Here is a 57,671-nt window from a genome sequence, read left to right on the forward strand (position 1 = left end):
CCGCGAAACCCTCAGCCCTCATCTGGTCGATGAAACCCATGATCAACGGTTGCGGGGGTCGAGTTCCCCCACGAAGAAAGACGTCGCAGCCTTGAGGATCGCGACGTCCTCCCGCAGACGCCGGTTCTCAGCCTTCAACGCCTTGATCTCGGCGGCCTCGTCACTAGTGACCCCTTCACGGGCACCAGCATCGATCTCGGCCTGCACGACCCACCGGCGCAGCGACTCACGTCCCACGCCTTCCTGACGGGCGACCGCCGCTATCGCGGCCGCCCGAGACGGGTACTCACTCGCGTGCTCCAGCACCAGACGCACCGCCCGGTCCTTCAACACCTGATCAGTTCTCTTCGGCATGGAAACCATCCTCTCAACTCAAAAGAGAACGGCACAAAACCCCAGGCGCTTCACTCCACGCACTCACAGCGGTGCTGTAATCTTCTCCATCTACCCCACTGTTGAACATCGCATTCTCAAGGGAGGCTAGGGTCGCGGCATCCATGTGGAAGCGTTTGAGCCAGGCGACCAAGTCGGGCTCGTCTGAGTCAAGCCCCTGCCTCGCGAAGCTGTGCACGTTCTCGGTGCTGCCGAGTGCACCCTTCGGGTCGGTGAGGTCGCGGATGGGGAATGCGTCGTACGCCCAGTGCGGCCGCCACAGGGTCACGACAACGTTTCGCCCCGCATCCGTCGCGCTCTTGAGCTCAGCGAGCATGGCAGCGGTCGACGACGCCGAGTACTGCAGGTTCTGCAGCCCATAGTCGGGAATGACCGCATCTGTCGTGATGCGGGTGAGCCCAGCGCCAGGCTCGATGCCGATCAACCGGCTGTCGAAGTCGTCGGCGTGGACCGCCAACTCACTCAGCGATGTGATCGGAGCATCGTCGTTGACCGCAATGGTGAGCTTCGCCTCGTCGTACCACGATCCCAGATCGAGCATGCGGTCGCCATACTGCGCAATGTAGTCGGCGTGCGTCTCGGGCAGCCAAGTGTCGAGCACCAAATCGTAGCTGCCAGAGCTGACCCCGACATAGGCAGCCGCGGCATCGACCGAGGTCAGCTCGACTGTGTACCCGCGTTTCTGCAGCTCCTGTTTCCAGAGCCATGAGGCGGCGACGCCTTCATCCCAGCCGCTCATCACCGCAATGCGCAGCCGACGTTTCTCGGTAGAGAAGACGTCAAGGCCGCCATTGAGGGCACCAGCTGCGGCGAGCACCGCGACTCCCCCGCCGGCAATCAGCAGATTGCGACGGGTGTGGTTGACGGGTGCATTTGCCGACTTTTCGCGACGTGCCTGCGTCTCGGCGCCGCCACTCGCCGCAACGGCTGCCGCGTTTTCGGCCACGTCGACCGGTTTTTCCTCGGCCTCTTCGGTGTGGTGGCTGGGCCCTGCGGCAGCACGGGCGTTGAGTGCTGACGTGACGCGATCCAGGTAGATGGCGAGGATTACCACAGACAGCCCAGCCTCGAAGCCCAGAGAGACGTCTACACGGCTCAGGCTCTGCACCACGGGTGCGCCCAACCCTGCCGCACCGACCATTGCGGCGATCACCACCATCGAAAGGCTCAGCATGATGACCTGGTTGATGCCGGCCATGATCGAGGGCAGCGCCAGGGGCAGCTGAATCTGACGCAGGATGCGCCAGCCAGACGCGCCGAACGACTCGCCGGCCTCGACCAGCTCGTTGTCGATCCCCCTAATGCCGAGCTCGGTGAGCCGCACTCCCGGGGCCAACGCGAAGATGATGGCCGCGAAGATGCCGGGCACCACACCGACCGAGAACAGAATGATCGCCGGAATCAGATAGACGAATGCCGGCATGGTCTGCATGAAGTCGAGAATTGGACGAATGATCTTCGACGCTGTGTCCGATTTTGCGGCAAGGATGCCCAGCGGCACGGCGATGACCACCGCAATGAGACTGGCGACGATTACGAGCGCCAAGGTGTCCATGGCGTTCTCCCACTGGTTCAGTGTGTAAATCAGCGAGAGACCGAATACCGCGAACACGGCGAGGCGCCAGCTGGCGACCCACCAGGCAAGTGCCGTGAGCACGGCGATCACGACCCAGAACGGAGGGCTCACGAACAGCCACGACAGTCCGTTGTACAGGCCACCAAATACCAGGGCGATGGCACTGAACAGCCAGCCGAAGGTCTGGGTGACCCAGTCGATGAATGCGGAGACCCAGTCTCCCAGTGGAATACGGAACAGTGGGGTGCTCATTTGCCGACCTCCTTGTCTTCAGCGTCGATCACTTCTTGCAGGGCGACCTGGGCTTCTTCGGTCAGGGTGTCGCTCTCAGCCAGTGCCTTCGCCTCGGGCGAGATCACGTCAAGCGCCTGAGTGTGCAGCGGAACGCTCGACAGCGACGCCAGCAGAGTGACACGCGGAATGCCCCCAACTAAACGCCCATGATCGTCGACGACACCGAGCGGCAGTTTTGAGATGACGGATGGCTGCACCAAATCGGCGAGCACCTCGTCGGGGCGCACCGTGATCGACGGCTGCAGAATCGAGGTGAGGTCGCTCGACCCCTCTTTGATGAGCCGCGTGACGTCGCGATCTGAGACCACGCCGAGGTAGCGGCGCCCACGATCGATGACGAACACGAAGGGAATCTGCTGATCTCGCATCAGGCGCAGCGCGGTGCGCGGGCCGGCGTTGACCTGGATCTGGCCGATGATCGGCTCCATCACGCTCGATGCGGTGAGCACTCGCGCCCGGTCGACGTCTTGGACGAACTGGGCGACATAGTCGTTGGCCGGGTCGGTCAGAATGTCTTCGGGCGTGCCCAGCTGCACGATGCGGCCATCACGCATCACGGCAACTCGATCGCCCAGAAACATCGCCTCGTTGAGATCATGGGTGATGAACACGATGGTTTTGTGCAGCTCAGACTGCAGGTCAATCAGCTGCTCCTGCATCTCGCGACGAATCAGCGGGTCAAGGGCAGAGAATGCTTCGTCCATCAGCAGGATGTCGGTGTCGGCTGCCAGTGCACGGGCCAGTCCAACCCGCTGCTGCATGCCTCCAGAGAGCTGTGCTGGATAGCGGTCGACCCAGCCGTCGAGCCCAACGGTGTGCAAGACCTCGCGTGCACGTGCATGTCGCTCCTCGGGCTCTACGCCCTGCACCTCAAGGCCATAGGCAGCGTTCTCGAGAACTGTACGATTGGGCAGTAGGCCAAAGTGCTGAAACACCATCGAGATGCGTTTGGAGCGCACTTCGCGCAGCCCCTTGGGCGAAAGCGCGCCGATGTCGTCACCAAACAGGCGAACAGTGCCCGCAGTCGGGGTGCTGAGCCCGTTGAGCATGCGGATCAGCGAGGATTTCCCCGAGCCGGAGAGCCCCATCACCACGAAGAACTCACCGGCTTCGACACTGAATGAGGCATCGATCACCGCGGCGGTGCCGAGCCCCGACAAGTCGCTGCGCTGGGTGCCAGCCTTGAGCCGGGAGACGACCTCTTGGGGTCGCCGGCCGAATACTTTGTAGAGGTGTTCAACCTCGATCACGGGTGCCATAGCATCCTCTCGCGGCGCGCTCGCCCACCTGCATGAGTACCGAGTCAATGCGCGCGGAGGCCGCAGTGCATCGACGGGAGCGGGTGTCGCCGAGTTGCGAACGGGTTGAGAAAGCGATCCTCCCGGGTCAAGCCTGATCCGTCACGGCGGCGACCTTCGGACGGCACGAGCGGTCTGCACTCGTTCGCCTCACAACCATACGAATAACCGCAGACGCTCTGAGCATCGACACGATCACGCGCGTTCTGGTGTGTGTCCGGCCAGTATAGTCCTGTTGCAAAATGTGCCAAACGATAGCTGGCCCAAACCGTGCGGCGTGCATGAGCACACGCCAGCAGAAGCAGCGGGTTTGAGAGAACCTGCGGAGAAAAAGAATCGGTGACGTAGAATCGCACTCCCCCTAAGCATGGGATTCTGCAGTCACCGACGGGTCGATCATAACAGACAAGAGCACTAAGTGTGCACTTGTTGTGAAAAACTCAGATCTGTGCTCCGGCGTCAATGGCCGCCAGACGAGCCGACCATTCAGCATCCTGCTGGGTCAATGGTCGCGAACCTGGCAGCAGCACCGCCGGCAGCAACACCCCGAGCAGCACATCGCAGACGCGACCGACATCGGGCATTTCGCGCAGCTCACCGCGGGTAAGCGCCCTCTCGAAGACCGCTTGCACCCGTGCGCGACGCGGAGCCACGAACCCGGCACCCCAGGTACTCAATGCCTCTCCGCCGTCGGAAACCTGCTGCATGAGGTATGGGAAGACTTTGCGGAATAGCGGGTCATTGAGCATAGCGACTTCGGCCTGCTGCAGCGCGGTCAGATCACCAAGCATCGAGCCGGTGTCAACCTGTTCTGGCTCGCTGAACCGCCCGGTGAGCACCTGACTGATGACCTCGTCGAGGCTGCTCCAGTGTCGATAGAACGTGGTGCGGGTAATGCCGGCACGGTCTACGAGAGCTACCACGCTCAAGTTGCCGGCGCCTACGGTGAGAATGAGCTCTTCGAGTGCGCGATGCACGTCTTCAATAACCGCCTGACGACGACGACGGATAGGAGCACCAGCAGGTCTGTTCACGGGGGAATCACCGCATCCTTCTGAATCTCTGTGCTGCACGGGGGGGTAGCAGCACTGAAGGTAAAATCGTACTCGACATTGCGCCGCTGCGCGAATGCGCAAGACGGCGGTTCGTCTCGCGGAATACCATGGGTGCATGAGCATTCTTCCCATTGTCATCACCGGCGAGCCCGTGCTGCATCGCATCGCCGCACCGGTCACCGAATTCAACGACGAGCTGCGCGTACTGGTTGCCGACATGTTCGAGACCATGGATGCCGCCCCCGGCGTCGGTCTCGCGGCCCCGCAGGTGGGGCGCGACCTGCGGCTGTTCGTCTACGGCTGGACCGATGAGCAGGGTGTCGAGCACCGCGGAGTGGCGGCCAACCCAACGCTGTGGATCGCATCGTTGCCCATCGCCGACCTCGACGATGACGAAGACGCCGAGGGGTGCCTGTCAGCGCCGGGGCTGCGCTTCCCCACTCGTCGCTCGCAGCGTGCTGTGCTGCAGGCGCAAGACCAGCACGGCACGGCATACGAGGTGCGCGCCGAGGGGTGGCTGGCCCGCATCTTTCAGCATGAGTATGACCATCTTGATGGCGTACTCTATGTTGATCGTCTCGAAGACCCACATGCCTACGCGGCGCACAAGATCATCAAGAAGCGCAAGTGGGGCAAGCCCGGCCTGGCGTGGACGCCCGGCGTAGATGACATCGACGCCTGATTCTATGGCAGACGCATTGGCAGACGCGGTGGCAGGATTCGAACCTGCGTTGGTATCGCACAGCGGGCTATGAGACCGCTTCCTTCGTCCACTTGGATACACCGCGTGACGTGGTGCGAGCCTACTCGGCACCATCTTCGCGCGACACGCAGATGTCGCCGTGTGTCTCGATATGACGAATGCGTCAGAGTTTGCTAAGATGAAGAGGTTGCAATACGCAATCCCCTGTAGCTCAATTGGCAGAGCATTCGACTGTTAATCGAAGGGTTGTTGGTTCGAGTCCAACCGGGGGAGCTGAGGCCCTCGCCGGTTGAATCATCCTGGCGGGGGTTTTCTTTACGCCTCTTTCATCACACAAGGCACCGCACACCGGAGCGCGCAATTTGGGGCTATAGACCGTAATTTGCGCGTCGTTTTTGCTCGCATATCGCCGCTTTGGGTGCGTCATCGACGCAGAAAACACAGCGCGGGCGGTTCAGGCGCCCCAGGCCTCGCGTAACTGTGCAGACGCCTGCTGTGGGTCGCTTGCGGCGCAGACCGCCGACACCACCGCAGCGCCCGCCAGACCACCGACGCGCAGCCCCGGCAGATCGTTGTGGTGCACTCCCCCGATGGCCACTGCGGGCAGTGACGTGGCACGGGCAAGCTGCGCCACGCCGTCAACGCCAAGTGCCGCGGGGGCATCCTGCTTGGTCGAGGTATCGTGCACCACGCCGATGCCAACATAGTCGACGCGTGCGGGTGACTGCTCGGCAGCAGCGATCTCGGCGATGGTGGATGCGCTGAGCCCGATCACGGCATCGTCACCCACCAGCGCGCGCACTGCGGCCACCGGCAGATCGGTTTGCCCCACGTGCACGCCGTGCACTCTGACACCGGACGCCCGTGCGGCCAGATACACGTCTACCCGATCGTTGACCAGCAGCGTCACTTCGGGCGGCAGCACCTGCGCGATGTCGGTGACCTGACGCAGAAACGGGCCACCATCAGTGTGCTTGGCGCGCACCTGTACAGTGGTGACTCCCCCGGCTACCGCTGCACTCACCACATCGACCACGCTGCGGCCAGCGCTGCGGCAGATCTGCTCATCGGTGACCAAGTACACCGACAAGTCGAGGTGGGTCATGACAGCTGAGCCTTGCGGATGAGTCGCGCGGGGGTCAACGTGCTGAGAGCGTCAAGGAAAGCCGGCTGGAAGGTGCCGGGGTGGGCCGTGACTGCTGCAGCATCCTGCGCGGCGGCCTCATAGGCGGCACTGGCGGCGACCGTGGCAGTGAGCGCGTCATCGACGACCCCAAGATAGGCGGCCATCACTGCGCCCAGGGCGCAGCCACCTCCGGTGATGCGGGTCAGCAGCGGGTGCCCGTTGGCCACGCGCACAATCGACTCGTGGTGCACGATGTGGTCGACCGCGCCCGAGACTGCAACGACGGCACCGGTGCGATCGCTCAGGCGGCGGGCCGCATCGAGCGCCGCGTCGACGCTGTCGTGGGCGTCTACTCCACGGCCAGCGCTGCCCTGGCCAGCCAAGGCCAGAATCTCTGAGGCGTTGCCACGAATCACCGTGGGCGAAAACTCGAGCAGCTGCGCCGCGAGCTCGGTGCGTACTGGCAGGGCTCCGACTGCCACGGGGTCGAGCACCCACGGAGTGTGTATCGTGTGCGCTGAGGCAGCCGCTTCGAGCATGGCCTCGCGCTGCTCGGCATGCGGGGTGCCGAGGTTGATCAGCAGGCCGTCGGCGATGCCCGCGAACACACCGGCCTCAACCGGGATGTCGACCATGGCGATAGTGGCCCCATGCGCCAGCAGCACGTTTGCCGTGAAGTTGGTGACGACGTCGTTGGTGATCGCCTGCACCAACGGGGTATGTGCCCGAACCGCTCCAAGTGCCGCGCCCAGCGCTTCAGCTGACACCTGCTGATCAGCAGTCATGGGTCAGTACCCGGCCTCGATGTCGACCACACCTTCGTATTCGCCTTCACCCTCGAATGCACGAACGTTGTTGGCGATGCGGCGAGAGAGCGGGCGCTCGGCCATCGCCCAAGTGTTGGCGGTGTGGGGGGTGATGAGAATGTTGCCCGCGCTCCACAGCGGGTGGTCTTCGGGCAGAGGCTCGGGGTCGGTGACATCGAGCCCGGCACCAGCGATCTGGCCGTCTCGCAGGGCGGCGACCAGGGCATCCGTATCGATGTGCGGGCCCCGAGCGATGTTGATCACCACAGCGTCATCGGGCAGCGCAGCGAACTCCCCGGCGCCCAGCAGCGACTTGGTGTCGGCGGTCAGCGCAGCGGCAAGAATCACCACGTCGAAGGCCTGCAGCTGTGCTTTAAAACCCGCAACGTCGACGGTCTGGTCGGCGCCGACCACAGGCTCGGCCGCACGGCGGCGCACCACGGTGATATGCGTGTCGAACGGCTGCAGCAGCCGCACGATCTCACGGCCGATGCCACCGGCGCCCACAACTGCCACACGCAGACCGAACAGCGATCGACCAGCCTGCTTCTGCCACTGCTGCGCGCGTGCGAAGTGTGGAAACTCACGCAGCACGGCGAGCGTGAGGGCCAGAGCGTGTTCAGCGACCGGCTGGTCATAGGCGCCTTTGGCCGAGGTGAAGCGAATCTGCGGGTAGCGGGCGAACAGCGGAATGAACGCGTCGACACCGGCAAAGGGCAGCTGCACCCATGTGACGGCAGGATGCTCGGCGAGCACCGCGTCGAGGGCATCGGCGCCCTTGGGGTCGAGCCAGACTACGGCAGTGGTGTCCTCGCTCAGCGGTTCGGCAGTCACTCCGCCCTCGGCGACGGCTTTCACGAACGGCGTTTTGGGCTCAGGCAGCACGGCAATCGACATGGGGACTCCTTCGTCTCGGTTGCGTCAGGCGATCGAGTCTTGCAGCGCCCGTCGCTCGGTCTCAAGTTCCACAAGCATACGCTGCACGTTGCGAACCTGTTCGGGCGGCGCGCTGGCGGATTCGCGCGACAGTCGCCCGAGCAGCTCACGGGCGCGCTGGGTGACTCGATCAATGACGTATCGGGTGAGCAGGTCGCGTGCATATGCCGCAGCCTCCGCTCCCGTGCCCACCGGCAGGTCGGTCATGGCCAGCTCCCCCGCCAGCGGACGCAGGTGGGCAGGCAGCTGCTCGATGACCCGTTCGATGCGATTGGTATCGCCGGCGTAGTCGGCGTCAGAGAACAGTGCGGTGAGCACTTCGCGCAGACGATGCTCGTTCACCGGCAGCTGCTGCACCCGTTCGCGCAAGGCAGGTTCGCACAGATCGGGTGACTGCAGCAGCACCTCAGCCAGTTGAATCTCGCGCAGCGCCTGAGCCGATCCGCGGGCGAGGTCGCGCACATGCACCTCCGGCTGGGCTGCGGGGGCTTGATCTTCGGCCGGTGGCTGCAGCTCGTGTGCGCGTTCTGGCTGCTGGGATGCCCGGCTACCGACCGCCCGAACCGCGCGCATGGCCTCGTCGGGGTCGACACCCACTAACCCGGCCAACACGCGCGCGTAGCCCGGCCGCAGCGAACGGTTGCGCATCTGGGCGACCATCGGCGCGGCTTGGTGCAGCGCCTGCACGCGGCCCTCGACCGTGTTGAGGTCGAACCGTGCGATCACCTGACGCATCGCGAACTCGAACAGCGGCACCTTCGCATCGATCATGCTGCGCACCGCCTGATCGCCGCGTTTCATGCGCAGATCAGAGGGGTCGAGGCCGTCGGGTGCCAGTGCCACGTAGGTCTGCGCCACGAAGCGCTGTTCGTCGGCGAAGGCGCGCAGGGCTGCCTTTTGGCCAGCCTCGTCTGGGTCGAAGGTGAAGATCACCTCTGCCGGCTTTGAGGCATCGTCAGAAAGGATGCGGCGGATCACCTCGATGTGTCCGGCACCAAATGCTGTGCCACACGTGGCCACTGCGGTATCGAGCCCGGCCAGGTGACAGGCCATCACATCGGTGTAGCCCTCGACGATGACCACCTGCCGCTTCTTGGCGATCGCACGCTTGGCCAGATCGAGCCCATAGAGCACTTTGGCCTTGTGATACACCGGGGTCTCGGGCGTGTTGAGGTATTTGGGCCCCTGATCGTCGTCGAAGAGTCGTCGAGCGCCAAACCCTATGGTACGCGAGGTGACATCGACGATCGGCCAGATCAGTCGGCCGCGAAACCTGTCGTAGACCCCGCGCTGGCCCTGCGAGAGCAGCCCCGCCTCGATCAGCTCTTGGTCGGAGAAGCCTTGCTGCCGCAGATGATCGTGCAGTCCGCTCCACCCTTTAGGCGCATACCCGATGCTGAAGTGCGCAGCGGCCTCACGGTCGAAGTCTCGCCGGGTGAGCTCTGCACGGGCGATTTCTGCGTCTGGGGTGTTCAGCTGTGCGGCGAACCACGCCTGTGCGGCCTCATTGGCCTGCAGAATACGCACACGCTGCCCCTGCGCGCGGCGATCGGGCCCACCGTCTTCGTAGTGCAGGGTGTAGCCGATGCGCGCGGCCATCTGTTCCACGGCTTCGCTGAAGCTCACATGATCCATCTTCTGCAAGAAGGTGAAGACATCTCCGCCCTCGCCACAGCCGAAGCAGTGGTAGTACCCGAGCTGCGGCCGCACGTGAAACGACGGGCTGCGTTCGTCGTGAAAAGGGCACAACCCCTTCAGCGAGCCGATGCCAGCTGACTTCAGCGTGACATGCTGGCCGATGATGTCGGCGATGTTGGTTCGCTGACGCACCTCGTCGATGTCTGTGCGAGAGATGCGGCCGGCCATGCAGCCATTCTAGTGAGCGCTCGAGTGCTTACCGCCCGAGCAGACGTTCGTGCCAGCGTTCGGCAGACAGATCGGTGAGCGCCGCCACTTGATCCACCACGACCCGCCGCCTCGCAGCGTCGTCGCCGGCCGCCTGCCACAGCTGCGCAAACAGGGGCTCGAGATGCGTGCCGCCGGTGGCCCACAGGTGATCGAGCAGTTCGCTGAGCATCTCGCGCTGCCGTTCGTAGACCGGTTGAAACTCGCCCGCAGACATGATGAACGTGCCCACAATGCCCTTGAGCACGGTGATTTCAGCCAGTGTCTCGCGCGGCACAATAACGTCAGCGTGATAGCGGATGAGCGAACCAGTGGGATGCGCAGCTCGCGTTGCGCGGGTGATCGACTTGGCGAATCTGCCGATCAGCTCTGAAGTGAGATCTTTGAGCCTGGCCACATTGCCGCGGGTCTCTTGCCAGGTCTGCAGCCAGAGCGGCAGCTGGCGCAGCCGCTCAATTGCCGCATCGAGATCGTCGGCGCTCAGATGCGTGCCGGTCCAGACTTCGATGCCTTTGATCACCGCAGCCCGCTGCATCGGATCATTGATCAGCGCCGGGTCGACATAGCGCTCGACGATGCCGTCTTCGAAGTCGTGCACCGAGTACGCGATGTCATCGGAGATGTCCATCAGCTGCGCCTCGATGCAGCGTTTGCCTGCAGGGGCTCCGCTGCGCACCCAGTCGAACGCGGGCAGGTCGTCATGGTAAACGCCGTATTTGAGCGGCGCACCGGTGGCATCGGCCCGACGCACACCCTCCTCGTACGTCCATGGGTACTTTGCCGTCGCATCCAACAATGCTCGGGTGAGGTTCAGCCCGTAGCTGACCCCGTCGACAATGCGCTTGGTCTCGAGTCGCGTGAGCAGCCGAAACGTCTGCGCATTGCCCTCGAACCCGCCGATGTGCACCGCCCACTCTGCCAAGGCGAGTTCGCCGTTGTGGCCGAAGGGAGGATGCCCGAAGTCGTGCGCGAGCCCGGCCGCCTCGACGAGATTGGGATTGAGCCCCAAGGCCTTCGCGAGCTCTCGTGCGACTTGTGCCACCTCGAGCGAGTGGGTCAGTCGGTTGCGCACGAAGTCGAGACCTGCCGTCGGCGAGAACACACCAGTTTTGGCCGAGAGACGACGCAGTGACGACGAGTGGATGATGCGGCCTCGATCACGCTCGAAGTCGCCGCGCCGGTTGGTGTGTACCTCAGGCCAGAGCCGGTCGCGGTCGAACGACGAGTATTTGAAGCGTTTGACCCGGCCGGTGCTCGAACTGTGCGGCTGGTGCGCTACGTCTTGAACCATCGCTGGTCAGCCTCCACTCACGCTGAGCTCGGCCTCGCGCAGCAGCTCGGCCTGACGCTCGTTCAGATGATCACTGTCGAGCCACCCGTCGGGAAGGTGCGGCTGCTTGGGGGTGCCAGCGCGACCGCGCGGCCCCTCGACATCGGCACCCGGGTACCCCACGGTCGGGTCGAGCTGGCCCACCAGGTCTTCGAGTTCGGCGAAGCTCTCGACCAGTGCCATGCGGTGTCGCAGCTCGCCGCCGACCGGATAGCCCTTGAAATACCACGCGACGTGTTTGCGAATATCGCGGCAGGCGTGCTGCTCGTCGTCGAAGAACTCGCCGAGCAGGCGGGCGTGCCGCACGAGGGCATCCCCCACTTCGCGCAGGCTCGGCTGCGCGGGCTGATAGTCGACGGATGGCCGGCTCGGGTCTGCGGCATAGGCTTCGAAGGCCTGTTGCAGGTCGTGGAACAGCCAAGGCCGACCCAAGCAGCCCCGACCGACGACCACGCCGTCGACGCCGGTCTCGCGCACCATGCGAATGGCGTCTTCAGCCGACCAGATGTCGCCGTTGCCGAGTACGGGAATGTCGAGCAGCTGCTCGCGCAGTCGTGCGATCGCTGACCAGTCGGCCTGCCCCGAGTAGTGCTGAGCGGCAGTGCGCCCATGCAGTGCGACGGCTGAGACGCCTGCGTCGCGCGCGGTTTTGCCAGCCCACTCGTAGGTGAGGTGGTCATCGTCGATGCCTTTGCGCATCTTGATGGTGACGGGCAGGTCTTCGGCACAGGCGACCGCAGTGCGCACGATCGAGGTGAACAGGTCTTTCTTCCAGGGCAGCGCAGAGCCGCCGCCCTTGCGGGTGACCTTGGGCACCGGGCAGCCGAAATTCAGATCGATGTGGTCGGCCAGATTTTCGGCGACGATCATGCGCACAGCTTCGCCGACCGTTTTGGGGTCGACGCCGTAGAGCTGCACCGACCTCGGCGACTCGTCGGGGTCGAAGGTGATCAGGCGCATGGTCTCGGCATTGCGCTCGACCAGGGCTCGAGTGGTGATCATCTCGCAGACGTAGAGCCCACCGCCGTATTCACGGGCGAGGTGGCGAAATGCCCGGTTGGTGATGCCAGCCATGGGCGCGAGCACCACTGGTGAGGCAGCCTCGATCGAACCGATCCTGAGCGGGGTCAACGATATCCTCCTGCGGTGATGACAGACGGCTGCCAGTATGCCACGGGTGCGAACTGCACGAGATCAGGCTGCGCGCGCAGCACGGTGATGCGTCGACGGCGAGCCATGGGCAGCACCCAGAGCAGATAGCCGCCGCAGATGAGCACCTCGGAGCCCAAGGTGACAAGTGCACCGAGCACCTCGGCCTGCGCCTGGCTGAGGCCGCTGCCGGCGGTCACCCCGAAACCAGCGCCTTGCAGCAGAAATGCGACCACATTATTGACCACATGCAGCGAGGTGGATGCTTCAATACCGCCGGTGCGCACGGTCAGCACCACGGTGGTCACTGCGAAGATCGCGATGGCGACCTGCCCTGAGAACCCGTACCCATGCGAGATCACGAACAGTATGACGCCCGGAATGGCGGCCAGCCAGGTGATCGGAATCCATGCGGAGAACGACTGCAGCAGCAAACCTCGGAAGACGACCTCTTCGGCGAAGCTCTGCACCGGCACCAGCACGATGACAAGCAGTGCGATGACGGCGAAATCAGACCAGTCGAAGGTGCTGCTCGGCCCGATCCACTGGGCGGGGTGGGCCAGTGCGCCAAACCCCTCACTGCTCACCAGCATGACCAGCATGCTGAGCAGTTGCACACCAACCACCAACACTGCGGCAGGCCCCAAAGTGACCGCCAGCCAGCGCCAGCGCAGACGGTATTCGACAGAGAGCAGATGTGTCCAGGGTCGCAGGCCGACGCTGAGGCATCCCAACATTGCAGCGGGCAGAAAGACGATTACCGAGCCCAGCAACAACAGCAGCATGACCGGGCTAGTGGAAACGGCCTCCATCAGCACCTCTTGTGACTGATCGAAGACGGAGAGATCGACATCGCTGCCGCCAAAGGCCAGCACGATGCCCATCACGATGCCGAGCACAATGGCGAAGGCGAAGAGATAGACCCCGGTGAGCAGCATTGCCAGCAGCGGTCGCCACCACCGATAGCCGCGAAGCCCGCGCTGCAGTCGAGCGAAAGGCAGTGGGGGCTGCGGAATGCGAACGAATTGCGGTGCCGGCTGCACAGGCGGCAACGGTGTGCGAATGCGCGGGGGCATCGGCCCCCACGCAGACGGCTGTTCAGACTGCCACCCCGGCTGTGCGGAAGGTGGCGGCCAAGACATCAGGCGCCGATCAGCCGCTGCGCCAGGTAGCCTTCGATCTCGGCGAGCGGCACGCGCTGCTGCGTCATGCTGTCGCGCTCACGAACGGTCACGGCGTGATCGTCGAGGGTGTCGAAGTCGACGGTGACGGCAAACGGGGTGCCGATCTCGTCTTGGCGGCGGTAGCGGCGGCCGATGGCGCCAGCGTCGTCGAACTGCACTGCCCAGTGGCGGCGCAGCGTGGCCGCCAGCTCTTGCGCGGCGGGGCTGAGCTTTTCGTTGCGCGACAGCGGCAGCACAGCCACCTTGACCGGAGCCAGCCGCGGGTCGAGGTGCAGCACAGTGCGCTTGTCGGTGCCGCCCTTGGCGTTGGGCACCTCTTCTTCGGCGTACGAGTCGACCAAGAACGCCATAAGAGAGCGCGTCAGACCGAACGACGGCTCAATGACGTAGGGCGTGTAGCGCTCGCCCGAGGCCTGATCGAAGTAGCTGAGGTCGGTGCCTGAGGCTTTGGAGTGGTTCTGCAGGTCGAAGTCGGTGCGGTTGGCGATGCCCATGAGCTCGCCCCACTCGCCCCCCTGGAACCCGAAGCGGTATTCGATATCGATGGTGCCCGCAGAGTAGTGGGCGCGATCAGCCTCAGGCACGTCGAAGCGACGCAGGTTTGCCGGGTCGATGCCGAGGCCGGTGAACCAGTTCCAGGAGTCTTCGACCCACTGGGTGAAGAAACGATCGGCATCTTCGGGCTTGGTGAAGAACTCGATCTCCATCTGCTCGAACTCGCGGGTGCGGAAGATGAAGTTACCCGGGGTGATCTCGTTGCGGAACGCCTTGCCGACCTGTCCGATGCCGAAAGGGGGCTTGCGGCGTGCGGTGGTGACCACCTGATTGAAGTTGACGAAGATGCCCTGTGCGGTCTCGGGGCGCAGGTAGGCGAGCCCCTCTTCGTTGTCGACGGCACCGAGGTAGGTCTTCATGAGGCCGGAGAACTGCTGCGGTTCGGTCCAGGAGCCGGGCTGGCCGGTCTCGGGGTCGTTGACGTCGGCCAGGCCGTTGACCGGCGGATGCCCGTGCTTGGCCTCGTAGGCCTCAATCAGGTGGTCGGCGCGATAGCGCTTGTGGGTGTGCAGTGACTCGACGAGCGGGTCGGTGAAGGTCTCGACGTGCCCCGATGCTTGCCATACCTTGGTCGGCAGAATGATCGACGAGTCGAGGCCGACCATGTCAGCGCGGCCGCGCACGAAGTCATTCCACCACTGCCGCTTGATGTTCTCTTTGAGCTCGACGCCCAGTGGCCCATAGTCCCAGGCGGAACGGGTGCCACCGTAGATCTCTCCAGACGGGAAGACGAACCCGCGGCGTTTGGCCAGCGAGATGACGGCATCGAGACGGGAAGACTGAGACAAGACACACTCCTGATGGTCTGCGCACCCGGCTGGCGCGCACTGTGCACCAGTTTAGCGGTCAGATGCGCCCGGCGCGGCACTCTCGCGAGGCGAGCCGGCCAGCGTGCGTGGAGCATCCACCGCACCACCGAACCGCCGATCGCGATGCGCATACTCGAGCACGGCATCCCAGAGGTCGGCGCGGCGGAAGTCTGGCCAGAGTGTGTTCTGAAACACCAGCTCGGCGTAGGCCGACTGCCAGAGCAGAAAATTCGAGATGCGCTGCTCGCCCGAGGGGCGCAGAAAAAGGTCGACGTCGGGCACTGGCCAAGTCGACAGATGCGTGGCGATGGTGTGCTCGGTGATGCCCCGGGGCTTGATGCGACCGGCCTGAGCATCGGCCGCGATGGCGCGTACGGCGTCGACGATCTCGGCCCGGCCGCCGTAGTTCACACACATGGTGAGATCCATCACAGTGTTGTGGCGGGTCAGGTCTTCGGCGATCTCGAGATCTTTGATCACGCTGCGCCAGAGCTTGGGGCGTCGGCCCGCCCAGCGCACCCGAACGCCCCAGGCGTGCAACTGGTCGCGCCGACGGTGCAGCACGTCGCGGTTGAAGCCCATAAGAAAGCGCACCTCTTCGGGCGAGCGCTTCCAGTTCTCGGTGGAGAAGGCGTACACGCTCAGATGCTTGATGCCGATCTGAATGGCACCAGCCACCACGTCGAGCAAAGACTGTTCGCCGGCACGATGCCCCTCGGTGCGGGTGAGCCCGCGCTGGTTGGCCCATCGTCCGTTGCCGTCCATCACGATGGCAACGTGTTTGGGCACGAACTTGGCATCGATTGCCGGGGGCTGCCCGCCGGCATAGTCGATGGGCAGCAGAGGAGCTGGGGTTTCGCGTGTGGCCACCTCTCGATTGTACGTGGCCGCGCGGTCTCAGCGCTCGAGGTGGCGCAGCGACCGCACCCTGCGCTCCAAGTGATACTGCGTGTAGCCAGAGACGATCTCGTGGGCGTTGTCTCGAGCGGCGATGCTGGCTTCGTCGTCTCCTTCGACGAGGTTCCAAGTGGCTGAGAGCAGGCCTGCGAGCACTTCGAGGGTACGGTGATCGACTGGCATGCTGCCAGCCGGCGCATAGGCCTCAGCCACCATACCGCCGGCAGACGCCGAGAACAGGTGATGGGGGCCCGGCTCACCTGACCGCGCGCAGGCCCCGAGCGACGGAGCCCACCCGGCCTGTGCGAGTGCGCGCAGCAGATAGGCATCGGCAACGGCCAGCGGTGGATGCTCGCGGCGAGCCAGCGAGCGAAGCGCCCCAAGAGTGAGCTGGTAGAGCCCAGGGTTCGGGGTTTCGGCGCTCAGCCGTTCAGCGGCCTCGAGAATGACTGTTCCTGCGGTGTAGCGGGTGTAGTCGTCGGCGATTGCGGCGCCGAGCATCGCAACGCTCTCTGCCTGGGTGACGGTGTCGAGTGTGCGTCCTTCGAAGCACTGAATCTGCACGACGCTGAAGGGTTCGAGCCTGGCGCCGAAGCGTGAGAGTGTGCGACGCACACCCTTGGCCACAGCAGCCACTCGCCCACGACGTCGGGTCAGCATCGTGATGATGCGATCGGCCTCACCCAGGTCATGGGTGCGCAGCACGACCGCATCATCACGATAGAGCGGCATCTTGGGGTCAGGCCACCGGCACGGCGACGGGCTCTGACGCTGCCTCGATCGTCTCGGTGGGCTGTTCACGCACGGCGCGGTTGACCGCAGAGATGACGGCCTTCAGCGAGGCGGTTGAGATGTCGGCATCAATGCCCACGCCCCAGAGGCGCTGGCCGTTGACGCTCGCCTCGACGTAGGCGGCCGCCACTGCATCGCGGCCGGAGGTCAGGGCGTGTTCGACGTAGTCTTCGACCTGTACATCGACGCCGGCCTCGCGCAGCGAGTTGACGAAGGCGTCAATCGGGCCGTTGCCGGTCGCCTTGACCTGACGCTGATCGTCATCGGTGCGCACCTTGGCGTCGATGCGCACTTCACCGTCGAGATCGCTGCTGGTGTTCAGCGACAGCAGCTCGTAGCGGCCCCACTTGTTGCCAGCTTCGTCTGCGGGCAGATATTCGTCGCTGAATGCGCTCCAAATCTGCTCGCTGGTGACCTCGCCGCCCTCGTCGTCGGTCTTGTGCTGAATGACCTGCGAGAACTCGATCTGCAGACGCTTCGGCAACTCCAGCTTGTGATCGGCCTTCAGCAGGTAAGCAACGCCGCCCTTGCCCGACTGCGAGTTGACGCGAATGATCGCCTCGTAGTCGCGACCGATGTCTTTGGGATCGATCGGCAGATACGGCACAGCCCACGGGATGTCGTTGAATTGTTTGCCTGCGGCCTCGGCATCGGAGGCCATGCGCTCCATGCCCTTCTTGATCGCATCCTGGTGCGAGCCAGAGAACGCGGTGAACACCAGGTCGCCGCCGTAAGGTGCGCGCTCGTGTACCTTCAGCTGGTTGCAGTGCTCGACTACGCTGCGCACGTGCGGAATATCGCTGAAGTCGAGCTGCGGGTCGACACCCTGCGTGAACAGGTTCAGCGCCAAGGTGACCAGATCGACGTTGCCGGTGCGCTCACCGTTGCCGAACAGGCAGCCCTCGATGCGGTCTGCGCCGGCCAGGTAGCCCAGCTCGGCAGCTGCCACGCCCGTGCCGCGATCGTTGTGCGGATGCAGCGAGATGATCACCGAGTCGCGACGATCGATGTGGCGGCCCATCCATTCAATGGAGTCGGCGTAGACGTTGGGGCTCGTCATCTCGACAGTCGAAGGCAGGTTCAGGATGATTGGGCGCTCCGGCGTCGGATCGATCACCTCGATGACGCGGTTGCTGATCTCTGCGGCGAAGTCGAGTTCGGTGCCGGTGTACGACTCAGGCGAATACTCGTAGGTGATCTCGGTGTCGGGGATGACCGACTCCAGGCTCTTGCACAGCTTGGCAGCCTCAACAGCGATCTCGACGACGCCGGCGCGATCCTTGTTGAACACCACATCACGCTGCAAGATCGAGGTCGAGTTGTAGAAGTGCACGACAGCTTGCTTTGCGCCCTCCAGCGCCTCGTAGGTGCGACGAACCAAGTGTTCGCGAGCCTGCGTCAGCACCTGGATGGTGACGTCATCAGGAATGGCGTTGTCTTCGATCAACGAGCGCACGAAGTCGAAGTCGGTCTGGCTGGCTGATGGAAAGCCCACCTCGATCTCTTTGAATCCCAGTGACACCAGCAGGTCGAACAGAATGCGCTTGCGCTCGGGATCCATCGGATCGATCAACGACTGGTTGCCGTCACGCAGATCGACCGCGCACCAGCGAGGTGCGGTTTCAAAGTGTTTGTCGGGCCATGTGCGATCGGGCAGATCGACGGTGAACTGCTTGTGGTACGGGGTGTACTTGTGCACCGGCATTGAACTGGGCTGTTGACGGTTCTGCATGATTTTTGCTTCTCTCTTCTCTCGGTCTGATTGACCAACGCCTGAAGACCATGACGAAACTCCGCGGCGAGGAAGGTCTTAGAGGCTAAGACTCGCCGCGGCGGCTAAGGAGAAGCTGCACCGAACGCATAGTCACATGGTAGCACGCCTTACGGCCGCTCATGTGCGCCAGGGGTGAAAAGGTGCCGCAGGGGTGACTGTGCTTCACCCCCACCGCACATTTCGGGAAATCTTCACCCCTACGGGTCAGAAGCCGAGACGATCGAGCAGCTTCGGGTCGCGTTGCCACTCCTTGGCCACTTTTACCCGCAGATCAAGATGCACTGGCTGTCCGAGCAGCTGCTCGATCTTGCCCCGCGCGCTGATGCCGGCAGCCTTCAGCCGCTGACCCTTGTGCCCGATCACGATGCCCTTCTGCGAGTCTCGCTCGACGAACACACTGGCGAACACCCGCACTTTGCGCTGCCCTTCTTCAGGCTGTTCGATATCGTCGACCACCACAGCCAGTGAGTGCGGCAGCTCGTCGCGGGTGCCGTCGAGCAGCGACTCGCGAATGAGCTCGGCAATGCGCTGCGAGCTGGTCTCTTCGGTGTGAGTCTCGGTGGCGTAGAGCTGCTCTGAGGGCGGCAGCAGCCGCAGCAGCTCGTCGATCACCACGTCGACCTGATCGTCGGTGACCGCCGACACCGGCACAATGGTCTGCCAGTCGTCGAGCTGGTCGATCTCGATCAGCCGCTGCGCGATCTCATCCCGCGACACCTTGTCGACCTTGGTCAACAGGGCGAGCCGCTTGGCCCGAGGGTGACGCGTGGCCTGCTCGATGATGCGCCGGTCGCCGGGGCCGATCTTCTCATCGGCGGGCAGACACACTGCGATCACGTCGACCCCGTCGAGCTCCGCGTCGACCACGTCGTTGAGGCGCTGCCCCAGCAGGGTGCGTGGGCGGTGCAGCCCCGGTGTGTCGACCACGATGATTTGGCCGGATGGCGTGGTGCGGATGCCCCGGATCGCGCGTCGCGTGGTCTGCGGCTTGTCACTGGTGATGGCGACCTTCTCGCCGACCAGGGCGTTGGTGAGCGTCGACTTGCCCACATTCGGCCGCCCGATGAAGGCGACGAACCCGGCGTGGTACTCGGTGGGCTCGGTCATGCGGACTCCTCTGAGGTTTCGGAGCGCGGGGCACGCTCGGCGATGAGCGTGAGCAGACGGCCAGATTTGGCGTCAATGCGGGCGGCTGTCAGCAGCAGACCGTGCACCCGAACTCGCTCTTGCAGCGTGGGCAGATGGCCGAGCGTCTTTACGAACAGGCCACCGACGGTGTCGACTTCATCATCGTCGAGATCGAGGTCGAAGAGCTCCCCCAGCTCGTCGACGCCGAGACGCGCGCTCACCCGGTAGCGGCCCTTGCCGAGGTTGGTGAACTCTGGCGTGGATCGGTCGTGCTCATCGCTGATCTCGCCGACCAACTCTTCAATGACGTCCTCGAGGGTGACCAGCCCCGCAACCGATCCGTACTCGTCAACCACGATCCACATGTGGCGTCGCGTGCGGCGCATCAGCTGCAGCAGGTCGTCGATGGGCTTTGACTCGGGCACGAGGTTGGGGCGCTGAGCGAGTTGGGCCACGGTGGTGGCTGCGGCAGGCGCATCGTCTCGGCTCTCGCTCAGCAGTCGACCAGCGACATCTCGCAGATAGACGACCCCGGTGACGTCGTCGAGATGCTCGTCACGCACCGGCAGTCGAGAGAACCCGCTGTCGAGAAAGACCTGCATCGCCGCTTCGAGTGACGTCGTTGAGTCGATGGTGCGCATGTCGACTCGCGGCACCATGATCGATCTGGTGAGTGTGTCACCGAACTCGACCACCTGGTGAATCAGGCGACGCTCCCCCTGCTCGAGCACCTCTTGCTCCACGGCTTTGTCGACCAGATGCAGCAGCCGCGTCTCTTCATCATGCTCGGTGGGCGCACCCGCCTGGCGCACCCGGCGGCCGAATGACGACAGCGACACAGCCAAGGGCCCGATGGTCACGCGGGCTGCGACAATCAGCCGGGCGCCCAGCGTGAGGATGCGCTCGGGCCGGTTGCGTCCAACGCTTCGTGGCGACGCACCGACAAGCACATACGAGGCGAGCGTCATGATGGCCACCGCGAGCAGCAGCGCCAGCCAGGGGTTGTCGAGCCAGCGCACCAGCAGAATGGCGACACAGACGGCAGCCGCAGTCTCCGAGAACACCCGCAGAAAACTCGCGGTGTTGGCATGCTCCACCGGCTGCTCGGCGATGCGTCGCAGCGCCTTGGCGCGTTGAGGATGCCGTTCGGCCAAGCTCTGAATCTCGGCCACCGGCAGCACCGTGATGGCTGCCTCAATGGCGGCGTGCAGTCCACCGGCGCTGATCAGTGCGACGGCGATGATCGCCAAAGCCGCATTCATCAGCTGGCTCGACTCTCGTTGTGCAGAAAGGTGGCCAGAATCTCGTTCTGCAGGCCGAACATCTCGCGCTCTTCATCGGGAGTTGCGTGGTCAAAGCCGAGCAGGTGCAGTAGACCGTGCGTGACCAAGAGCAGTTCTTCTTGCTCGGCGCTGTGACCGGCGGCCTGCGCCTGCTGCTCGGCCACTTGCGGGCACACCACAATGTCGCCGAGCAGCCCGGGATCGGTGATGTGGTCGGCGTCGCCGGGGCGCAGTTCGTCCATCGGAAAGCTCAGCACGTCGGTGGGGCCCGGCTCGTCCATCCAGCGGATGTGCAGCTGCTCCATGGCAGCCACATCGATGAACAGCAGATTCAGCTCAGCATCGCGATGAACATGCAGTTCGTCGAGGGCATAGGCGATCAGACGGCGAAAGCGGTCTTCGTTGAGCTCAACCCCCGATTCGTTGGCGATCTCAACGCTCATGGTGTTCTCCTTCTTCTGCCCGAACTCTGCGGGCGGTGACGGTCACGGTCTGCTGTTCGTCGTGTTCTTCATAGGCTTCGATGATCGCGCTGACCAGACCGTGACGCACGACGTCGTCACTGTCAAGGTGCACGAAAGCAATGTCGGCCACATCGGCGAGCACCTGTTCGGCGTCGCGCAGGCCGCTGCGGCCGCCCGGCAGATCGACCTGGCTGGCGTCGCCGGTGACCACCATGCGCGAGCCGAAGCCCAGACGAGTCAGAAACATCTTCATCTGCTCGGGCGTGGTGTTCTGGGCCTCATCGAGAATAACGAAGGCGTTGTTGAGCGTGCGCCCGCGCATATAGGCCAGCGGGGCAACCTCGATGACGCCGAGGTCGGTGAGTTTCTGCACTGCCTCAGGGCTCATCATCTCGGCCAAGGCATCGTAGAGCGGTCGCAGATAGGGATCGATCTTCTCGGCCAGCCCGCCTGGCAGAAAGCCAAGACGTTCGCCCGCCTCGACAGCAGGGCGAGTGAGCACAATTCGTGAGACCTCATTGCTGTGCAGCGCCGCGACTGCCTTGGCCATCGCCAAATACGTCTTGCCGGTGCCTGCCGGGCCAACGCCGAAGACGATCACGTTATCGTCGATGGCCTTCACGTAGCGGTTCTGCCCCACCGTCTTGGGGCGCACACTGGCTGAGCCCTCACCGATGATCGCCGGCGCAGTCGCAGGAATGGTGAGGCTGGCGATCAGCCGATTAACCGTGGCATCGCTGATGGTGCCCCCGCCAGATTCGGCATCGATCTGCCGAATCAGTGCGGCAGCCTCAGAGCGCTCAGGGTCGGGGCCTGCGATCGCGATAGAGCGCAGCGCGACGGAGAAACGAAGTGCGGGCCACTGCCGTTCAAGGCGTCTCAGATGGTGATCGCCCGGGCCCAGCACGCGTACGGCGTCGTGGGCCAGGTCGACCTGACTGGTCTCGTCAGGCAAGTCGCCCCTCATCAAGGGTCGCGCCAGCAAGCACGTGTGCGTGCACGTGGAACACTGACTGGCCGGCCTCGGCACCGGTGTTGAAGACCAGCCGGAACTGGCCGTCGGCATATTGCTTGGCGAGGTCGGCGGCGAGGCGAACAACCTTGGCGAGCAACTCGGGGTCGTCGGCCAGTTCGGTCACGTCGCGGTAGGCGCCGGTCTTGGGAATCACCAGCAGATGCAGCTCGGCCTGCGGGTTGATGTCGCGAATGGCGATCAGATCGTCGGTCTCTGCGACGATGTCTGCGGGCAGCTCGCGATCGATGATGCGAGAGAAGATGCTGGGTGATTCGGCGGTCATGCTGGCAATCTTAGTCGAGGGAGCATCGGGCTCACCAACGCCCCAGCGCAGCGTTGACCAGCGCGATGCCTGCCAGTCCGGCGTTGGAGGTGCGTAGCACGCTCGGCCCGAGCAGCACTCGTCGGGCACCTGCCGCATCAAGTGCGGCCAGCTCGGCATCGTCGATACCGCCCTCTGGGCCGACAATGAGCACCACGTCGTGCCCGGGCGACAACGGCACCGTCGACAGTGGCACCCCGGCAGTGGGTTCGAGCACCAACACGCTAGCCCCAGACGCGACCCAGGCAGCAACCGCCGCAAGCAGCCCCGGCGAATCGAGCAGGGCATCCACCGTGGGCGTGCGCGCCCGCAATGACTGCTTGGCTGCCTCGCGCGCGACGCTGCGCCAGCGGGCAATGCCCGAAAGCTGTTTCGCCTGCCCGGCCCAGACCGAGACGCTGCGACGAGCCTGCCAAGGGGTCACCGCGTCGACCCCGGCCTCGGTGGCCGCCTGCACCGCCAGCTCGTCGCGGCCGCCCTTGGCCAGCGCCTGCACCAGCCGAATCTGTTCGGTGGGCGCAGGATGCTCGATGCGGTCGGTGACGCGCAGACTCACCTGCTTGCGATCGGCTGTGGTGATCTCGCCAACGAGTTCGAGCCCGTAGCCATCTGCCAGGCTGATAATTTCACCGGGATGCAAACGGCGTACGGTCGCTGCGTGCCTGGCCTCATCGCCGCTGAAGCTGATTTCGGCTCCGACGGGTGTGGCCCAGTCGACGCCCTCTGGCAAAAACAGCGCCATTTCAGTGGCGGCCCATGAAACGATCGCGGAAGCGCTGGAAGCCTGACTTCGACACCGTTGCCAAGTGCGGTGCGTCATCGTGACGCAATTTGGCAAGCTGCTCGATCAGGCGTCGCTGCTCGGCGTTGAGATTGGTGGGGGTCTGCACACTGACGTTCAGGCGCAGGTCGCCGCGCGTGTTGCGACGCAGCCGCGTGACACCATGGCCGCCGAGAGTGATGACCGAGCCTGCCTGCACGCCCGGTTTGACTGATACTTGCAGGGGGCCGTCGAAGGTTTCGATGGTGGCCTCTGCACCGAGCACGGCATCAGCCATCGAGACCTCGAGTGAGGCAACCAAGTCGTCACCGTCACGGGTGAAGGTCTCGTCGGTCTCGACGTGCACCTCAAGGTAGAGATCGCCCCGCGGACCGCCACCGGGGCCGACTTCGCCACGGCCTGCCAAGTGCAGGCGCACGCCGTTGTCGATGCCCGCTGGCACCGGCACCTCTATGGTGTCGTGCTGGCGTACACGGCCCTGGCCGTCGCAATCAGGGCAGGGCTGCGGAATGGTGGTGCCGTAACCGTGGCACATCGGGCACTCCATCTCGGTGAGCACGTTGCCGAGCAGCGAACGCACCTGTTGCTGTACGAACCCAGCGCCTTTGCAGTAGGAGCAGGTGACTGGATCGCTGCCCGCAGCGGTGCCGGCACCATGGCAGGTGTCGCATACGCCAGCGGTGTCGACTTCGATGGTCTTGGTGACGCCGAACACCACGTCGCGAAGGGTGAGATCGAGTCGCACCAGAGCGTCGTCGCCCGGCTGCACGCGCGACTTGGGGCCGCGGTGACCACGCCCGCCCCCGCCGCCGAAGAAGGCGTCGAAGATATCGCCGAAGCCGCTGAACCCCTGACCACCCTGGTCGCCGCGATCGTAGCTGGCTCGTTTGGTCTCGTCAGAGAGCACCTCGTAGGCGAGGGTGACCTGCTTGAACTGTTCGGCTGCCTCGGGTGCCGGGTTCACATCGGGGTGCAGCTTGCGCGCCAGTTTGCGGTAGGCCTTCTTGATCTCGTCGATCGAGGCATCGCGGGCGACGCCCAAGGTCTCATAGTGATCGGTCATCAGTGATTCTCCTCAGCACGCCCTCGAACGTGCGCTTCGTGGTTCAGTAGTCTCGCATGATGTGCGACAGATAGCTCGCCACCGCATGCACGGCGGCCATGTTCGCACGGTAGTCCATTCGGGTGGGCCCGACTATGCCCAAGCGGCCTTCGATGCCGGTGCTGCCCGAGCCATAGTCGCCAGACACGATTGCAGCTTCTTCAAGGCCGACATGAGCGGTCTCAGAGCCGATACGCACAGAGACGCCGGCGCCCTCGCGACTCATTTCGCCGAGCAGACGCAGCAGTGCCACCTGCTCTTCGATCGCCTCGAGCACGGGCACCAGGGTGTGGTCGAAGTCGGCCTCGGTACGCAGCAGATTGCCGGTGCCAGAGACGATCAAGCGCTCACCTCGTGACTGGTCGACATCGAGGCGCAACACGTCGACGACCAGTTCGGCCAGGCGCCGATCATCGGGAGCGACGAGTTCGAACACCTGCTGAGCATGCACCTCGAAGTCTGCGAGGTCGGTGTCGCGCAGCTGGTCGTTGAGCATGGCCCGCACCCGAACCAGTGAAGCGCGCAATGAGTCGTTGACCAGCTCTGCGGGCAGGGCCAGATGGTGCTGCTGCACCGAACCGCGGCTGGTGATCAGCACGACGAGCAGTCGACCACCGTCGACATCGACGATGTCGATCTTGCGCACCCGCGAGTTCGAGAAAGTTGGGTAGCGAATCACGGCGAGCTGGTGAGTGAGGTTCGACAGTAGTCGGGCGGTCTTCTCGACCGTCTGTTCGAGATCGTCTTCGGCCGGTGAGAGAAACTTCTCGATGGCGCGCCGCTGCGGGGCGGTGATGCCGCGCAGCTGCGAGAGGTTGTCGACGAAGACTCGGTAGCCCTTCTCGGTGGGGATGCGCCCGGCCGAGGTGTGCGGAGCATGGATGAGCTCTTCTTCTTCGAGTGCTGACATGTCGTTGCGAATGGTGGCTGCCGACACGTCGAAGTTATAGCGACTGACGATAGCCGCCGAGCCGACGGGCTCGCGTGTGGCGACATAATCGTGCACGATCGCTCGGAGCACTTCAAGGCTGCGCGCTGTCGCCATGGCATCCTCCTATTTGCACTCACTCGGGTCGAGTGCTAATTATACGCCGCACTCCCCCGCATGCACAGCGCCGCGCAGAGCGCTCACACAAGCAGGTCGGCGACCACCCGATCGGCGAGCAGACGCCCACGCAGCGTGAGCACCAGTGCACCTGATCGCACGCTGGCGTCATCGATGAGCCCATCGTCGATCATCTGCTCAAGCAAGCCTCGTCGTTCTGGCGCGATGTCTTGCACAGGCAGCCCAGTACGCAGTCGACTGGCCAGCATCACCCGCTCTTCGTAGACGCTGGTGGCGTCAAGGGTCTCTCGCGCGGCCTCGGGCAGTCGACCAGCGCGTACCTGTTCGGCATAGGGCGCAGGATGCTTCAGATTGTGCCAGCGTTGGTCTCCGACGTGGCTATGCGCGCCGGGGCCCACGCCCCACCAGTCATCGCCCTGCCAGTAGTGCAGGTTGTGGCGGCAGCGGCGTTCGAGACCATCGTCGGCCACGCGCGCCCAGTTGCTGAGTTCGTACCAGTCGAAGTCGGCCGCGCGCATGCGCTGATCAAGCCACTCGTATTTGTCGGCGGTCAGATCGTCGTCGGGCTCGGCGACCTCGCCGTGACGAATCTGGCGGGCGAGCTTGGTGCCCTGCTCGACGATCAGCGCATAGGCCGAAAGGTGGTCCGGCTCGCAGGCCAGCGCAGCTTCGACGCTGCTGCGCCAGTCTGCCATCGACTCGCCCGGGGTGCCGTAGATCAGATCAAGCGAGGTCTGCAGCCCGGCTGCCTTCGCCCACTCGACCACTTGTGGCACGCGCTGCGGTGTGTGCGTGCGATCAAGTGTGGCGAGCACATGCGGCACGGCCGACTGCATACCGAACGACACCCGGGTGAACCCGGCGTGAGCCAGCCGATCGAGTGCTGGGGCATCCACCGTGTCAGGATTGGCCTCAGTGGTGATCTCACAGCCCGGGGCCAGCCCCCACTCGTCGTCGATGCGGCGCAGCATGGTGATCAGATCATCGACTGGCAGCTGGGTGGGGGTGCCGCCGCCGAAGAACACCGTGTCAACACGGCGCGGCTCGTCGCCGGTGCCAGCCAGCGTGGCCCGGGCCAGCGAGATTTCGGCGCAGGCAACCTCGGCATATTCGCTCTGGCTGAATCCGCGCAGCTGCTGACCGGTGTAGGTGTTGAAGTCGCAATATCCGCAGCGCACCCGGCAGAAGGGCACGTGCACATACACGCTGAACGCTCGGTTGGTCACCGGGACTTCTTGTCGGAGCCGCTCTTATCGGCGGCATCGCTCGAGAGCGCGGCGATGAATGCCTCTTGTGGCACTTCGACTCGCCCGATCGACTTCATGCGCTTCTTGCCCTCTTTCTGCTTCTCGAGCAGTTTGCGCTTACGAGAGATATCGCCGCCGTAGCATTTGGCGAGCACGTCTTTGCGCAGAGCGCGTATGTTCTCACGCGCGATGATGCGTGCACCGATGGCTGCCTGGATCGGCACCTCAAACTGCTGGCGCGGAATCAGCTCGCGCAGGCGCCCAGTCATGCGCACCCCATAGGCGTAGGCGGCGTCGCGGTGCACGATGGCACTGAACGCGTCGACCTGCTCGCCCTGCAGCAGAATGTCGACCTTGACCAGATCGGCGCTCTGCGTGCCGGTCTGTTCGTAGTCGAGCGAGGCGTAGCCCTGGGTGCGGCTCTTGAGCTGATCAAAGAAGTCGAAGACGATCTCACCGAGCGGCAGGGTGTAGCGCAGCTCGACACGGTCTTCGCTCAGGTAGTCCATGCCCTGCAGGCTGCCGCGCCGCGACTGACACAGCTCCATGACCGCCCCAACGTAGTCTTTGGGGGTGAGCACCGTGGCGCGCACCACGGGCTCTTGCACGTCGACGATCTTGCCCTCGGGAAACTCGCTGGGATTGGTCACGTGCACCTGTGAGCCGTCTTCGGCGGTGACGTCGTAGATCACGCTCGGTGCCGTGGCGATCAGGTCGAGATTGAACTCGCGTCGCAGCCGCTCGGTGATGATCTCGAGGTGCAGCAGGCCGAGGAAGCCACAGCGAAAGCCGAAGCCGAGTGCTACCGAGGTCTCGGGTTCGTAGACGAGTGCGGCATCAGAGAGCTTGAGCTTGTCTAGTGCTTCGCGCAGATCGGGGTAGTCGCTACCGTCGAGCGGGTACAGGCCTGAGAAGACCATCGGTTTGGCCTCGTCATAGCCGGCCAACGCCTCGGTGGCTGGGTGCGCGGCAGAGGTGATGGTGTCGCCGACCTTCGACTGGCGCACGTCTTTGACACCGGTGATCAGGTACCCAACCTCGCCCACCGACAGCCCCTTGGACGGGGTTGGCTCAGGTGCACTCACCCCAATCTCAAGAATCTCGTGGGTGGTGCCGGTGCTGAGCATCTGCACCTTCTCACGCGGGTTCAGGCGGCCGTCGACGACGCGCACATAGGTGACCACACCTCGGTAGGAGTCGTAGACCGAGTCGAAAATCATGGCTCGGGCCGCCGCGTCGGCGTCGCCGGTGGGAGCGGGGATGCGATCGACGATTGCGTCGAGCAGCTCTTCGACACCGGCGCCGGTTTTGCCAGAGACCCGCAGCACGTCTTCGGGTTTGCCGCCGATCAGGTTTGCCAGTTCTAACGCGAACTTATCGGGGTCGGCCGAGGGCAGATCAATCTTGTTGAGCACGGGGATGATCGTGAGATCGTTCTCAAGTGCCAGGTAGAGGTTGGCGAGCGTCTGGGCTTCGATGCCCTGCGCCGCGTCGACCAACAGCAGTGCGCCCTCACAGGCGGCAAGTGATCGAGACACCTCGTAGGTGAAGTCGACGTGACCGGGAGTGTCGATCATGTTCAGGGCATAGCCTTGGCCGTCGTGGCCCCATGGCATACGCACGGCTTGCGACTTGATCGTGATGCCGCGTTCGCGCTCGATGTCCATGCGATCGAGATACTGCGCGCGCATGTCGCGGTCGGCGACCACGCCGGTGATCTGCAGCATGCGATCGGCCAACGTCGACTTGCCATGATCGATGTGCGCGATGATGCAGAAGTTGCGAATGCGGTCGGGCGATGTGCTGGCCGGCACAATCGCCGCCGCCTGCCGGTCATCGACTCTGGGCACCGGGCTCTCCGTTCTGCGGGGTCACCGCCACACTGGGTGGATGTGCGAAAGGCCCGCACGATGGCGGGCCTTCACACTGTGGGTTCGAGCCTCGCTCAGAGGGCTGCGACCTGCTTGCTCAGCTTGGACTTGCGGTTGGCAGCGGTGTTCTTGTGCAGCACACCCTTGCTGACGGCCTTGTCGAGCTTCTTCGAAGCGGTCTGCAGCGCAGCCTGGGCGCGCTCTTTGTCACCAGCGGCGACAGCCTCACGAGTGGCGCGGGCGAGCGTGCGCAGCTCGCTCTTGTAGGCGCGGTTGCGTGCGGTCGCCTTCTCGTTGGTGAGGATTCGCTTCTTCTGGGACTTGATGTTCGCCACGATTGTCTTTCTGTCGATCTTCTGGGCCCGTCATGTGCTCACGACGAGCAGATCACACCTTTTGGTGTGCAAGCCAAGTCGAGAGTCTACCAAAACCGGCCAGGCGCCTCAAGCGCGCGCGGCCGGCGTGTACGAGCCGACGGCGATACGGCGATTGGCCAGCTGCCGGATCAGTGACTCGACGGCGAACTCGGCATCGACCACTCCCCCTTTGACCCCGGCATCGGTGTGTGCGACTGCACGCACGGCGCGAGCCAGCTCACGTTCGTGCCAGGCCGCGGCGTCACGACGGGCATTGCGCACCTGCCAGGGGGCAGCGCCGACGGCGCCAGCGAGTTGCTGATCGCTGCCTGTGGCACCGGCCACAGCTGCCATCAGCCGAATGCGGCTGGCCAAGGCAACCATCAGCGGAACCATGCTCACGCCCTGCAGCGTGGCGTGTCGAAAGAGCACAAGGGCCTGGCGTTCACGCCCGGCGGCCACGGCATCGGCGATTTTGAAGCCAGTGGTCTCGACTCGGCCGCCGAAGTAGAGATCGATGTGCTGAGCGGTCACTGTGCCCGGTACGTCGGCGACTAACTGTTGACAGGCAGCGGCGAGCTCGGTCAGGTCTTCGTGGAAGGCTTCGACCAACTGACGTGCGGCATCTGGTGCGATGGCGGCGCCCGCTGCCTCAAACTCGGCGCGCACAAACCCCAAGCGCTCGTCATCGCGTTTCAGCTGAGGGCATTCGACCTCAACTGCGCCAGCTTTCATGGCACGAATCGCCGTGAGTAGCTTCTTGCCGCGCACACCTTTGCGGTGCCGCAGCACCAGGGTGACGTCGGGGTCGATCACGTCGAGGTAGCTCAGCGCGTCGGCCAGAAAGGCATCGTTCATCGTCTCGAGGTGATCGACCTCGATCAGGCGAGGCTGCGCGAACAGCGATGGCGAGGCGGCTGACAGCAGAGTGCCGCCGGTGTAGTCTGCGGCGTCGAGCGCAGACTGCTCAATGTCTGCTGCCGCGCCTAACGCAGCCTTGATGCGAGTGCGGGCGCGATCGGCGAGCACGTCTTCGGGGCCGCTAAGCAGCACGATCGGTGTCGGGGTGACCTGGTGCCAGCTCGGCGTCGGGATCGATGCACGTGCTGCGGCCATTGACGATCTGCCCTTCGAGGTCTCGGTGATGTCTGCCCAGACTAGCAGCGCCGACTGACAGCGATCTGCGGTGTGGGTTCGTCGTTGCTCCGTGCTGTGATGGCGATGGCACCGCACTGATCGGTGCGCAGGATGCGCAGACCAGCGGCCTCAAGGGTTGCGATCAGTTTCGGACTGGGATGCCCGTAACGATTGTCGGCACCCACCGAGATCAGTGCGACCTCGGCTGGTATTCGCTCATAGAGTGTCGCCGAGTGATCACCAGACCCGTGGTGCGCCACTTTGACAACGTCGACTGCGGTGACGCCCATGCTGTTCAGGGTGCGCGATACACGCTCCTGCTCGGTTTCTCCGAGGTCGGCGAGAGCCAGCAGACGCAGCCCGGCCACGTCGAGCAGCATGGCCAGGCCACGCCCGTTCGCGTCTTCGGCGCGCCCATCGGCCTCAATGGGCTGCGCCGACGTAGCCGTCGGATTGAGCGCCTGCCAGCCAATCTGTCCGACTTTTCCCCGCATGCCGGCACTGAGGCCCACTCGTCGCGCCTGCAGCCGATCGGCGACAGCGGCTAACTCGGTGTCACGCACGTCGGGCACCAGCACGGAGTCGACGGGCACGTGACCGATCAAGGCATCTGCTGCGCCAATGTGATCGGCATCGGAGTGTGTGAGCACCAGGGCATTGAGTCTGGTCACGCCCTCGCGGCGCAGACAGTCGAGGAGTGCCTGATCGTGTTGCCCGGTATCGATGAGCACAGCTGCTGTTGCATCGCGCAGCAGCAATGCATCGCCCTGACCCACGTCGCACTGCACGATCGGTGCGTGCGAAGGCAACGCTGCGGCCTCGATCACCTGTTGGGTGCTGCGTACCCCAGATACCACCAGCGCAGACAGTGCGAGCCATGCCACTAGGTGAATACGCACTTGCCGATCGCGTGTCGTTGGCGCTGGGCGCCTCAGCCACGACCAGTCGATGCGCGCCACGGCCATGCCTGCCACCAGCGTGACTGCCAGAGCTTCGCCGGTGCCTTCAAGCGGCCACGGCACTTCGCCGATGTGCCGTTCGCTGACGAAGGCTGCCACCAGCCCGACCCACACCGTCAGAGGCATCGCGATCGCCGCCAACCACATGGCCGGCAGCACAAAGACCCCCGCCACGAGGCAGGCGAGAATGCCCACGACGGTGATCGCCGGAATAACCGGTGCCACCAAGAGATTGGCGATGACCTGCCCGAACGACAGCGGTTGGTCAGAGATCATCATGAGCACCGGCTGGCAGCCCAATAGAGCCGCCACCGTTGGCGCCAACACGTCGGCCACCCCTTGCGGCATCACTTTTGCGAAGGCTTCGGCGAATGCCGACGAGAACACGATCAGTGAAGCTGTCGCGACCACCGAGAGCGCGAACCCGACGCTGTGCACAATAGCCGGCTCAATGCCGAGCAGCAGCATCGTGGCCAGACACAGCCCGGGCAGCCCCTGGCCACGTCGCCAGATACGCAACACCACAACCACGCTGAGCAGCATGACCGCCCGGATCACGGTGACTTCGAAACCAACCAGCACAACGAAGGCCCAGAGTGCCGACAGCTGCCCGATTCGGCGCGCCCAGCGAGGCATGGAGACCGCCGACATCACGGCCACCACGAGTGCAGCCACCACGGCGGCATTAGCCCCAGAGACCGCCGTGACATGTGCGAGGCCGGCCTGGCGCATCCGTTCTGCTGACGCCTCAGACAGCAGACTCGTCTCACCGATCGAAATGCCACCAACGAGTGCTGCAGCCTCGTGGGGGCTCACGCCCCAATCGGGCAGCGACGAGAGCGCGTTGCTGAATCGCTCGCGCAGAGTCAGTGCCCACGGCTGCTGCAGGGCTGCAATACGCTCGGCCAAGTGCAGTCTGGCCTGCCAGACGTCTTGGTGCGTGGCCTGCCACCACCAGATGACGATCACCAGCGGCACCAGCGTGAATTCGCGCAGTGCCAAGCGTGATCTGGGTTCGCGCTGTACGGCGTGCAGCTCGATGAGATCGATAGGTCGCAGCAGCTGCAGCATGAGCGAGCCTCACACGGTGATCTTGTCGCGCAGACGTTCGAGGGTCTTCTCGCCGATGCCCGGCACGCGGGTCAAGTCATCGACGCTGGCGAATGGGCCGTCTGCCGTGCGCGAATCGATGATCTTCTGCGCTGTGGCCGGGCCGATGCCCGAAAGCGTCTGCAATTGCTCGGCTGTGGCCTGATTGATGTTGACCAGCCCTGAGGTGGCCGACCCTGAGCTGCTGCCTGAGGCGGCTGCCCCGGCTTGGGCCCCAGCGGCCATTTGCTCTTGGCTCGGCACCACGATCTGCTCGCCGTCTTGCACCACCCGAGCGAGATTGAGCGCATCGGGTGCCGCAGCTTGGGTGAGACCACCGGCAAGCTCGATGGCGTCGGCGACACGAGCACCGGCATCGAGCCGATATACCGCGGGCGCATTGACCTCGCCCGCAACGTGCACCGTGAGTGTGGCGACCTCGACTTCTACAGAGGCCGACGAGGCGCCATCATTAAACGATGCCCCACCGGAATCTGCGCGTTGACACGAAGTGAGCAGCACGGCAAGCGCCAGGAGAACCACTGTGAGCACAGCGAGTGCGCCGGTGTGCAGGCGTGCGGCGATCGCACGGAGGTATGGAGTCATGCCTCCATGATCGGGGCCAAACGTGTACCGCGCTGGCTCGTCACCGTGCCTGTGTACAGATTCGGCTCAAAGCCGACCTGTGTACAAACAGTGGCTCAGACTCAGCTGACCACGATGTTCACAAGTTTGGGCTCGCGCACGATCACCTTGCGCACGGTGGCCTCGCCGATCGAAGCGATGACATGTGCGTCGGCACGAGCAGCCTGCTCGAGGTCTGCAGCACTGATCTGTGGCGACACCGAAAGCCTGGCGCGCACCTTGCCGTTGACCTGCACCACTGCGGTGACTGAGTCTTCGACGAGCAGTGCCGCATCAGGCTCAGGCCACACTGCAAGGGCGACAGCATCGTCATGGCCGAGCAGTTGCCAGAGCTCTGCTGCAAGGTAGGGCGCGTACAGGTCGAGCACGAGCGCAAGCGTCTCGGCCGCCTCACGAACAGCTGGGTCAGCGGCACCTCGCCCATCGGGCCGGTCGATGGTTTTGCGGGCGACATTGACGAGCTCCATGAGACGGGCGACGACGACGTTGAACTTGGTGGCTTCGATGAGCCCCGGCGCATCGGCCAGCAGACGATGGGTCTCGCGGCGCAGCGTGAGATCGCCGTCGGCCAGCGCGCCCTCGGTTTCGACCTGGCTGACATCGCGAGCTACGCGCCAGGCGCGGGCCAAGAACTTCGCCGAGCCCTGCACCGAAACATCGGCCCAGTCGATGTCGTCTTCAACTGGCCCGGCGAATGCTAGGGTCACGCGCAGCGCGTCGGCGCCGTGGTCGCGCAGCTCGCTGGCGAACTCGACCAGGTTGCCCTTGGATTTTGACATCTTGGAGCCGTCGAGCAGCACCATGCCCTGATTGATCAGAGAGGTGAACGGCTCGTCGAAATCGACCCAGCCGAGATCATGCAGCACCTTGGTGATGAAGCGCGAGTAGAGCAGGTGCAGGATGGCGTGCTCGACACCACCCACGTAGACGTCGATCGGCGCCCACGTGCGTGCCTGCTCTTGAGAGAACGGCTGGCTGGCATCGTTGGGCGACAGAAAGCGCAGGTAGTACCACGAGCTGTCGACGAAGGTGTCCATCGTGTCGGGGTCGCGTTTGGCCGGAGCATCACTGCCCGGCAGCGTGGTGTTCACCCACTCAGTAGCCGCGCCCAGCGGCGATGAACCGCGGGGCTTGAGATCGAGGCCCTCGGTGTCAGGCAGCAGCACCGGCAGCTGGTCTTCGGGCACTGGCACCAGCGAGCCGTCTTCAGCGTGCAGAATCGGAATCGGCGTGCCCCAGTAACGCTGGCGCGAGATCAGCCAGTCGCGAATGCGGTAGGTCTTGGTGCCATGACCGGCGCCCTTGGCCTCAAGCACCTCGATGATCTTCTGAATTGCCTCACCCTTGTGCAGACCGTCGAGCGGGCCGCTGTTAACCAGCACGCCGTCACCGGCCACTGCCTCGCCCGAGACAGCCGGGTCTGCGGCATCGCTGGCAACGACCACGCGGATCGGCAAATCGTATTTGCGGGCGAAGTCGAGGTCGCGCTGATCGTGTGCCGGCACAGCCATGACCGCGCCATGGCCGTAGTCGGCCAGCACGTAGTCAGCGGCCCAAATAGGCAGTCGCTCGCCGTTGACCGGGTTGATCGCCCAGCGATCGAGGAACACGCCCGTCTTGGGTCGTTCGGCTGACTGCCGCTCGATCTCACTGGCCTTCTGCGTCTGCTCGAGGTACGCCTGGAACGCCATGCGAGCCTCGGCAGAAGCGCCACTGACCAGTTCTGCGGCCAAGTCAGATTCAGGGGCCACCACCAGGAAGGTCGCGCCATAAAGGGTGTCGGGCCGAGTACTGAATACCGTGATGGGCTGCTCACGGCCCTCGACTGCAAAGTCGATGTCGGCTCCGTATGAGCGACCAATCCAGTTGCGCTGCATCTGCAGCACCTTCGATGGCCAGCGCCCCTCGAGCTGGTCGAGGTCATCGAGCAGCCGGTCGGCGTAGTCGGTGATCTTCAGATACCACTGGGTGAGTTTCTTCTTCTCGACCACGGCACCAGTGCGCTCTGAGGTGCCGTCGGCGAGCACCTGCTCGTTGGCCAGCACTGTCTGGTCGACCGGATCCCAGTTGACCCAGGAGTCTTTGCGATAGGCCAGCCCCTTGTTGTACATCTGTAGAAACAGCCACTGGTTCCACCGGTAGTACTCGGGGTCTGAGGTATGCAGCTCGCGCGACCAATCGAAGCTCGGCGCATAGATCTCGAAGCTGTGCTTCTGCTGCGCGATGTTGTCGTAGGTCCAGGTGCGTGGGTTGATGCCGCGTTTGATCGCCGCGTCTTCGGCGGGCAGGCCGAATGAATCCCAGCCGATTGGGTGCAGCACATTGAAGCCCCGGTGACGCCAGTAGCGCGCCTCGATGTCGCCATAGCAGAACGCCTCGGCGTGCCCCATGTGCAGGTCGCCCGAGGGATACGGGAACATGTCGAGAATGTACTTGTGCGGTCGCTCGGGGTGACGTTCGCTGGCCGCGGCGGCGTCGAACAGCCGCTGCTCGGCCCAGATCGGAGCCCATTTGCTCTGCAGGGCGCGGAAGTCGTACTCAGGAACCTGGCTGTCTGCCACTCGTCTCACCTTTTCATGCACCGGTCGACCGCTGCACGGGTGACTGGCGATCAGCCGAGGTGGCGCGAACGCCCTGCCGTGAGCGGATGTGGCCGCACAGGCGGCCCAAGCGCCCAGTTTAGTCGATGGATGCCCCTACCGCGGCTGCAACGTGCCGTCGCGCAGCTGCCAGGCACGGTCGATCAGCTCGGCGGGCACGTGGTCGTGGCTCATCACGATGATCGCCGGTGCGTGGTCAGCGTCAGAGGCAGCGCTCAGCAGGTCGGTGAGCAGTCGCTGAGACATCTCTGGATCGACGTTGGCGGTGGGCTCGTCGAAGACCACCACCGGAAAGCGTGCCAGCAGTGCACGTGCCAGCGCGATGCGCTGCACCTGACCGCCCGAGAGCAGCTCGCCGTGCTCACCGACCAGCGTGTCGAGCCCCTCTCTCTCGGTGAGCAGCTCACCCAGGCCGACCCGCTGCAGCGCAGCGACCAGCTCGTCGTCTTCGGCGGTGGGATGCGCCAGCAGCAGATTGGCTCGAATGGTCGAGGCGAACAGATGTGGCCGCTGCTCGCACAGACCGACCGTGCGTCGCACCCGGTCTCCCCCGAGGTCACGCACGTCGATGCCGTCGAGCAGATAGCTGCCCGCATGATGGTCGAGAAAACGCACGAGCGTGGCCGCGAGCGTGCTCTTGCCGGCACCACTGGCGCCGGTGACCAGCACCCGGTCGCCAGGGTGCAGCGTGAGGTTAATGTGGCTGGCCACCGGTTCGGCAGCAGACCACCCTATGCTGACATCACACAATTGCAGTGAGGTGAAACCGACGGCGTCGGCATCCGGCAAGGCACCGTCGGCCGCGGCACGTGGGGCATCAGGGGCGCCCACGCCCGAGTCGATCACCTCGCCAATGCGCCGCGACGCCACCTGCACGTTCTCGAGGGCGCTCATCGCGGCCGGCACCTGGCCGAAGACATCGAAGATGCTGATCGGCACGAGCACCAGCACGGCCAGCATGGTGCCAGCGAATGCGCCCGCGGTGAGCTCGGTTCCGCCAGCCCACAGCGCACCGATCACCGCTACCCCGGTCAGCGCCAGCAGTACGAAGTCGGTGATGCCCTGCGACGACGCGCGTGAGGCGTCGACCTCGGCTGTGCGGTCGGCCAGGATGCCCGCCTCGGCCTGTGCGACTTCGGTCGCCTCATATGCGCTCAGCACGTCGAGGCCGGTGAGCGTCTCGAGCGTGTGCTGGTTCTGCTCGGCGCGCAGCCCGGCTGCGCCGCTGGTGATGCGCCGATGAGTGCGCTGTGGCAGCACGCCGCCAAGCACGAAGGCGGCGACCAGGCAGATCGCCACAATGACGGCTACGTGAACCGAGAAGCTGCCCAGCACCACAACCGTGGCGGCACTGACCAACACCGAGGTGAACAGCGGCTGCCAGAAGCGCAGTGGCAGATCCTGCAGATCATCGACGTCAGAGACGAAACGACTCATCATGTCGCCGCGGCTGATGCGGCTGAGGCTGGCGGGCGCGCCGGGCACCAGGCGCTCGAAGATGCCCACGCGCAGGCGGCCGAGCATGCGGAACGCCGCGTCGTGCGATGCGAGTCGTTCGATGTAGCGAAAGAAGGCGCGACCCAGCGCGAAGAAGCGCACCGACACGATCACCCACATGAGTGTGAGAATGAGCGGCCGCAGCGATGAGGCGGCGATCAGGTAGCTGCTGGCCCACATCAGCCCGATCGCGCAGGCTGCGCTCAATGAGCCGAACAGTATGCCGCTCCAGAAGCGCTTGGGCTCTGGGGTGGCCAGATCACGCAGTCGGGCATCGACGCCCGGGGCGGGAAGACGCAGGCTCACGCTCGCACCTCCTCGGCATCGCGGCTGCCGATGGCGACCTGCACATCGGCGGCGTCGCGCACAGTGTCGCGGTGGCTGACCACCACGACGGCTCGCCCGGCGTCGGCCAGCTCTCGCATGCCGGCGATCATCTGCGCTTCGGTGACCTCGTCGAGGGCACTGGTGGGTTCGTCAAGCAGCACGATCGGGCAGTCATGCTCGAGTGTGCGGTAGAAGCAGCGTGCCACAGAGACGCGCTGGGCCTGCCCGCCGGAGACTCCTTCGCCCAAGGCATCCAAGTGCTGATCGGCTGAGAGTTCGTCGGCTCCGGCCAGATGCAGCGCGCGCTCGATGAGCTCGTCATCGGGTGTCGCAGAGCCGAGTGAGACGTTGCCGCCGATGGTGCCGGTGAACAGGCGCGCCTGCTGACCGCTCCAGGCGATGGCCGGCTGAGCGTTCTCACCAGCCGCGAAGTCGATCACTCGATCGCCGATACGCACCTGACCAGTGGCCGCGACGGTGCCGGTGAGCGCGCCGAGCAGGCTGCTCTTGCCCGCACCCGACGGGCCATGCAGCACCGTGATCGCACCGAGCGGCGCGGTGAAGCTCACTGGAGCCAGCATGCGCTCGCCGCGTACGACAACAAGGTTGTCGACCTGCAGATCGCCAACAGCATGCACCGGGCGCACCGGGCGCACCGGCTCGTCAAGAATGCTCAGCACGTCGTCGGCGGCCGAGATGCCCTCGGTGGCAGCGTGATAGTGCGAGCCCACCAGGCGCAGCGGAGCGAACGCCTCAGGAGTGATCAGCAGCACGAACAGCCCGGTGTACAGGTCGAGTTCGCCGGCGATCATGCGAGTACCAATCGAGACGGCGACCAGCGCCACCGACAGCGTGGCGCAGATCTCGAGTACGAAGCCCGACATGAACGAGACGCTGAGCACTTTCATTGTGCGACGGCGGTACTGATCGGTGACCTCGCTGATCACCTCTTGCTGGTGACCGGCGCGGCCGAAAATCTTCAGCGTCGACAGCCCTGTGACCACGTCGACGAAGTGACCGGCCAACCCGCGGCTGGCCTCCCACTCGGCGTCTTGCACACGCTGGGTATACCAGCCGATCAAGATCATGAAGATCGGGATCAGCGGAAGCGTCACCAAGACGATGACCGCAGAGGTCACGTCGTTGAGAAACAGCACCAGCACCAATGTGGGTGTGGCGAGTGCGGTGAGCACCAGCTGGGGTACGAACTTCGAGAAATAGCCGTCAAGAGCATCGAGGCCGCGACCATAGACCGTGGTGAGCTGGGCTGGGCTGCGCCCGGCCATCCATTGTGGGCCCAGCGCAACGAATTTGGCGAACAGGCGCTCACGCAGCTGGCTCTTGACCTTGGCTGAGGCAAGCTGGGCGCTGGCATTGGCTGCGAAGCCGAGAGCAGCACGTGCGGCCTGAGCCACCGCAGCGATGAGCACAAGGCGCAGGCTTTCGCCCCAAGTGGCGTGCAGCATCAGCATGTCGGCGATGGCCTGGCTCACCGCCCAAGAGAACGCGACGATCGCCACGACTTGGCCGGCACCGATGAGCGCGCTGATGGCGATGTACCATGCGGCGCCGCGGGCTTGGCGCAGCAGGCGCGGGTCGATGGGCTTGATCGTGCACCTCGTGGTCGAATTGGATGTGGGAAGACGATGAGGGTCGTCTTCCGACTGCTGCTCACAACAGTGTACGGAAAACGACCCTCATCTGGTCAGGCGCTGCGTCAGTGCGCGGCCTGCTCGATGTGTTTGACAGTGACCCGCTTGCGGAACACCCAGTAGGTCCAGCCTTGGTAGACCAGCACGATCGGCAGGGCGATCACGGCCACCCAGGTCATGAACTGCAGCGTGTTCTGCGAGCTCGAAGCGGTGGTCAACGTGAGGCTGTGCTCCAAGCCGAGCGTCGACGGCAGCACCATGTGAGCGTCATATGAGGTGAACAGCACCATCCACAGCGCCAGCACGGCGAACACCACGGTCAGCGCAGTGAAGGTGAAGGCCAGACCGTCACGCTTGACCCAGTTGAACCCGAAGCTGACGATCAGGGTGACCGCGGCCAGGGCCGAGAACAGCAGCACCACTGGCGAGAAATGGATGATGTTGGTCCAGAGTAAGAAGCTCGCCGCAACCACGATGGTCAGGATGCCCGCCTTGCGCCCCAGCGCATGTGCCCGGTCGCGCACCACACCATCGGTCTTCAGTGCCACGAACTGCACACCATGGGTGAAGAACAACAGCAGCGTGGTGAGACCGCCCAGCAGCGCGTAGGGGTTCAGCAGCGTGAACAGGGTGCCCTGGAAGACGTAGGAGTAGCCGATCTTCTCGATGGGCAGCCCGTTGATGATGTTCGCCACGGCAACGCCCCAGAGCAGAGCAGGCAGTGCTGAGCCGATCACGATGAAGGCATCGAACCAGTTCGACCAACGGCCGGCACGACCCTGGTGCCGGTACTCGAACGAGACACCGCGCAGAATCAGTGCGACCAGAATCAGGAACAGGGCGAGATACGCACCGCTGAACAGCGTGGCGTACCACTCGGGGAAGGCCGCGAACAGCGAGGCGCCGGCGACGATCACCCAGGTCTCGTTCATATCCCAGACCGGGCCGATGGTGTTGATCACCTGGCGCCGCTCGTTGTTGGTCTTGCCGAGGAACGGCAGTGACATGCCGACGCCGAAGTCGAAGCCGTCAAGCACAAAGTAGCCGACGAACAGCACCCCGACGATGAGGAACCAGAGAATTTCGAGAGTCATTTTCTTCGTCCGTTCTTAGTAAGTGATCGCCAGTTTGTGCGGGTCGATCTCGGCCGTGCCATCGGAGTGGTCGTCGACATCGAACTCAGGCGGCCCGGCTTGGGCAGCCTTCTTGATCAGGCGGAACTCTACGACAGCCAAGGCGCCGTAGATCACGGTGAACAGCAGCAGCGAAAGCCCGACCGACCAAGCGGGCACGTTGGGCGATACCGCGCTCTCGGTGGTCATCAGGCCGAAGACGATCCACGGTTGACGCCCCATCTCGGCGAAGACCCAGCCGACCAGGTTGCCCAGCAGCGGCAGCGGCGCCGACCAGATGGCGACTCGCCACGCCCAGTCGGGCACGGCACGCGTAGCGGTGCGGCGGGTCAGCCACAGGCCCACGATGGCCACCAGCAGGCTGAAAGCGCCGAGACCCATCATCCAACGGAACGACCAGTAGGTCACCCACAGCGTCGGAATGAAGCCGCCGTCAGACGGGCAGGTCAGCGCAGCATTCAGCGCATCTGCGCCGCAGAACTGCGAGGTGTACTGCGCCTGCAGATCATTCAGGCCTTCGACTGTACCGTCGAACGTGTGCGTCGACAGGAAGGACAGCAGGTAGGGCACACGCAGAGAGAACAGCTCGCTGTGACCGTCGGGGGTGCCCAGCGTGAAGATCGAGAATGAGGCGGCGGCGCCAGTCGAGGTGTTGTACATCGCCTCGGCGGCAGCCATCTTCATCGGCTGAGTTTTCACCATGGCCAGCCCCAGTTGATCACCGGTCAGGAACACCGCGGCGAAACCGGCGATGACCGACCATGCACCGATCTTCAGACCGGTGCGCATGCTCTCAACGTGCTGGTTGCGGCGCAGGTGGTAGGCAGCCACAGAAATGATGACGGCACCAGCGAACAGTACGGCACCGGCGATGGCGTGCGGGAAGGCCGCCACTGCCACAGGGTTGGTGAGCACCGCACCGATGTCGTTGAGCTCAGCACGGCCGCGTTCGGCGTTGATCTCGTAGCCGACCGGGTTCTGCATGAACGAGTTGGCCACGATGATGAAGTACGCCGAGAGAATTGTGGCGATGGAAGTCAGCCAGGCCGAAGCCAAGTGCACACCGCGCGAGACACGGTTCCAGCCGAAGATCCAGACGCCAATGAAGGTCGCCTCCAGGAAGAAGGCGAACAGGCCCTCCATGGCCAGCGGTGCGCCGAAGATATCACCGACGAAGCGGGAGTACTCTGACCAGTTCATACCGAACTGGAACTCCTGCACGATACCGGTAACTACACCCATGGCGAAGTTGATCAGGAAGATCTTGCCGAAGAGCTTGGTGAGCTGCAGGTACTTCACCTTGCCAGTGCGCACCCACGCGGTCTGGATGATCGCGACGATGAGCATGAGCCCAATCGTCAGCGGCACGAAGAGATAGTGGTACAGCGTGGTGGCCCCGAACTGCAGTCGCGCCAAGGTCAGCGCGGTGGGATCACTCTGCAACACAGCCAATGTCTCGGTCATGTGCGTTCCTTCACGGTCGTTCTGATGGCATCGAGCATCTCCGACACCTGTTGGAGACGTTACTCCACGCCCAACGCCCATGCAAAGTAGGCGACCCTGACTTGGTCAGCGCCCCTTGGCCATCCAGCTGCGCACCGTGCTGATGCGCTTCTCAAGTTGTGCTAAATCGGCCTGCGCCACAGCGGGCCCGCCGCTGATTCGGCGAAGCCGAGCATGCACGCTGCCATGCGACTCGCCTGACATTTTTGCCCATACAGACACGGCACGGTTGAGTTCGCTGCGCTTGGCCTTCAGCTGGCGGTGCAGGGGCTCGGTGGATGCCGGAGCCGCCGCAGGTTGTTTGCTCGCGCTGCGCTGGCGTCGCTTGGCGATCTCGGCCTGATGAGACTGCAGCAGCGTGCGCACCTCGTCGGGCTCAAGCAGCCCCGGGAACCCCAGAAAGTCGAGCTCTTCGAGGCTGTCGGGCTCGACGGCAGAGCCGGAGCCGAACTCGTCGCCCTCGTAGAGCACGCGGTCGAAGGCGGCCTGCGCCTCAAGGGGTTCAAAGTCGGCGCCGTCAAGCAGCGCGTCGCTGGCCGCCTCTCGCTGATTGGCGCGTTCGAGCAGCTCGTCATCGAAGTCGTCGTCGGCTGCCTTGGGTGCACCCAGAATGTGATCGCGTTCGACTTCGAGTTCATGGGCCAGCCCCACGAGGCCAGGCACACTGGGCAGAAAGATGGTCGCCGTCTCGCCACGCCGCCGGGCTCGCACAAAGCGCCCAATGGCCTGAGCAAAGAACAATGGCGTGCTGGCGCTGGTGGCATAGACGCCGACGGCAAGACGCGGCACATCGACGCCCTCAGACACCATGCGCACGGCGACCATCCAGCGTTGAGTGCCGGCCGAGAAGGCCTCGATGCGATCTGAGGCGCCGTCTTCGTCGGAGAGCACGATGGTCGCTGATTCGCCGCTGATCTCGTGCAGCAGCTTGGCATAGGCCCGAGCCTGAGTCTGGTCGGTGGCGATGACCAGCCCGCCAGCATCGGGCACACCTTTGCGCACCTGGGTGAGGCGGGCGTCGGCAGCTCGCAGCACCGAGGCGATCCACTCGCTGCGCGGGTCGAGTGCGGTGCGCCAGGCCTGGGCGATGATGTCCTTGGTGGCCGGGGCGCCGAGATCAGCGCTCATTTCATCGCCGCTGCGCGAACGCCACTTCATGTTGCCGGCGTAGGTGAGAAAGATGACTGGCCGCACCACGCCGTCGTGCAGGGCACGACCATAGCCATAGGTGTAGTCGGCCTTCGAGATCTTGGTGCCGTCGGGCTGCGGCTCATAGGTGACAAAGGGAATCTGCGCATCGTCTGAGCGGAACGGGGTGCCGGTGAGGCACACACGCCGAGCGGCCCGAGCATACGCCTGCCGGATGCCGTCGCCCCAGCTGAGTGCGTCGCCGCCGTGATGCACCTCGTCGAGGATGACCAAGGTGCGCGCGGCCTCGGTGAGCGCGCGGTGCACCTCAGGGTTGGCTGCGACCTGCGCATAGGTTGCGGTCACGCCCCGATAGTGGGCGCCGAATACGCGATCGGCGTTGCGGAAGTTGGGGTCGAGCGGAATATGTGCGCGTTCGGCGGCATCGGCCCACTGACGTTTGAGATGCTCGGTGGGCGCTACCACGAGCACGCGATCGACCTCACCACGGTCGAGCAGCGCAGCGGCCAGCTGCAGGGCGAAAGTTGTTTTGCCGGCACCAGGCGTGGCGGCGGCGAGAAAGTCGCGTGGGCTGCGCTCGAAATACAGCGAGAGCGCCTCGCTCTGCCAGGCGCGCAGCGACCCCGCCGTGCCACGAGCGGCGCGGCGCGGGTACGCCGGAGGCAGGTCGCGCGCAGACGCGTTGCCGAACTCGATTGGGGGGTGCATATCGCAAGATTGTACCCGTGCCCACTGACACTCCCCTGTCGGCACGCTCGATCAGCCAGGCTGCAATAGGATGGCTGAGGCGCGGGTGCGCCACCGTCAGGAGGGATCATGGCCGAGGATCAGGCGAACAGCAAGGCGCTGCAGGCACGAGATGCCATCAAGCGCTCAATCGCTGCCGGCAGACTGCAGTCAGGCCACCGACTGGTGATCTCCCAACTCGCCCGAGAGCTGAAAATGTCACCGGTACCGGTTCGTGAGGCTATTCGACTGCTCGAGTCGGAGGGGCTGGTCACGTTCTCGCACAACATCGGTGCACAGGTCGCCGACTTCGACCCCGACGAATACCGTCACCTCATGTTCACACTTGCTGTGCTCGAGGGCGCCGCCGTCGCACAGACCATTGGGCATATGCGGCCGCAGACCATTGAAGAGGCCCGCTTCTACAACCAGCACCTCATTGAGTCGTTGAACCAGTCGCGCTTCGCCGAGGCCAACCGTTTCAGCACACTCTTTCATCGGGTGCTCTATCGCGACTGCCCCAACCGTTACCTGATGCAGACGCTCAACGAGGGGTGGGTCAAGGCAGCGGCCGTCAAGGGCGCAGTGTTCGGGCTGCTGCCGGGGCGCGTCGACGGCCTGGTCGAAGAGCACGAACACCTGCTGCAGATGATCGAGTCGGGCACCGCCCCAGATCAGGTCGAAAGCTACATTCGCGATCACCGGCAGCGCAACACCAATGCCTATCTGCGCTACGCCGAAAACACGCTCAATGACCGTGCTGCCGCAGCAGGGCCTGAGCCTGCCGCACCATAGTGATGTCTTCGCGCGTCTGCACGATGATGATTGCGGCGCTCGACCCCTTGGCCTGAATCTCCGAGCCCATTTCGTTGCGCAGGTTGAGGTCTTCGTCGAAGCGCAGACCGAGCGGGCGCAGCCGCTCGAGCACCATCGCACGCGCCACCGGGGAATTCTCTCCGATGCCGCCAGAGAAGACCAGCGCGTCGAGGCCGCCGGCCGAAACCACCATCTGCCCGATCATGCCTGCAGCGCGATGCGCCCAGACTCCCATGGCCAGCTGTGCCTCGGCCTCGGCCGCGTTGGCGCGATCGACGATGGCACCCATGTGCGTGTCGCCAGCCAGCCCGTAGAGGCCAGACTCACGCTCCAGCCGACGGATCACCTCGGTGACGCTCAAGCCGGTCTTAGAGACAAGCCAGGCCGAAATCGCCGGGTCGATTGTGCCTGATCTGGTAGACATCACGAGGCCCTCGAGCGGGGTGAAGCCCATCGTGGTGTCGACACTGTGCCCCTCGCGCACCGCAGCCAGCGAGGCACCCGACCCCAGATGCGCGCTCACCAGATGCAGCTCGTAGAGATCGCGATCGAGAATCTGTGCCGCCTCACGCACGTTGTACTCATGTGCCAGGCCATGGAAGCCGTAGCGGCGCACCCCGAGGTCTTCGCGCCAGTCGCGCGGAATCGCATAGGTGTACGACTCGGCGGGCATCCGCGCGTGAAAGGCGGTGTCGAAGCACGCGATCTGCACCGCATCGGGCAACAGCTTGCGCAGTCGCTCAAGCACCGAGACCGACGGCGGCTGGTGCAGCGGAGCGAGATCGCTCAGCTGCTCGATGCCGGCCATCACATGATCATCGACAATGGCCGCCTCGCCGAAGCGGGGGCCGCCGTGAGCCACGCGGTGCACGACAACTTCGATCTGCCCACCGTGAGCGGTGAAGTCGTCGATCAGCTCACGCCATTCGTTGTCGGTGATCTGCAGCGGAGGCGTGGTGACGGTGCGGGTATAACCGACCTCGCCATCCTCTGCGACGCTGATCTTCAGGCTCGACGACCCGGCGTTGACAAGCAGCATGCTCATTTTTTGCGTTCCCCTTTGAACTGTTGTGACGGAAGGATGTTGACGAGCGCCGGGCGCTCAGGCAATCGTCTGCGACTGAATCGCGGTGATGAGAATCGTGTTGATCACGTCGTCGACCGTGCAGCCGCGCGACAGATCGTTAACCGGCTTGTTCAGCCCCTGCAACACGGGGCCGATCGCCAGTGCGCCACTGGCTTGCTGCACCGCCTTGTAGGTGTTGTTGCCCGTGTTGAGATCGGGGAACACAAATACCGTGGCCCGACCCGCGACATCAGAGTCGGGCAGTTTGCCGGCGGCAATGACCGCATTGCTCGCGGCGTCGTATTGAATCGGCCCTTCAATGGGCAGCTCGGGTGCCAGTTCGTGAGCGATTGCGGTGGCTTCGCGCACAGCGTCGACATCGGTGCCGTGCCCCGACTGCCCAGTCGAGTACGAGAGCAGCGCGACGCGGGGCTCGACACCGAAGGCCTTCGCCGTGCCCGCCGATGCTACCGCGATCTCGGCCAGCTGCTGAGGCGTGGGGTTGGGAATCACTGCACAGTCGCCGTAGACGAACACGCGATCGTCGAGACACATGAACAGCACCGACGACACCGTTGACACCCCGGGCCGGGTCTTGATGATCTCGAAAGCCGGGCGAATGGTGTCAGCGGTGGTGTGAGAGGCGCCCGAGACGAGACCGTCGGCGCGACCAGTGTGCACCAGCATGGTGGCGAAAGTGGTGGGCTGAGCGACCTTGGCTCGCGCCTGCTCGATGGTCACGCCCTTATGCGCGCGCAGTTTCTGGTATTCGGTGGCAAACTCCTCGAGCAACGGTGAGGCTGCCACATCGATGATCTCGATGTCGCCCAGTTGCACGCCGTGCTGTGCAGCCAAAGTACGCACGTCGTCTGGCCGACCAAGCACGGTGACCCGAACCAAGCCGCGCCGCGTAACATCGGCTGCGGCGGTCAGGATGCGCGGATCCTCACCTTCAGGCAACACGATGCGTGCCTGAATGGAGCGAGCCCGACGGGCGAGCTCGTAGGTGAACCGCTCTGGTGTGGTGACGTCTTCAGTGCGCAGGTCGAGACGCGAGAGAATCTCACTGCCGTCAACATACTGCTGCCAGATCTTCTGCGCCAAGCGAACCCGGGTGGGGTTGCCCTCACCGATCTCGGCCCGCACATGGCTGGCGGCCTGAGCGGCGGCGAAGGTGTCGGTGTCGAGGGTGTAGATAGGAATGCTTGAGGCGGCTACGGCCTGCTGCCCTACCGGACCGAGTGCGAAGTCACCGCTGATCAGCACAGCTTCGGGGCTCAGGGGTGCACGCAGAATGGCGCTCAGCAGTTCGTCGCGGTCGGCTGGAACCACGACGAACGCCCCAGCGCCGATGACCTCGAGCGCGTGGTCTGGCTGCATCGCGGCCACCGTGATGCGACGCACCAGAGCGTCTTCGTCGCCAGTTTCGTTGATGCGAGTGGCACCAATGCGCCGGGCGATCTCACCGACACTGGGCCAGGTGAGTCCGTCGACGTTGGGAATCAGGTAGACCGGGCGGCCGAGTCGACCGACGGGCAGCAACCGAGCGGCTTCTTCGATCTGGTCGAGTGGTGCGCGATTGACAATCACCGCGATCAGCGTGGAATGCGCATCGATCAGTTCACGGCGTGTGAGCGCCACCGCGGCCGCGATGCGTGCGGCACTGCGACCGCTGCCGTCGATCACCCCAATGGTGGGCACACCCAAGTGCTTAGCGAGTTCAATGTTGAAGCCGACATCGCTCGGCAGACGCACACTGATGGAGTTGCTGCCTTCGACGATGACCAGATCGGTGTCTGCCGCCAGTCGTTCATAGGCATCGAGACAGTCAGAGATGACGTCTTCTACGCGGCCGTCGGCGATTTTGCGTTCGGCCTCCGCAGCGGTCATCACGCTCGCGGCATGCAGCGTACCCTCGGGCAGTAGCTGTTCGGCCAGCGACACGATACGCGACCCCTCAGTGGAGTCAGAAGAGGTGATCGGGCGAAGAAACCCTATGCGAGCGAAGTGTTCGGCGGCATCGCGAAGCAGCCCAATGGTCACCAGTGATTTTCCTGCGCTCTCGCCGATACCGGTGATCAACAGCCCCTGGGACATTCCACTCCTTGTTTTCGCGCCATTGCGGACCTGTTTACACTATCGCACCGGTGAGGCTACTCTGTTCAACCGCGCCCGAGTCGCGAAGACACTCCCCATGCGGTCACGCGACGCATCGCTTCTAGCACAATCGGCAGATCCATCTTCGACTTTCCTGCGGTGCGCTCGACGAAGGTGATGGGCACCTCCACCACCGAGTGGCCAGCTGCCACTATTCTGCGCAGCACGTCGATCTGAAAGCAGTACCCATGGCTCTCGACGTTCTCGAGTGAGATTTCTTCAAGCAGCGCGACAGGGATCACCCGATAGCCTGCGGTGATATCTCGGGTGCCGAGCCCGAGCAGCGTGCGCGAATACCAACTGGCCGAGCGAGAGAGCAGTTGTCGATGCCACGGCCAGTCTTGTGTCGACCCGCCCGACACCCATCGGGAGCCCAGCACAAGCACATCTGGGGCAGCTGCATCGAGCAGTGCAGCCAGCTGCTCCGGCTGGTGCGACCCGTCGGCATCCATTTCAACCACGTAGTCGTAGCCGTGTTCGGCGGCCCAGTGAAAGCCGGCGATATAGGCCGGCCCGAGCCCCTCTTTGCCAGCGCGGTGCAGCACTACAAGGTGTGCATCGGCCGTGGCAAGTTGGTCTGCCAGCTCGCCAGTGCCGTCTGGAGAGGCGTCATCCACGACCAGCACGGGCAGGTCAGGGTGCACCGCGCGCAACCGTCGCAGCAGCACTGGCAACGACTCCACCTCGTTGTAGGTGGGCACGACGACCAGTGTGGTGGATGCTGGCGCGCTCAATCGCGCAGCTCGCGGCGAATGACCTTGCCCACGTTCGATGTGGGCAGCTCGTCGCGAAACTCGATGTAGCGCGGCCGCTTGTAGCCGGTGAGATAACGACGCGCATACTGACGCACCTCGTCTTCGGTGAGGGCGGCGTCAGCCGGCACGATGAAGGCCTTGACGACCTCGCCTGAGTGCGCGTCTGGCACACCGATGACCCCAGCGGCTTTGATGCGCGGATGCCCCGCCAGCACGTCTTCGACCTCTGTCGGGTAGACGTTGAATCCGGAGACCGAGATCATGTCCTTTTTGCGATCGACGATGGTGAAATAGCCATCTTCGCGCAGCACGGCGATGTCGCCGGTGGCGAGCCACCCGTCTGCCGAGAGCACCTGGGCGGTTTCTTCGGGCTTGTGCCAATAGCCGGCCATCACCTGCGGGCCGCGCACGTAGAGATCGCCCGGTTCGCCGAACGGCGCTACCTGGCCGTCGGCGTCGAGCACCTTGATGTCGGTCGACGGCAGGGGAATGCCCACGGTGCCGATGATCGGCTCTGCCCACGTCGGGTTCACGCTGACCACTGGTGAGGCCTCGGTGAGCCCATAGCCTTCGAGCATGGGGCGCTGCGTGAGGTCTTGCCACTCGTAGGCGGTGGCCGGTCGCAGAGCCATGCCGCCTGCGACAGTGAGTTTCAAGAAGTCGAAGTCGGCTCGACGGAAGCGATTGTTGTCCAGCAGGGCTTGCGCGAGAGTGGAGACCAAGATGATGACCGAGGTGCGGTAGCGAATGATGGTCTTGGCCAGAGCGTCGACCTCGCGCGGGTTGGTGACCAGCACGTTGTGCAGCCCGTAGGCAAAGAAGCACATGCAGTTCACGGTCATGCAGAACACGTGGTAGAGCGGCAGTGCAGCAAGCACGACCTCGCCGCCCTCGTCGAGCACGAGCTCCATCCAGGACATCATCATTTGACCGTTGGAGATCAGGTTGGCGTGCGTGAGCATGGCACCCTTGGGGGTGCCCGTTGTGCCGCCGGTGAATTGCAGCAGGGCGACGTCATCTGGGCCGGCTTCGGGGCGCACATGCTGCAAATCTGCGCCATGAGCCAGCGCATCGCGCAGCCAGACCGCCTGCGGCAGCGAGTATTTGGGCACCATGCGCTTAACCGCAATGCCTGCATTAATCAGGTGACGCCGCGCACCATGGAACAGATCAGTGGGGCGAGTGACGATGACATGCTGCAGCGTGGTCTGATCGTAGATCTGCTCGATTTTGTCGGCAAACACATCGAGCACCACGATGGCCTTGGCCTCGGACTGGTTAATGACCTGTTTGGTCTCGTGTGCGGTGTACAGCGGGTTGGCGTTGACCACGATCAGGCCGGCCTTCAGCGCGCCGAACAACGCCACCGGATACTGCAGCAGATTGGGCATCTGCAGCACGATGTGATCACCGGGACGCAGCCCCAGCGCTACTTGCAAATATGCGGCGAAGTCATCGGAGAGCTGCCCCACCTCGGTGAAACTCAGGGTCTGCCCGAGGTTGGTGAAGGCCGGGCGGTCGCCGAAACGCGCACAGGTCGCGTCGATGAGATCGGGGATGCTGCGGTGCTGCAGCGGGCCGATGGTTGTCGGCACATTGGCCGGGTACTGAGCCAGCCATGGCTGCGGGAAGTCGTTAGCGGACATCGTTGCTCTCCTGCCTGATCACCCGTCCCATTATGCCGCATGCCACTGGCAACGACGGGGAATCAGCAGCCCGCTACAATCGGCGTATGCAATCTGCCGCCGATCTCTCGCAGTCGAACCAGGACTATCTCAAAGCGATTTGGCAGCTCGGCGAATGGTCAGATGCACCGGCGACCACCGGGCAGATCGCCGAACGCCTCGGGCTCACCAGGTCGACGGTGTCAGAGGGGGTGCGCCGCCTTGGCGAACAGGGGTTCCTCGAACACGAGCGCTACGGCACCATCGTGCTAACGCCGGCCGGTGAGGCCGCAGCCGTGCAGGTGGTGCGACGGCACCGCATCATCGAGACCTTTCTGGTCAGCTACTTGGGCTATGACTGGGATGAAGTGCATGACGAGGCCGAGGTGCTCGAACACGCCGTGAGCGACTTGATGGTGCAGCGACTCGACGCCCGTCTGAACCACCCCACCCGAGATCCCCATGGTGACCCGATCCCCCAGCCCGATGGCAGCATCCCGGTGCTCGATGCCGGTCCGCTGAGCGAGGTGGCCGTCGGCACCACAGTGCGAGTGCGCCGGGTCTCTGACGAGAACCCCGAAATGCTGCGCTACCTGACCGGCATCGGTCTGGGCATCGACAGCGTGGTCACGGTGCAAGGTCGTGTCGAAGTGGCCGGCACCATGACGATCGAACTCAACGGCCGCTCGCTCGACATCGGGCTGCCCGCCGCCCGCGACATCCAGGTGGCTGATCAGGCCTGAGCCGGTTCGACGCGCGCCAGCCCCTGCTCGTCGATGTGCACGACCGGCCCGGGCCACTTCGCAGCATCGTCGGTATGCGACACCCACAGCACCGTGCCCCCTTGGCTGCCACCCAGCACCAGGGAGCGAATCTGACGCGCCGTTTCGGCATCGAGCTGTGAGGTGATCTCATCGGCCAGCAGGATGGGCGCGTCGGTCAGCAGCGCACGCGCGACTGCCAGCCGCTGCAGTTGGCCACCAGACAGGCGAACTCTGCCGTGCCCAGCACCCAGCACGCTGTCGAGCCCCTTCGGCAGTCGCTCGATCAGCTCGCCCAGACGCACCTGCCGGCACACTTCAAGCAACTGAGCGTCGGTGGCGTCGGGCACACCGATGCGCAGGTTCTCGGCGATGCTGCGGGTAAACACGAAGGTGCGCTGGTCGATCACGGCCACGCGGCGCACGAGATCGGCTCGCCCCATGCTGCGCACGTCGACGCCGTCAATCGAGATGCTTCCAGCGTCGGCATCCCACACGCGGGCGATCAGATCGAGCAGCGTCGATTTGCCGCTGCCGCTCGGGCCGGTGATCAGCACCTGTGCGCCAGCAGCAATGCGCAGATCGGGCACCTGCAGCGCAGCGGCTGAGTCACCGTGCGAGAAGCGCAGATCGTGCACGCGAATCTCAGCCCCCGATGCATCTGTTGTCGAGGCCGATGCACGCGGTGCGATTTCAGCAGAAGGTTGCGTCTCAGGGGTCGGCTCCGGCACCGCTGGCGTGGCGTCAAGCACTGACTGCACTCGGGCAGCGGCCGCGCAGACCTGCCGCCATTCATTGACGAAGCCGACCACGGGCTCTGTGCTGGCGAACGCACCGAAGGTCAATGCCAACGCCACAGCAGCAGGGGCCAGGGTGAGTCTGCCCGCAGCCACGTCGAACGCTGCGAGCACCGATACAGCCACAAAGGTGGCCAGCCAGAGCATGTCGAATGCCAGCTGACGGCGACGCGCCAGCGCACCCAGTCGCGCTGCGGCACGGGTGCGGCGCTCCCCCAGCGCTGACCAGTCTGCGCCGCGCGCAGCAAAGGCATGCAGCCCACGCAGATCTTCACGTCCGGCGCACGTCTCAGAGATGTGCTGCGAGATGCCGCCGGTCACGGCAGCATCAGCTGCGGCAGCGCGGCGACCGGCACCCGGGTACATCAGTGCGACCGATATCGACAGCAGCAGCCCGAGGGCCAACGCGGTGGCAATCGGCCATCCGGCGCACACCCCAGCCGCCACCGTGAAGCCAGCGCTCAGCAGCACGGCGCTGATGCTCGGCACAATGGTGTGCGCAAAGAACACCTCGAGCCGGTCGATGTCGCGCGTTGAGCGCGAGAGCAGGTCGCCGGTGCGCGCTCCCGTGGCCACTGCGGGCGCCTGCGGCACCAGCGCGGCGAAGAAGCGCACACGCAGCCTCGCGAGCACGGTGAAGGCGACGCGATGCCCGAAGTACTGCTCGGCGTAACGGCTCAGCCCTTTGACCAAAGCGATGCCCACCATGATCAGCGCGGTCTGCCACAGGGGCACCGCGTCGGTCACCACCAGCACCGCCCCGACCGTCAGCGCGGCCACACCGCTGGCCTGAGAGATCAGCCGGCACAGCAAAGAGATACTGAGTGAGCCGCGAAAGCCCCGCGTCATCGGCAGCAGGCGCCGAATCGTCTGAGGCGTCGATGCGTCAGGATGCTCGGCGCGCGTCATGATGCCTCCCCCGTGTCGTTGCCGGTTTGGCTGGTGATGCGCCCGTTGGTCAGTTTCAGCTCGCGACCGAACCCGCTGAACAGCTCGGGTTGGTGTGTGACCGCCACGATGGCCAGATCTGTCGGCAGCTGAGACAGCGACTGCACCACCTGACGGGCGCGCTGCTGGTCGAGACCGCTGGTGGGCTCGTCGACGAGCAGCACGTCAGGGCTCGGCACCAAGGCCCGAGCAATGGCCAACCGCTGTTGCTGACCGCCGGAGAGCCCGGCGCCGAGCTCGCCGACCGGCGCATCGAGGCCGTCGGGAAGTTCGCGCACGGCATCGGCCAGGCCGGCTTCGCGCAGCGCCTGCCAGAGCCTGGCATCGTCGGCACTTGGCTCGCCCAGACGCAGGTTGCTGCGCACCGTGCCCGAGAAGATGCGGGGGTTCTGCACCACCGAGACGATGGTGGCCCCGGCGCGGCGTCGCACGGCACCACCGGAAGCCGCCAGCGTGCCTTCGAGCAGGCGCAGCAGCGTGGTCTTGCCTGAGCCACTCTCGCCCACCATCACCAGACGATCACCCGGCGCCACCGTCAAGTCGACGTCGTGAAGCACCGTGCGGTCGCCATCGACGATCACTGTGGCACCCGCCAGCTGCAGCTGTGCATCGCCGGTGGGCGGTTCAGCTGCTCGCGCTGTGGCAGACGCCGCAGACGACTCGACTCCGAGCGCCCCCGCCAGGCTTGACTCGGCACGCTTGCCAGCGGCTCGCAGATAGAAGAATCGTCCCACTACATCGAGTGGTGCGCTCATCACCAGCGCGCAGAGCACCAACGCGGCGCCCACGCCTGCGGTCAGTGCACCAGTGTGCACCCGCAGCTGCGCGATCACCGTCGCCGACCCCACCACCGACGCATAGAACACGGCGTCGAGCGAAAGAATAATGGTCTGATTCACCCGCAGCAGCCGCATGATCTCGCGACGCTGGGCTTCGCTCGAGGCCGCGATGCGCTGCAGCGTGCGACCGCCGGCGCCATAGAGTGAGAGCGTGCGCAGACCCTGCAGCGATTCGAGAAACTCGACCGACAGCTGCCCGGCTCGGCGCCGGTAGCCCGCCATCGATTTGAGGGTCAGCCGCTGCAGCCCGCCGACCAGCACCGTAGCCACGATGGTCGCCGCCAGCAGCACCAGTGCTGCCGGCAGATCGACCGACACCGCGATCACCACAATCACCACAATCGGCGCAACGACAGCCGCAACGATCGAGCCGTGGAACTGTGCCCGGAAGGTCGCGTAGTCGGTGATCGACGAGGTCGCCAGACGTGCGGCTGCACCGGGATCGATCTGCTGACCGTCTCGGGTCACCCCGGCATAGACCCGCTCGTGCAGATCGCCGACAATGGTGGTCGAGGCGGCGTCCTGCATCCAATCGGCCAACCAGCGAAGCGCAACGGTGAGCACTGCCCAGACGATAAGCCACGAAACTGATGCGGCCAGTGATTCGCCAGCCAGGGCTCGATCGAGCAGTCGGCCGGCACTAATCGCCGTGGCTGCCAGCGCGGCGGTTGCGCCAAACCCCGCGATCAGGGATGCCCTGGTGCGCGAGTCTGCCTGCTTCGGCACGGTCAGGCGCGCCGCTGGTGTACTGCTGCCGGGATGAGCGCTCATGGTCAGTGTGTGCCCGCGGACACGTCCGCCTGCCCGCCGCGTTCGTGGATGTTCACCCGCTGGATGCGCTCGATCCAGGCCAGCGCCACGGCCGAGAGGATGAACACGCAGTGGATAACCACCTGCCAGAGCACGCCGTTGAAGGTGTACTGCTCACCGGTGAGGGTGTGCTCGTCGCCTGCGCCCATGTCGCCGACCTCGATGAACGTCTTGAGCAGGTGGATCGACGAGATGCTGATGATCGAGATGGCCAGCTTGACTTTGAGGATGTTGGCGTTGACGTGCGAGAGCCAGTCGGGCTCGTCGGGGTGCCCGTCGACGTTGACCTTCGATACGAAGGTCTCGTAGCCGCCGATGATGACCATGATCAGCAGGTTGGCGATCATCACCACGTCGATCAGGCCGAGGACGGTCAGCATCACCGTGGTCTCGAAGCTCTCCACCTCAGTGGCGTCGGCCGTGCCCGTCCACACGTGGTACACATCGGTGAACAGATGCCACAGGTCAACCCAGAAGACGCCGACGTAGATGAGCTGGGCGATGATCAGCCCGATGTAGAGGGGAGCCTGCACCCACCGGCTGGCGAAGATGATCGCACCGAGGGCGTTTGCAGTGGTGCGGTATGCACGCCCGGAGTCGGCTGGCCGGTCGGCGGACTGGGGGGTCGGCTCCGTCATGGATGACCTTTCTGGTCGGCGAGTGGTGCACCGACGCTCAGCGCCGGGTGAGTGTGGTGTCGATTGTATAGCCAGGGCTCATCGCTGCGATGAAGGCGAGCATGCGCTCGGTGGCGTCGACGGCCTCTGGATATTCGTCGAGCAGCATCTGGTATTCGTGAGGCAGCGCCGGCTCGTGGTCGTCGTCGTAGAACAACGCGTCGACCTCGACGCCGAGCTCTTCGAGCCGCTCGGCCAGCAGCTGTGACTGCTCGAGCAGCGGGTCGCCGTTGCCTGCCGAGATGAAGGTGGGCACGAAATCGGCGGTGGCGTTGTCGATGACCGAGCTGTCGGCCAGCGCGGTCGAGGAGCGCCAGTCTCGCTCACCGGTATATGCCCACAGCACCGCGTCGACGAACTGCTGGAAGTCTCCGGCGTCGCCCAGGCGCTCAGCGTCGTAGGCGCCGCAGAACAGGATGGCCCCACGCAGCTGTGATGCGGAGATGCTCGGGGTGAGCACCAGCCGGGCCGCGGACGTGCTGGAGGTCACCGCGGTGACCCAGTCGGCGGCGATCTGCGAGCCGGCGGAGTCCCCGGCGACGTAGAGCTGATCGGGGTCGATGCCGAGTTCGGCGGCATGGGCGACGAGATATCCGACGGCGGCGTCGAGCTGGTGCACGGCCGTCGGGTAGGTGGCCTCCGGCGAGAGCGTGTAGTTGATCTCGACAACGGTCACCCCGGCGCCGGCGAGGGTTCGGGCATGGTTCTCCCCCGCCGATTTGTCGCCGCCGACCCAGCCGCCGCCGTGCACCCACACGATCGTCGGCCGCGCGGCGCCGTCTTCACCGGTGTACACGTCGAGCTGTTCGTCGGCGCGGTCGCGGTAGGTGTATGACAGATCGGTGATGGCGCGCACGTCCTGCGCCGCCCAAGCGGCGAGCTGCTCGTTGGCGCTGGTACCCGAGGTATCGAAGGCGTGTCTGATCAGCAGTGCGTACGGCCAGGGGCTGACCGCGAAGGCGACCCGCCCGATGACGGCCAACGCGATGAAAGCGGCTGCGAGCATCCATGCGGTGATGGCGGTGCGACGCGCGACCCGACGCAGATGCAGGCCGGGCCCGGGGGTGCGAGAAGGCATGAACTGAGCATAACCATGGTGAGGGTTGCGTGGCGGGTGCCGCGCGGTTTCGGCGTACCATTGACGAATGGCCTATTTACGCTCACGCACAGTCACCCACGGACGCAACATGGCCGGAGCACGCGCTCTGCTGCGCGCCGCCGGCGTCAACGGAAGCGACTTCGGCAAGCCCATTATTGCCGTCGCCAACAGCTTCACCGAGTTCGTCCCCGGGCACACCCACCTTGCCCCGGTCGGGCGCCTGGTCTCCGAGGCGATCACCGAGGCCGGCGGCATTCCGCGTGAGTTCAACACGATCGCCGTCGACGACGGCATCGCCATGGGGCATTCGGGCATGCTCTATTCACTGCCGAGCCGCGATCTGATCGCCGACTCCGTCGAATACATGGTCAACGCGCACCAGGCAGATGCCCTGGTCTGCATCTCGAACTGCGACAAGATCACCCCGGGCATGCTGTTGGCGGCCCTGCGTCTGAACATTCCCACCGTCTTCGTCTCGGGTGGGCCCATGGAGGGCGGCACCGCAGTGCTCGTCGACGGCACGGTGCGTAAGCGCGTCGAGCTCATCTCGGTGATGGCTGGCACCGCCGACCCCAACCTCTCCGACGAGAACCTTGCCCGGCTGGAGGAAAACGCCTGCCCCACCTGTGGGTCGTGCTCGGGCATGTTCACCGCCAACTCGATGAACTGCCTCACCGAGGCGCTCGGCATCTCGCTGCCCGGCAATGGCACCACACTGGCCACGCACACCGCACGCCGCGCACTCTTCGAAGAGGCTGGTCGTCTCATCGTCTCACTCGCGCACCGGTTCTACGACGATGACGATGCAAGCATTCTGCCGCGCTCGATTGTGACCCGCGACGCCTTCGAGAACGCGATGGCCATGGACATCGCGATGGGCGGCTCGACCAACACGATTCTGCACCTGCTCGCCGCCGCCCAAGAGGCTGGCGTCGACTACACCATGCGCGATATCAATGAGCTGTCGCATCGCGTGCCCTGCCTGTGCAAGGTGGCCCCGAACGGCAGCTACCTGGTCGAGGATGTGCACCGCGCCGGGGGCATCCCCGCCATCTTGGGTGAGCTGCATCGCGGCGGGCTGCTCAACGAGAACGTGCACTCGGTACACTCCGACGATCTGGTCGGCTGGCTCGACGAGTGGGATGTGCGCGGCGGCAAGGCCAGCGACACGGCTGTGGAGCTGTTCCATGCCGCGCCGGGCTGCGTGCGCAGCGCCAAGGCGTTCTCGCAGTCGGAGCGCTGGGAGACCCTCGATTTAGATGCTGCTGGTGGCTGCATCCACGACGTCGAGCACGCCTACTCGGCCGACGGCGGCCTGGCCGTGCTGTACGGCAACCTCGCCGAAGACGGCTGCGTGGTCAAGACCGCAGGTGTCGATGACTCAATTCTCAAGTTCTCTGGCCCTGCAGTGGTGGTCGAGTCTCAAGAAGATGCGGTGAGTGTAATCCTCGACAAGACAGTCAAGGCCGGCGACGTGGTGGTGGTTCGCTACGAGGGCCCCAAGGGCGGCCCCGGCATGCAGGAGATGCTCTACCCCACCTCGTTTTTGAAGGGGCGCGGCCTCGGCAAACAGTGCGCGCTGATCACCGACGGGCGCTTCTCCGGCGGCACGTCGGGGCTGTCGATCGGGCATGTCTCACCTGAGGCG

Annotated in this window: 47 protein-coding genes, 2 tRNA genes and 1 pseudogene (1 of these 50 running past the window's edge); 6 read left to right on the plus strand and 44 right to left on the minus strand. The window is 64.5% G+C overall.

Features of this window, described 5'->3' with window-relative positions:
- The 4 genes and pseudogenes from G557_RS0102965 to G557_RS13885 all read right to left on the minus strand — a co-directional run.
- A pseudogene (locus G557_RS0102965) lies at positions 1-354 on the minus strand (transposase); the annotation flags it as partial.
- A gap of 13 nt (positions 355-367) precedes the next feature.
- Positions 368-2,221, minus strand: a complete 1,854-nt coding sequence (locus G557_RS14365) for a glycine betaine ABC transporter substrate-binding protein (protein ID WP_051224367.1) — start codon at positions 2,219-2,221, stop codon at positions 368-370.
- Positions 2,218-3,522, minus strand: a complete 1,305-nt coding sequence (locus G557_RS11315; RefSeq protein WP_036960975.1) for a quaternary amine ABC transporter ATP-binding protein — start codon at positions 3,520-3,522, stop codon at positions 2,218-2,220. The genes G557_RS14365 and G557_RS11315 overlap by 4 nt, the downstream gene beginning before the upstream one ends.
- Before the next feature lie 479 nt (positions 3,523-4,001).
- Positions 4,002-4,595 carry a TetR/AcrR family transcriptional regulator gene (locus G557_RS13885; RefSeq protein ID WP_169337738.1) on the minus strand — a complete coding sequence of 198 codons (594 nt, stop codon included), beginning with the start codon at positions 4,593-4,595 and terminating at the stop codon, positions 4,002-4,004.
- Between the two features lie 136 nt (positions 4,596-4,731).
- Between G557_RS13885 and def the strand changes: the two genes are divergently transcribed.
- Positions 4,732-5,298 carry a peptide deformylase gene (gene def, locus G557_RS0102985; protein ID WP_028244895.1) on the plus strand — a complete coding sequence of 189 codons (567 nt, stop codon included), beginning with the start codon at positions 4,732-4,734 and terminating at the stop codon, positions 5,296-5,298.
- Between the two features lie 23 nt (positions 5,299-5,321).
- On the opposite strand, the gene G557_RS0102990 is transcribed toward def, so the two are convergent.
- Positions 5,322-5,404: transfer RNA gene (locus G557_RS0102990), tRNA-Met, on the minus strand.
- A gap of 115 nt (positions 5,405-5,519) precedes the next feature.
- Here G557_RS0102990 and G557_RS0102995 point away from each other — a divergent pair.
- Positions 5,520-5,592, plus strand: a tRNA-Asn gene (locus G557_RS0102995).
- Positions 5,593-5,773: 181 nt separating this feature from the next.
- Here G557_RS0102995 and thiE read toward each other — a convergent pair.
- From thiE to cydD, 28 genes are all read right to left on the minus strand, one after another.
- Positions 5,774-6,424, minus strand: a complete 651-nt coding sequence (gene thiE / locus G557_RS0103000) for a thiamine phosphate synthase (protein ID WP_036960978.1) — start codon at positions 6,422-6,424, stop codon at positions 5,774-5,776.
- Positions 6,421-7,230 carry a hydroxyethylthiazole kinase gene (thiM, locus tag G557_RS0103005; protein WP_028244897.1) on the minus strand — a complete coding sequence of 270 codons (810 nt, stop codon included), beginning with the start codon at positions 7,228-7,230 and terminating at the stop codon, positions 6,421-6,423. Before thiM ends, thiE begins: the two co-directional genes overlap by 4 nt.
- A gap of 3 nt (positions 7,231-7,233) precedes the next feature.
- Positions 7,234-8,148 carry a D-isomer specific 2-hydroxyacid dehydrogenase family protein gene (locus G557_RS0103010; protein ID WP_036960980.1) on the minus strand — a complete coding sequence of 305 codons (915 nt, stop codon included), beginning with the start codon at positions 8,146-8,148 and terminating at the stop codon, positions 7,234-7,236.
- Between the two features lie 24 nt (positions 8,149-8,172).
- Positions 8,173-10,053, minus strand: a complete 1,881-nt coding sequence (gene dnaG / locus G557_RS0103015; protein ID WP_028244899.1) for a DNA primase — start codon at positions 10,051-10,053, stop codon at positions 8,173-8,175.
- 28 nt (positions 10,054-10,081) lie between these two features.
- A complete protein-coding gene (locus G557_RS0103020) occupies positions 10,082-11,383 on the minus strand; it encodes a deoxyguanosinetriphosphate triphosphohydrolase (protein ID WP_028244900.1) in 1,302 nt (433 codons plus the stop codon).
- Between the two features lie 6 nt (positions 11,384-11,389).
- Positions 11,390-12,592, minus strand: a complete 1,203-nt coding sequence (gene dusB, locus G557_RS0103025) for a tRNA dihydrouridine synthase DusB (protein ID WP_028244901.1) — start codon at positions 12,590-12,592, stop codon at positions 11,390-11,392.
- Positions 12,550-13,647 (minus strand): CPBP family intramembrane glutamic endopeptidase, encoded by a 1,098-nt coding sequence (locus tag G557_RS0103030; RefSeq protein ID WP_028244902.1) that lies wholly within the window; start codon positions 13,645-13,647, stop codon positions 12,550-12,552. Before G557_RS0103030 ends, dusB begins: the two co-directional genes overlap by 43 nt.
- Positions 13,648-13,712: 65 nt before the next feature.
- A complete protein-coding gene (locus tag G557_RS0103035) occupies positions 13,713-15,098 on the minus strand; it encodes a glycine--tRNA ligase (protein ID WP_028244903.1) in 1,386 nt (461 codons plus the stop codon).
- A gap of 51 nt (positions 15,099-15,149) precedes the next feature.
- The gene (locus tag G557_RS11325; RefSeq protein ID WP_051224372.1) at positions 15,150-15,989 is read right to left on the minus strand and encodes an isoprenyl transferase; all 840 of its coding nucleotides are present in this window, start codon (positions 15,987-15,989) and stop codon (positions 15,150-15,152) included.
- Between the two features lie 27 nt (positions 15,990-16,016).
- Positions 16,017-16,748 (minus strand): DNA repair protein RecO, encoded by a 732-nt coding sequence (recO, locus tag G557_RS0103045; RefSeq protein WP_028244904.1) that lies wholly within the window; start codon positions 16,746-16,748, stop codon positions 16,017-16,019.
- Positions 16,749-16,755: 7 nt separating this feature from the next.
- A complete protein-coding gene (gene leuA / locus G557_RS0103050; RefSeq protein WP_028244905.1) occupies positions 16,756-18,540 on the minus strand; it encodes a 2-isopropylmalate synthase in 1,785 nt (594 codons plus the stop codon).
- A 246-nt stretch (positions 18,541-18,786) separates the two neighbouring features.
- On the minus strand, positions 18,787-19,689 hold the full coding sequence (gene era / locus G557_RS0103055) for a GTPase Era (protein ID WP_028244906.1): 903 nt from the start codon (positions 19,687-19,689) through the stop codon (positions 18,787-18,789).
- The gene (locus G557_RS11330; protein ID WP_169337739.1) at positions 19,686-20,960 is read right to left on the minus strand and encodes a hemolysin family protein; all 1,275 of its coding nucleotides are present in this window, start codon (positions 20,958-20,960) and stop codon (positions 19,686-19,688) included. Before G557_RS11330 ends, era begins: the two co-directional genes overlap by 4 nt.
- A gap of 11 nt (positions 20,961-20,971) precedes the next feature.
- Positions 20,972-21,436: an rRNA maturation RNase YbeY gene (ybeY, locus tag G557_RS0103065; RefSeq protein ID WP_028244907.1), complete on the minus strand. Its 465-nt coding sequence runs from the start codon at positions 21,434-21,436 to the stop codon at positions 20,972-20,974.
- Positions 21,426-22,412 carry a PhoH family protein gene (locus tag G557_RS0103070; protein ID WP_245542757.1) on the minus strand — a complete coding sequence of 329 codons (987 nt, stop codon included), beginning with the start codon at positions 22,410-22,412 and terminating at the stop codon, positions 21,426-21,428. The genes ybeY and G557_RS0103070 overlap by 11 nt, the downstream gene beginning before the upstream one ends.
- Positions 22,405-22,755: an HIT domain-containing protein gene (locus G557_RS0103075; RefSeq protein WP_028244909.1), complete on the minus strand. Its 351-nt coding sequence runs from the start codon at positions 22,753-22,755 to the stop codon at positions 22,405-22,407. The genes G557_RS0103070 and G557_RS0103075 overlap by 8 nt, the downstream gene beginning before the upstream one ends.
- Positions 22,756-22,786: 31 nt before the next feature.
- A complete protein-coding gene (locus tag G557_RS0103080) occupies positions 22,787-23,536 on the minus strand; it encodes a 16S rRNA (uracil(1498)-N(3))-methyltransferase (protein WP_028244910.1) in 750 nt (249 codons plus the stop codon).
- A 1-nt stretch (position 23,537) separates the two neighbouring features.
- Complete coding sequence (dnaJ, locus tag G557_RS0103085) at positions 23,538-24,638, minus strand: molecular chaperone DnaJ (RefSeq protein WP_028244911.1); 1,101 nt, start codon at positions 24,636-24,638, stop codon at positions 23,538-23,540.
- A 43-nt stretch (positions 24,639-24,681) separates the two neighbouring features.
- Positions 24,682-25,722 (minus strand): heat-inducible transcriptional repressor HrcA, encoded by a 1,041-nt coding sequence (hrcA, locus tag G557_RS0103090; protein WP_028244912.1) that lies wholly within the window; start codon positions 25,720-25,722, stop codon positions 24,682-24,684.
- An 83-nt stretch (positions 25,723-25,805) separates the two neighbouring features.
- Positions 25,806-26,969 carry a radical SAM family heme chaperone HemW gene (gene hemW, locus G557_RS11335; protein WP_036960991.1) on the minus strand — a complete coding sequence of 388 codons (1,164 nt, stop codon included), beginning with the start codon at positions 26,967-26,969 and terminating at the stop codon, positions 25,806-25,808.
- Positions 26,966-28,840 (minus strand): translation elongation factor 4, encoded by a 1,875-nt coding sequence (lepA, locus tag G557_RS0103100; RefSeq protein WP_051224375.1) that lies wholly within the window; start codon positions 28,838-28,840, stop codon positions 26,966-26,968. The genes hemW and lepA overlap by 4 nt, the downstream gene beginning before the upstream one ends.
- A gap of 95 nt (positions 28,841-28,935) precedes the next feature.
- Entirely contained in the window at positions 28,936-29,196 is a 261-nt protein-coding gene (rpsT, locus tag G557_RS0103105) for a 30S ribosomal protein S20 (protein WP_028244914.1), read from the minus strand.
- Between the two features lie 108 nt (positions 29,197-29,304).
- Positions 29,305-30,333: a DNA polymerase III subunit delta gene (holA, locus tag G557_RS11340; protein ID WP_051224377.1), complete on the minus strand. Its 1,029-nt coding sequence runs from the start codon at positions 30,331-30,333 to the stop codon at positions 29,305-29,307.
- 41 nt (positions 30,334-30,374) lie between these two features.
- Positions 30,375-32,384 carry a ComEC/Rec2 family competence protein gene (locus tag G557_RS0103115; protein ID WP_028244915.1) on the minus strand — a complete coding sequence of 670 codons (2,010 nt, stop codon included), beginning with the start codon at positions 32,382-32,384 and terminating at the stop codon, positions 30,375-30,377.
- A gap of 9 nt (positions 32,385-32,393) precedes the next feature.
- Complete coding sequence (locus G557_RS0103120) at positions 32,394-33,008, minus strand: ComEA family DNA-binding protein (protein ID WP_028244916.1); 615 nt, start codon at positions 33,006-33,008, stop codon at positions 32,394-32,396.
- A gap of 101 nt (positions 33,009-33,109) precedes the next feature.
- On the minus strand, positions 33,110-35,608 hold the full coding sequence (gene leuS / locus G557_RS0103125) for a leucine--tRNA ligase (RefSeq protein ID WP_245542758.1): 2,499 nt from the start codon (positions 35,606-35,608) through the stop codon (positions 33,110-33,112).
- A gap of 135 nt (positions 35,609-35,743) precedes the next feature.
- Positions 35,744-37,450, minus strand: coding sequence for a thiol reductant ABC exporter subunit CydC (gene cydC, locus G557_RS0103130; protein ID WP_051224380.1), 1,707 nt, complete (start codon positions 37,448-37,450; stop codon positions 35,744-35,746).
- Positions 37,447-38,991, minus strand: a complete 1,545-nt coding sequence (gene cydD / locus G557_RS0103135) for a thiol reductant ABC exporter subunit CydD (RefSeq protein ID WP_051224383.1) — start codon at positions 38,989-38,991, stop codon at positions 37,447-37,449. The genes cydC and cydD overlap by 4 nt, the downstream gene beginning before the upstream one ends.
- Between cydD and G557_RS14090 the strand changes: the two genes are divergently transcribed.
- Positions 38,951-39,121, plus strand: a complete 171-nt coding sequence (locus G557_RS14090) for a hypothetical protein (RefSeq protein WP_169337737.1) — start codon at positions 38,951-38,953, stop codon at positions 39,119-39,121. The two genes, cydD and G557_RS14090, sit on opposite strands and share 41 nt — an antisense overlap.
- A gap of 67 nt (positions 39,122-39,188) precedes the next feature.
- On the opposite strand, the gene cydB is transcribed toward G557_RS14090, so the two are convergent.
- From cydB to G557_RS0103155, 3 genes are all read right to left on the minus strand, one after another.
- Positions 39,189-40,217 carry a cytochrome d ubiquinol oxidase subunit II gene (gene cydB / locus G557_RS0103145; RefSeq protein WP_028244920.1) on the minus strand — a complete coding sequence of 343 codons (1,029 nt, stop codon included), beginning with the start codon at positions 40,215-40,217 and terminating at the stop codon, positions 39,189-39,191.
- A 15-nt stretch (positions 40,218-40,232) separates the two neighbouring features.
- Entirely contained in the window at positions 40,233-41,720 is a 1,488-nt protein-coding gene (locus G557_RS0103150) for a cytochrome ubiquinol oxidase subunit I (protein WP_028244921.1), read from the minus strand.
- A 105-nt stretch (positions 41,721-41,825) separates the two neighbouring features.
- Positions 41,826-43,616: a DEAD/DEAH box helicase gene (locus G557_RS0103155; protein WP_028244922.1), complete on the minus strand. Its 1,791-nt coding sequence runs from the start codon at positions 43,614-43,616 to the stop codon at positions 41,826-41,828.
- Positions 43,617-43,724: 108 nt separating this feature from the next.
- Between G557_RS0103155 and G557_RS11345 the strand changes: the two genes are divergently transcribed.
- Entirely contained in the window at positions 43,725-44,429 is a 705-nt protein-coding gene (locus tag G557_RS11345) for a GntR family transcriptional regulator (RefSeq protein ID WP_051224386.1), read from the plus strand.
- Here G557_RS11345 and G557_RS0103165 read toward each other — a convergent pair.
- From G557_RS0103165 to G557_RS0103180, 4 genes are all read right to left on the minus strand, one after another.
- A complete protein-coding gene (locus G557_RS0103165) occupies positions 44,383-45,495 on the minus strand; it encodes an acetate/propionate family kinase (RefSeq protein ID WP_028244923.1) in 1,113 nt (370 codons plus the stop codon). The genes G557_RS11345 and G557_RS0103165 overlap by 47 nt on opposite strands.
- A 57-nt stretch (positions 45,496-45,552) precedes the next feature.
- Complete coding sequence (gene pta, locus G557_RS0103170) at positions 45,553-47,613, minus strand: phosphate acetyltransferase (RefSeq protein ID WP_028244924.1); 2,061 nt, start codon at positions 47,611-47,613, stop codon at positions 45,553-45,555.
- A gap of 65 nt (positions 47,614-47,678) precedes the next feature.
- Positions 47,679-48,374, minus strand: a complete 696-nt coding sequence (locus G557_RS0103175) for a polyprenol monophosphomannose synthase (RefSeq protein WP_245542759.1) — start codon at positions 48,372-48,374, stop codon at positions 47,679-47,681.
- Positions 48,375-48,403: 29 nt separating this feature from the next.
- Entirely contained in the window at positions 48,404-50,074 is a 1,671-nt protein-coding gene (locus G557_RS0103180) for an AMP-binding protein (RefSeq protein WP_028244926.1), read from the minus strand.
- A gap of 86 nt (positions 50,075-50,160) precedes the next feature.
- On the opposite strand from G557_RS0103180, the gene G557_RS0103185 reads away from it, so the two are divergent.
- Complete coding sequence (locus tag G557_RS0103185) at positions 50,161-50,835, plus strand: metal-dependent transcriptional regulator (RefSeq protein WP_028244927.1); 675 nt, start codon at positions 50,161-50,163, stop codon at positions 50,833-50,835.
- Here G557_RS0103185 and G557_RS11350 read toward each other — a convergent pair.
- From G557_RS11350 to G557_RS11360, 4 genes are read right to left on the minus strand one after another with little or no spacing between them, the layout of a single operon-like run.
- On the minus strand, positions 50,826-52,559 hold the full coding sequence (locus G557_RS11350; RefSeq protein WP_036960998.1) for an amino acid ABC transporter ATP-binding/permease protein: 1,734 nt from the start codon (positions 52,557-52,559) through the stop codon (positions 50,826-50,828). The genes G557_RS0103185 and G557_RS11350 overlap by 10 nt on opposite strands.
- Complete coding sequence (locus tag G557_RS0103195; protein ID WP_028244928.1) at positions 52,556-54,208, minus strand: ATP-binding cassette domain-containing protein; 1,653 nt, start codon at positions 54,206-54,208, stop codon at positions 52,556-52,558. Before G557_RS0103195 ends, G557_RS11350 begins: the two co-directional genes overlap by 4 nt.
- 2 nt (positions 54,209-54,210) lie before the next feature.
- Positions 54,211-54,885 carry a TIGR00645 family protein gene (locus tag G557_RS11355; RefSeq protein ID WP_084626959.1) on the minus strand — a complete coding sequence of 225 codons (675 nt, stop codon included), beginning with the start codon at positions 54,883-54,885 and terminating at the stop codon, positions 54,211-54,213.
- Between the two features lie 37 nt (positions 54,886-54,922).
- Positions 54,923-56,002: an alpha/beta hydrolase gene (locus G557_RS11360; protein ID WP_051224389.1), complete on the minus strand. Its 1,080-nt coding sequence runs from the start codon at positions 56,000-56,002 to the stop codon at positions 54,923-54,925.
- Between the two features lie 67 nt (positions 56,003-56,069).
- On the opposite strand from G557_RS11360, the gene ilvD reads away from it, so the two are divergent.
- Positions 56,070-57,671, plus strand: partial view of a dihydroxy-acid dehydratase gene (ilvD, locus tag G557_RS0103210; protein WP_028244929.1) — the 5' portion only. 255 nt of this gene lie beyond the right edge of the window; only the first 1,602 of its 1,857 coding nucleotides appear in the window; it begins with the start codon at positions 56,070-56,072; its stop codon lies off the right edge, out of view.

It is taken from the genome of Pseudoclavibacter soli DSM 23366, assembly GCF_000423505.1.
GTDB classification, from domain to species: domain Bacteria; phylum Actinomycetota; class Actinomycetes; order Actinomycetales; family Microbacteriaceae; genus Pseudoclavibacter_A; species Pseudoclavibacter_A soli.

What these genes read in the sequence shown, in the direction of transcription:
- G557_RS11350 (WP_036960998.1), bottom strand. Translation starts at nt 52,559, where the DNA reads ATGACGCGCGCCGAGCATCCTGACGCATCGACGCCTCAGACGATTCGG.
- recO (WP_028244904.1), bottom strand. Translation starts at nt 16,748, where the DNA reads ATGCCGCTCTATCGTGATGATGCGGTCGTGCTGCGCACCCATGACCTG.
- G557_RS0103155 (WP_028244922.1), bottom strand. Translation starts at nt 43,616, where the DNA reads ATGCACCCCCCAATCGAGTTCGGCAACGCGTCTGCGCGCGACCTGCCT.
- G557_RS11355 (WP_084626959.1), bottom strand. Translation starts at nt 54,885, where the DNA reads ATGACGGAGCCGACCCCCCAGTCCGCCGACCGGCCAGCCGACTCCGGG.
- G557_RS11315 (WP_036960975.1), bottom strand. Translation starts at nt 3,522, where the DNA reads ATGGCACCCGTGATCGAGGTTGAACACCTCTACAAAGTATTCGGCCGG.
- ybeY (WP_028244907.1), bottom strand. Translation starts at nt 21,436, where the DNA reads ATGAGCGTTGAGATCGCCAACGAATCGGGGGTTGAGCTCAACGAAGAC.
- G557_RS14365 (WP_051224367.1), bottom strand. Translation starts at nt 2,221, where the DNA reads ATGAGCACCCCACTGTTCCGTATTCCACTGGGAGACTGGGTCTCCGCA.
- pta (WP_028244924.1), bottom strand. Translation starts at nt 47,613, where the DNA reads ATGTCCCAGGGGCTGTTGATCACCGGTATCGGCGAGAGCGCAGGAAAA.
- dnaG (WP_028244899.1), bottom strand. Translation starts at nt 10,053, where the DNA reads ATGGCCGGCCGCATCTCTCGCACAGACATCGACGAGGTGCGTCAGCGA.
- holA (WP_051224377.1), bottom strand. Translation starts at nt 30,333, where the DNA reads ATGGCCGCAGCACGTGCATCGATCCCGACGCCGAGCTGGCACCAGGTC.
- G557_RS0103115 (WP_028244915.1), bottom strand. Translation starts at nt 32,384, where the DNA reads ATGCTGCAGCTGCTGCGACCTATCGATCTCATCGAGCTGCACGCCGTA.
- dnaJ (WP_028244911.1), bottom strand. Translation starts at nt 24,638, where the DNA reads ATGACCGATCACTATGAGACCTTGGGCGTCGCCCGCGATGCCTCGATC.
- def (WP_028244895.1), top strand. Translation starts at nt 4,732, where the DNA reads ATGAGCATTCTTCCCATTGTCATCACCGGCGAGCCCGTGCTGCATCGC.
- G557_RS0103020 (WP_028244900.1), bottom strand. Translation starts at nt 11,383, where the DNA reads ATGGTTCAAGACGTAGCGCACCAGCCGCACAGTTCGAGCACCGGCCGG.
- era (WP_028244906.1), bottom strand. Translation starts at nt 19,689, where the DNA reads ATGACCGAGCCCACCGAGTACCACGCCGGGTTCGTCGCCTTCATCGGG.
- G557_RS0103165 (WP_028244923.1), bottom strand. Translation starts at nt 45,495, where the DNA reads ATGAGCATGCTGCTTGTCAACGCCGGGTCGTCGAGCCTGAAGATCAGC.
- G557_RS0103150 (WP_028244921.1), bottom strand. Translation starts at nt 41,720, where the DNA reads ATGACCGAGACATTGGCTGTGTTGCAGAGTGATCCCACCGCGCTGACC.
- hrcA (WP_028244912.1), bottom strand. Translation starts at nt 25,722, where the DNA reads ATGGCGACAGCGCGCAGCCTTGAAGTGCTCCGAGCGATCGTGCACGAT.
- leuA (WP_028244905.1), bottom strand. Translation starts at nt 18,540, where the DNA reads ATGCAGAACCGTCAACAGCCCAGTTCAATGCCGGTGCACAAGTACACC.
- G557_RS11360 (WP_051224389.1), bottom strand. Translation starts at nt 56,002, where the DNA reads ATGCCTTCTCGCACCCCCGGGCCCGGCCTGCATCTGCGTCGGGTCGCG.
- G557_RS0103075 (WP_028244909.1), bottom strand. Translation starts at nt 22,755, where the DNA reads ATGACCGCCGAATCACCCAGCATCTTCTCTCGCATCATCGATCGCGAG.
- G557_RS0103180 (WP_028244926.1), bottom strand. Translation starts at nt 50,074, where the DNA reads ATGTCCGCTAACGACTTCCCGCAGCCATGGCTGGCTCAGTACCCGGCC.
- G557_RS0103120 (WP_028244916.1), bottom strand. Translation starts at nt 33,008, where the DNA reads ATGACTCCATACCTCCGTGCGATCGCCGCACGCCTGCACACCGGCGCA.
- thiM (WP_028244897.1), bottom strand. Translation starts at nt 7,230, where the DNA reads ATGACTGCTGATCAGCAGGTGTCAGCTGAAGCGCTGGGCGCGGCACTT.
- thiE (WP_036960978.1), bottom strand. Translation starts at nt 6,424, where the DNA reads ATGACCCACCTCGACTTGTCGGTGTACTTGGTCACCGATGAGCAGATC.
- G557_RS0103195 (WP_028244928.1), bottom strand. Translation starts at nt 54,208, where the DNA reads ATGAGCGCTCATCCCGGCAGCAGTACACCAGCGGCGCGCCTGACCGTG.
- G557_RS11345 (WP_051224386.1), top strand. Translation starts at nt 43,725, where the DNA reads ATGGCCGAGGATCAGGCGAACAGCAAGGCGCTGCAGGCACGAGATGCC.
- G557_RS0103185 (WP_028244927.1), top strand. Translation starts at nt 50,161, where the DNA reads ATGCAATCTGCCGCCGATCTCTCGCAGTCGAACCAGGACTATCTCAAA.
- G557_RS14090 (WP_169337737.1), top strand. Translation starts at nt 38,951, where the DNA reads ATGGCCTGGCTCACCGCCCAAGAGAACGCGACGATCGCCACGACTTGG.
- G557_RS0103030 (WP_028244902.1), bottom strand. Translation starts at nt 13,647, where the DNA reads ATGCCCCCGCGCATTCGCACACCGTTGCCGCCTGTGCAGCCGGCACCG.
- G557_RS0103080 (WP_028244910.1), bottom strand. Translation starts at nt 23,536, where the DNA reads ATGGCGCTGTTTTTGCCAGAGGGCGTCGACTGGGCCACACCCGTCGGA.
- cydB (WP_028244920.1), bottom strand. Translation starts at nt 40,217, where the DNA reads ATGACTCTCGAAATTCTCTGGTTCCTCATCGTCGGGGTGCTGTTCGTC.
- G557_RS0103010 (WP_036960980.1), bottom strand. Translation starts at nt 8,148, where the DNA reads ATGTCGATTGCCGTGCTGCCTGAGCCCAAAACGCCGTTCGTGAAAGCC.